Raw genomic sequence first — 57671 nt, 5'->3', positions numbered from 1 at the left:
GGGCGAAGATATAAACAGGATAATTGACCTCGCACTTGCTTTCCCTTTCGGAGGTGGTAAAAAATTACTAATCATAAAAAATTTTGAAAATATTAACAACAAAAAGGAATTAGTTAACTATCTAGATAATCCTCCCGATTTTACAGTATTAGTAATTCTTCAATATGCTGAAAAAACCGAACTCAACAAAGAACCATTTAAATTACTGAATGAGAAAGGCTACTTATACGAAGCAATGGAAGAAAGTGGCGAGGATCTTGTTAACTGGCTAACCAATCGTATGAGAAAATTGAATCTTAATTTTAACGAGGAACAAATACGCATTTTTATCGAAATAGTTGGTGAAAGTAAATCGCTTTTAAATTCTCAGCTCGACAAAATAGCCGATTATCTCATCTCTAAACCGGATGCAGAATTTGAAGACATTAAAAAATTAATTAATCCAACAAGAACTTATACCATTTTCGATTTGCAGGATGCAATTGGTGTGGGTAATATTGCCAGAGCGCTCGAGATTTCTTTCAATCTGCTCGACTCCAATATGGAAATTGCGATGTTGATTAATATGATGTCCAAATATGTACTGACAATTACTCAAACGCTGGAACTTATGCGGATGAACATAAATGACAGGGAAGCCTCTACTAAATTAGGGGTTAGCTGGTTTTACTATATAAATTGTAAAAAGGCGAAATTTCTATTAAATGAAAGTCGCTTGAGAAAAGCGGCAAGAGCTTTGTATGAAGCAGATCTTGCAGTTAAAACTACTCAAACAGAGCCGAAAGATATAGTAACACAACTTCTGGCTAAAATTATCGGTTGAAAAATTTTTACCTATTAACTAATATTATTTCATTATTTTTGAGCCAATTATCTAAATATTGTTTGAAACAAACTCAATAATGGACGAGTATAATTGCCTAACAATCGTATATTAAATGAACTTACTGACGAAGAATTAATTAAACGGTTTCAGGAAACAAATGATCTGGAAGCGTATCAAATTCTCGTTAAACGTTATAAGGACCCTTTAATGAACTTTGTATATCGGTTTGTCGGCGACCGGGATGTATGTAGTGATATAGTCCAGGATACAATGATAAAATTTTATTTAAATAAGGACTCATACAGAGAATTTGCCAAGTTTTCCACGTGGATTTATACGATTGCTGGAAATCTAGCAAAAAATGAACTAAAGAGAAGACGTCGTCGGTCAATTCTCTCGCTTACAAATTCGGATGAAGATAAACAAATCCAGGTAGAAGATAAATCCTTTCACCTCCCAGATCGCATAACCGACAGCAATATCAAGAATGACTATATTCAGAAAGCTTTGATGAAAATTAAACCGGTCTATCGACAAATGGTAATTCTTAGGGATATTCAAGGTCTCAGCTATGAAGAAATTGCTGAGATTACAAATGTTTCTCTGGGAACAGTAAAATCGAGAATTAATCGCGGAAGAAACCAATTACAAAAATTATTAAAAAACATATATAACGAGTAGCCTATGGAAGTAAACCGTTACAATGATGAAGAGCAAAAATATTCAAAACTAATTGAAGACCTCAGACAGCTTCCTCGCATCAAAGCCGATGATAATTTCGAATACGTTCTTATGACACGTATTGAAAACGGTAATTTCGGGAATGCTAACCAAAGCGAGAGAATGCAGTTCGGACTGATCCGTTTCCTTGCTCCTACGGTTGTTGTGGCTACGGTAATAGTGCTATTTGTTCTATTCCTTCCTGGTGAACAAAATTACGAAGATCCATTGATGTCCGAACCACAGGTTATTGTAAGCGAACTTAATCACCAGACCACTCCATCGACTCAAAAAAAGGAAAGTTCTAAAGAGAATATATTGCAATCCCGGGAAGATAATTTTACCGACAAAATCGAGGAGCAAAAGGGTAATGTACGTAATTATCCCATTTTGCCAGGAAAGTCGGTTGCACTGGATGATTATATTGCAGGTAAAAATTATAAACGTTCTTCTTTATTACAGGGAAGCGTTGTGAAAGCTGGTGAGGATATTCCCGAATTCGACGGATTTTTCGTGCGTCGGAATCCTGATCCGGAAATGATTAGAAAATACAGGAAAATGATCGATTCTCTTAAAAAAGCTGCCGATTCGTCTCAATTACAAAAGGAATTGAAATAGGTGAATTTGGTTTTTTCATTTTTCATAGTTAAATTTGTTGCCTAAAATTAAATTAATTGGTTCTGAGATGAAAAAAGGAATACATCCAACGTACAGAAAATGTGAAGTTACCTGTGTCTGTGGTAATTCGTTTATTACGCGCTCAACTGTAAGCAGTATAAAACTCGAAATTTGTTCTGAATGCCATCCATTTTTTACTGGTAAACAGAAAATTGTTGACTCTACAGGACGCGTAGAAAAGTTTAAGAAAAAATACGGCATTAAAGAAGCATAATTTTTTTCTGTATTTAAGTGGGCTGTAGGTTGGCAGCCCTTTTTAATTTTAAAAACCTTCCTGTTACAATTTACCATTAAAACTATGAATGAAACGACCACAATAAATCTAATGGGTTCCAACCTTTACGAAGGTGTAAGAGGAGAAGCTATAAAAATACTCAACCGTGTTGATAGAACCGATGCATACCTGGATAAATTACTCGAGATTGAATTAAAGAATTCCAATCTTAACAGTTTAGACAAAGCGCTTCTCTTCGAAATTGTACATGGTGTGATGAGATGGATGGAGCGACTCGATTGGATTTTAACAGGTTTTTTTAAAGGACAGTTTTCAAAGTGTGTTCCAAATGTAAAAAACGCATTGAGAGTAGCTCTCTATCAGATTCTTTTTCTGGATAAAGTTCCTGATTATGCTGCTGTCAACGAAGCTGTTGAATTCGTAAAAAAATTGCAGGGTCAGAAATATGCCGACCTTACAAACGCACTTTTGAGAAATATAATTAGAAACAAAGAATCCATCAGATATCCAGATCCAGAAGAAGACCTGGTTGCCTATTTAAGTACTTATTATTCCCATCCAACGTGGATGGTTAAAAGGTGGCTGGCACGATATGGCAGGGAAAATACAGAAAAATTGCTCGCTGCCAACAACAACAAACCGGTGCTGGCACTTCGTGTTAATAATCTCGTAACTACTAAAGATGAATTAAAGAAACTTCTAGATGAAGTTGAATTGAAATACACCGATAGCAGATTGTTACCTGAATTTATAAGATTAAATAATCTTGTAAATATTACTGACTGGAAATATTTCAAACTCGGATATTTTTCCGTTCAAGACGAAAGTACAGGACTGCCGGTTAAATTATTAAATCCTGAGCCGGGAATGCGAGTATTGGATTTGTGCGCTGCACCTGGTGGCAAATCTGCCTTTATCGCAGATTTGATGAAAAATGAAGGCGAAATTGTGGCGCTTGACCGTTTTGAAAGCAGATTGAAAATTTTGGAAAAGAATCTTTTAAGACTCAAAGTGACCAACGTTCAAACAAAGGCTATCGACGCGCTTGAATACGAAGACGAACAGCTATTTGACAGAGTGCTAGTCGATGCGCCGTGCTCAGGCCTGGGAACTCTAACCAAAAAACCCGACCTTAAGTGGAAGAAAGATTTGGGAGATATCAGAAAAATTGTTAATATTCAATACAATTTATTGACTAAAGGTGCATCGTTGCTCAAAGCAGGAGGCAGTCTTGTCTATAGCACTTGTACGATCGAACCTGAAGAAAATTATGAACTGATTAAAAAATTCTTAGACAATAATCCCGATTTTCAATTAATACCTGCGGGAGACATAATTGCAGAAGATTATCTAGACGAAAACGGTTGTGTCAGTACATTCCCGCATATTCATGGAGTCGATGGGTCGTTCGCGGCGAAATTAATAAAAATCAAATAGAGATTTAAAATGGCTATAGAAGCCGTCAAAAAATTTGCCGAAGAATTAAAATCCCTTCGTGAAGAAAAAGGATTTACGCTTCAACAAATTTCAAATCATACCCGCATCGATATTAATTTTTTAAAACAAATTGAAGAAGGCAATTTTGATGTCCTCCCTGAAATCTACATAAAAGCTTTTATTAAGGAATATGCCGAATTTATCGGATTGAATCCGGAAGACACTGTAAAAAAATATCAAACGGCAAAAAAAGGTATAAAAGAAGTAGAGGGAGCACTGATTAATTCTGAGGAAGAAAAAAAAGAATTACCCGGTTCCAGTGAACTATTTCCTGAATATAAAACTTCTTCTCCCAATCCATTGAATAAAAAATATGTCTATTTGGTAGCTGCGTTAGTGGCAGTAGTTTTTTTGATTTATTTTTTGTTCCTGCCTGATAAAAAATCCGAGCTCACGGTAATTGAACCGGAAACAACAGCAGAATCGAAAGAGGAACGATTCGAAATCGATTCATCGTCAATTCCAGTTGAAGAACAGTTATCTTCTCTTGCAGACGACAGTCTTCAATTACATTTAGAAACTACGGGTGCTGTCTGGATTAAAGTAGTATGCGATAGTGTGTTAGTAATTGAAAAAATTGTTTCGCCGAATACTGCATTAAATTTCAAAGCTGCTGATAGATTTTATGTGGCTGTGGGTAATGCGGCATATGTAAAAATGAATTTCAACGGCAAACCGATAGAATCTGTCGGAGGATATGCAGAAGTTAGAAATTATTATATTACACCCGATTCTATTCGTTCTTATTTAATTCCTGTAAAAGTGAAAAATGAAAACAAATCCTCAAAAAAGAATTGAAGAATTACGTCGTTTAATTAGGGAGCACGATTATAGATATTACGTGCTGGCTCAACCTGTTATTTCAGATTATGAATACGACAGATTATACAATGAACTTTTAGAACTCGAAAAGGCTTACCCTGAACTCATAACACCCGATTCCCCAACACAAAGAGTCGGTTCAGATATTACCAATAAATTCAACCCGGTTGTTCATCGTATTCCTATGCTTTCTCTTTCGAACACGTATAACGAAGAAGAACTTTATGATTTCAATCGCAGAGTTAAAGAAGGGCTACCCGAAGGTGAAAGTGTTGAATATGTATGCGAATTAAAAATTGATGGTGTATCTGTGTCGATAATTTATGAAAACGGAATTTTGCTACGAGCTGCAACGCGAGGTGACGGTACAACCGGCGAAGAAATTACAAATAATGTTAAGACCATTAGATCGCTTCCTCTTTCAATTAATACTGAAATTGAAGGTTATAAGCTGAATGACGTGGAAATACGTGGCGAAATTTATATGGAACTCCGTGACTTTGAAAAGATTAACTCTGAACGTGAATTAAACGGTGAAAAAACTTTTGCCAATCCACGCAATCTGGTTGCCGGGACAATTAAACTTCTCGATCCCAAAGAAGTTGCCCAAAGACCCCTCAAAATTTTTGTTTATTATCTCTATTCACAAAATGAAGAACTCAAAGAACATTTTCAGAACCTAAAGCTGCTCGAAAAAATGGGATTGCCTGTTAACCCAAATTACAGATTGTGCAGGTCGATAGAGGATGTAATTACGTTTTGCAGAGAATGGGAAGAAAAACGTTATACATTGCCTTATGAAATTGACGGAGCGGTAATAAAAGTAAATTCAATACGACAACAACAAATGCTTGGTAATATTGCCAAATCGCCACGATGGGCTGTCGCATTCAAATTCAAACCACCTCAGGAAAAAACAAAATTAAAAAAAATTGTTTGGCAGGTGGGAAGAACAGGTACACTTACTCCGGTAGCCGAATTGGAACCCGTCTTTCTGGCCGGCTCTACAATTAGCAGAGCAACTCTTCATAACATCGAAGAAATTAGAAGAAAAGATATAAGGGAAGGAGATGCTGTTATAATAGAAAAAGGCGGCGATGTAATTCCGAAAGTTGTCGAAGTCGACTTAAGTCTACGTCCAGAAAATTCAGTTAAAGTAAGTTTGCCAGATAAATGTCCTGTGTGCAATTCAAAACTTTTTAAACCAGAAGGGGAAGTTGCAATCTACTGCGAGAATCCTGCTTGTCCCGCTCAAATTAAAGGACGAATTGCCCATTTTGCTTCACGAGGTGCGATGGATATAAACGGACTGGGCGAATCGTTAATTAGTTTATTTGTCGATCTTGGTTACCTAAAAGATGTAGCAGACATTTATTCCTTAAAGGATAAACGCGACGAACTGATAAAAATTGAAAGATTGGGCGAAAAAAGCGTGGACAATTTACTCAAAGCCATCGAAGAGAGCAAAAAAAGAAACTTCGACAAAGTTCTTTTTGCACTTGGCATTCGTTACGTTGGTGCAGGGGCAGCCCAAAAATTGGCCGAACATTTCGGTACAATTGATGCTTTGATAAATGCCAGCCAAGAGGAGATTGAATCGATAGAAGATATTGGGCCCAGCGTCAGCAATAGCATTAAACGATTCTTTTCCGACTCGAAAAATCTCGATATTCTCGAGCGACTGCGCCGAGCCGGTATTCAATTTAAATTGGAGCAGAAAAAATTATCTAACAAACTCGCAGGAAAATCATTTGTTCTCACGGGTACCCTCTCATCGATGTCCCGCGATAAAGCTAAAGAATTAATCGTTGCCAACGGCGGCAAGGTATTATCGGCAATCAGCAAAAATACCGATTATCTTATAGCAGGAGAAAAAGCGGGTTCAAAGATCGACAAAGCACGCAAGCTCGGAGTTAAAATTATAAACGAAGATGAATTTTTAAATATGCTTAAATAACTTAAATGCTGGAAAAACTAAAATACAACATCGGCAAGTTTTTTCTTAAATTGAAATTCAAGAAAAATCCAAAAGAACAATCAGTATTCAACGGACTAATAAGAAAATCGAAGAAAATATTTATAATAATGCCTGAGAAACTTGCAGGATTCGACGAAGCGCTTGATGTAGTAAGATACTTTACGCTGCACGGGAAAGAAACAACTGTGTTTGTTAACAGGAAACTATCGGAAAAAATATCTGATAACGTTACAAAAATTGAATACGATGATAATGATATTACGAGATTGAATTTGCCATCAAAACAACTGATTGATAAACTTAATAAGATTGTTTGTGATCTTGTAATCGATTTAAATCGACCGGGTAAGCTTTTCTTCGCAGCTGTTTCTAATTCGATAAATAGCAAAATCCGCTTTGCTTCTGACAACGGCGAGTTAATGGAATTTTATAATTTCCACTATTATTCAAGGACAAAAGAACCAGCTGTGTTCTACAGAAGTTTATTAAGTTTTTTTAGTATGTTTTAACATATTTCTTTTTAATAATTGAATGAATTATTAGATTTGTAAAAGAGAAAAAAAAGATATAAGAATGAATGAAAATATTAATTACGAATTAAAAAAAATAGAAGATATAGCTATATTCAAGCTAAACGAAAAACGATTGGACACATCAATTGCTGGTTTTGTTAAAGGTGAATTTACAATTCTGCTACATACAGGTGATATCAATAAACTTATAATCGACCTTTCGGAAGTCGATTACTGCGATAGTTCTGGATTGAGTGCAATATTGCTGGCATATCGAATTCTTCAGGCAAATGGCGGCATACTTAAACTGGCATCCCCCACAAAAAACGTAAAGGCTTTAATTCAAATCTCTCAACTCGACAGAGTACTCTATATCCACGATACAGTCGAAGAAGCTTTGAAAGAACTTCAACAGGACTGATCCGTTCTCGAAAACTCGATCAAATAGAATTCAATAAATTTATTGATATATGTTTATCAAATTCCTATATATAAATATCAAATGTTCCAATTATTATGATTAATCCAGATATCTTAAGAAAAATCAAACTAGTAGTTTTCGATCTTGACGGTACAGTAATCGATAGTAATGATAGATTAAATGAAGATACAATTAAGCTCGTTAAGTTGCTCGAAGAAAAAGGGGTGATGTTTACAATTGCTACAGGGCGTCTGGCAAACACTGTTGTAACGCACATTTTGAATCTCGGTATCAAAATACCGATAATTGCACTGGACGGTACTCATATTGTAAATCCTCTTACAAACGAAATTATATATAAGTCGTGCATTAAAGACAAGCATGTTAAACGTGCGCTTTCGCTTGCGGCAAAATATTCTATGACTCACGTTCTGTGCAGCACCGATGCAGTTTATTACACTACAAGAAACTCTCTTGCAGTAGAATTACTGGAGAAATACGGCGCAATATTTAAGAAAGTTGACGATTATAATGATTATCTTTCGGACGTACTCGAAATAGTTATGATGAACGATTTCAAAGATAACATTGTAAAGATAGCTCATAAGATGAGTTTTCCTTACGTCTACGGTGTTCGTAGCAATTATTATAAATCGCACAACCACGGCGGAATTTACTATCTTGAAATCAGAAATATCGGGTCGAGTAAAGGCAAAGGCTTGCTCAAACTTTGCCGTAAATTAAAAATCAGCATAAAAGAAACGGCTGTAATAGGAGATTGGTACAATGATATTTCTCTGTTTGAAACGAGAGCAGTGAAAATTGCCATGGCAAATGCAATACCAGAATTAAAAAGATTGGCAGATATGGTTACAAAAAGTGACAATAATAATGGGGGTATCAATGAATTCCTTCATCTGCTCTTAAAAGTAAGGTAGTGAATGAATTTCATTAAAAACAGAAATTTTAAAACCGACTTCAAGATTAAGCTTTTAATAGCTTTTGTGATGGTATTGCTTATTGTCTTTATGTTTCCAACAGGGGAAACTATAGAATCGGAAGTTAATGTCGGCTCAATCTGGATTCAGGATGACCTTATCGCATCAAAGACTTTTGAAATTCTTAAAGATCCTGAAACTTACAGAAAAGAAAGGCAGGCTGCCGCATCTAAAGTATTACCAGTTTTCATCAGGGACGATTATGTTATCGAGGCGAGTCTTGACTCTTTAAAAAGGTATAATAAATTTCTTCAGCAAAAATTATCGAGGGAAGAATTTTTCGAACATATTCCTCTTAGCAATTCATCTGCTGAAATCTTTTATCGTTTGAAAAGAAATCCAGCATCATTCAGCAACTTGCAAACCCGATCTTTCAGAAGCCTGCTTAAATTAACAGAAGAGCTAATAATAAGAATTTATAATCGTGGATTAATTGACCAGCAATACAATGATATTAGCAGGGATAGCATAACTGTGCGACAGGGCAGATATGAACGGATATATCCAAAAACATTTTATTTCGACATCTCTTCTGTGAGTGAATTTATCGAAAGTTTTTTAAGGGCAAATGTGGGAAATGACGACAAACTAATTTCGGCTCTCACGGAGTATATACTCTATTTCTTAAAACCGAACATTAATTATAGCTACGACGAGACCCAGTTAGCAATACAGATTGCCATGGATCGCGTGCCAAGAGCTATTGGTATAGTAAATGAAAACGAAAGAATAGTTGCCAAGCACGATCGGATTACTCCTGAAATAAAACAAAAAATCGACTCTTACCGAATTGCTAAAGGTGAAGAGATAACTTTTCCAGGAAAGATTACACAAGGCATCGGAAAATTTTTACACATTGGAATTATATTGCTTCCGTTCATTTTGTATATCTATCTCTTCAGAAAAAAAATTTATAATGATAACGTCAGAATACTTCTAATCTCGATTATATTTCTTTTCATAAGCTTTTTTGCGTATCTGATTTATCAGCTTGATTTACCCGTAGAGGCTGAATTGCTTGTGCCGGTGGCAGTTGCATCGATGTTGTTAACGATAATTTTCGATTCTCGTGTGGGATTTTATGGGACAGTTGTGACTTCATTGATTGTGGCTGGCTTGAGAGGTAACGATTATATTTTTGCTGTGATAAATATAGTAGCAGGAGCCATCGCAGCTTATACAGTCAGGGATATCAAAAATCGAAACCAAATTTTTCGATCGTTCATTTTTATTCTATTCGGCTACTTTCTCAGCATAGTTGCATTCGGTCTCGAAAGGATCGATACTCTAAGTACAATAGGCTCCAGTTTGATTTATGCCGCTTCTAATGCATTGATAAGTCCAGTGTTAACATACGGACTAATAATTTTCATCGAAAAAATATTTTCAATTACAACTGACCTCACACTGCTGGAACTTACAGATTTTAATCATCCATTACTCAAGGAACTTGCCAGAAAAACTCCTGGTACCTTCAATCATTCGATGATAATTGGAACTATGGTTGAATCCGCAGCGGTGGAAATTTCTGCCAATCCAATACTTGCACGAGTGGGCGCTTATTATCACGATATCGGTAAACTAATAGAACCGACGGCATTTGTTGAAAATCAATCTGGTTCTGAAAATATTCACGATAAGTTGAAACCAGAAGAAAGTGTAAAAATTATTGTTGAGCACGTTACAAAAGGAATTGAGCTGGCAAAAGAATATAAGTTGCCTCAGGAAATAATCGATTTCATACCAATGCATCACGGAACAATTGTACTTAAATACTTTTTTGAAAAAGCTAAAGATTTATACGGCGAAGCAAATGTAAACATCGATGAATTTCGATATAAAGGTCCAAAACCAAACACGAAAGAAACTGCATTAGTTATGATTGCTGATGCGTGCGAATCGACAATTCGCGCCATTACTGAACCTACTCCGATTAAAATAGAAAATGTTATCGATAATATTATAGAAGATCGCATTAACGATGGTCAGTTAGATAATTCTTCTTTAACTTTCAGCGACATAAAAAAAATAAAAGAGTCATTTAAAAACATTCTTTTGGGTCAACATCATAAAAGAATCCGATACCCGAATCAGGACGAAATGGAAAACAACAAGAAAGAAGGTTAGAAGATGGAGTCTTTTCTTAAAGAATATCTGACTCTTCTTCTGTACGAAAAAAACCTTTCAGAAAATACCGTCAGTAGTTATCAATCCGATTTGAAAAAATTTTTCGATTTTTTATACAGAGAAAATGTTTCCGACCTCAACGATGTTACTTCTGAAGTTATTTCAAAATATCTTGAAGAAATGAGACAACTCGGGATCGATTCTTCTACTTCGGCAAGATATATGTCCGCATTAAGAGGTTTCTGGAGTTTTCTTGAAAATATGAATTATGTTTCGTCAAACCCTACAGAAAAACTTACAGGGATTCATATATCAAGAAAACTTCCTTCAGTTCTTTCCGTCGAAGAAATTGATCTAATATTACAAAGTGTTGATGTTTCAACGCCTGCAGGTTTACGTGACCGAGCCATTCTCGAATTGTTCTATTCTTCAGGTTTACGAGTATCGGAATTGATAAATTTGAGGATGACCGACCTCCTTTTTGATGATGAAGTGATTAGAGTTCTTGGCAAGGGTTCAAAAGAAAGATTTGTACCTGTAGGCAAAAGCGCAGTTTACTGGATTAACGAATATCTTAAAATGGGCAGACCTTTTTTAAAGAATCAAATTAGATCAGAAAATTTTGTTTTCCTGAGCAGACGCGGAACAAAATTATCGAGAATGTGGATATGGAAAATTTTTGAACGATATTCAAAACAAGCAGGAATAAATAAGGAAATTCATCCTCATACGTTCAGACATACATTTGCCACGCATCTAATTGAAGGAGGTGCCGATTTAAGAGCTGTGCAGGAGATGCTCGGTCATGCCGATATTTCCACAACCCAGATTTATACGCATGTCGATAGGGAATTTGTAAAACAAATGCACAGGGACCACCATCCACGCGGATAATTTATGTATGGAAAGCTAATCAAAATATCACTCTTGATATTTTCAATTATTGCTCTGGCAATAAGTTGCAGTACTGAAAATGAAATCAAAGTTAAAGATGGTTATTCCATTGCGCTGAAAGAATCCCCGGATTCTCTTAAGTTAATTCGATATGCTGAAAAACTCGGTGATTCTGTATTGGCAGATTATGTGGTGAAAAAAAAACTATCAGGCAGTTATCTTTTATTGGTAGGCAATTATCCAACAATATTCGAAGCCGGAGAAGCTGGATTTAACTTGTTCAGAAAGTTAAGGAACTATAACTACAGAATTTATTATAAAAATAGGTTCGTAAAAGATAGTTACCGTACAATATTATTTATCGGGTACTATCAGGGTAGGCAATCACTATACAAATACGATTTGGTAAAAAAGAAATCGACTCCTTACTGGAGTCGTTGGGGCAGAAAGGTTCTTTCTCTCAGTTATTCTGAAGACTGGAATTATGCGTTTATTCTTACCGCATTGAGCTGGGGTAGCAAAGGGGAGTTCCCTTACGTAAGAGATGCCAGGTTATATCACTATAAGAATCAGAGTGATGATCTAAATGAACTTTTTTATTTCGGCAGGGGAATGCAAATTTATTCATACTGGGAAAATAAAGACACATTCAAAGTTAATTTTACAAAACCAGATACTTTGAATGCTCAAATACTCATTCAGACTATCTATTCTTTTGACAAAACAGGTAATTCAGTGAAATTATCAGAAAGAAGATTTAACTTAACGAAGGACGGATTTCCAACGCCTTCGTCTTTAAGGACTGTTTCGATTTCCCCAAAAGTTAGATTCCACTTGAGATGCGTTTATGAGGATAGTACGAGTTTTATTTATCTGAAGAGCATCGATGAGAATAAAGAAATTCTCATTAAAGAATATAAAGGGAAATTGTTCCGAAATGTATGGACCCCAGATGATCGGTATCTCTTCCTGATATTTAAACCAGCTGAAAACAATAAAAAGTCGGAGTTGATTGTTATCGATAACTATGCGATGCGTATACAACAAACTTTTCATGGACCTTCTTTCATGAATTTATTAGTTCGTGGAAACTTATTATTTTTTGATGAAGAAAATAACGGTATATCTGGTGTCGGGATATACGATTATGTAAATGATGAAATATATGACCGCATTACTATTCCTGGTGGATGCGGGCTTAAGTTTATGTTATGAAAACATACTTTAGAATAGTAGGATATCTCAAACCGTACTGGAAACATCTTACGGCTTCGATAATATTTACGATTTTTTCGGCTCTACTGGACGGCGCTTCGATTTATTTGTCGATACCGTTGCTCGATACTCTTTTTCAACAAAAAGGCGTAAGCAATGCTTCATCGTCGTCTGCTTTAAAAAATAGCGGAGTTGATTCCGTTGGCGATATCTCACTTGTGCAGCAACTTAATCGACTTCTGAATGAAATTCAGATGTTTATTTTTACGGGCTCCATCTCGGAAGTATTGATTAAAATTTGTCTGCTTATAATTATAGCTTTCCTTGGAAAAAATTTATTCGGCTATCTCCAGGCTTATTTTCTGGCATTCGTCGAGCAAGGTGTAATTAAAGACTTACGCAATCAGGCTTATCGCCATCTGCATAAATTGCCAATGAGTTATTTCAAGAACGAAAAGACGGGAAACTTGATTTCAAGAATCATGAACGACGTCAACGCTGTCAATTCAAGTATCTCCGCCGTATTTCTGAACCTTATCAGAGAACCGTTAAAGATAATAGTTTTCCTGGGTATTGCTATTGCTATCAGCTGGAAACTAACTCTTTTTTCTCTTGTTGTTCTGCCTTTTTCACTGATTGTAATTAGTTATATCGGATTAATTATTAGAAAACAGAGCGGCTTGCTACAGCAGAAAATTGCAGATCTTACTAATCGTCTTCACGAAACCATTACTGGAATCAAAATTGTAAAAGCTTTTGGTATGGAAGAATATGAAAACAAAAAATTTGAAGACGAAACCGAAAGTTTTTTCAAGCTCTCTTTAAAAATTACACGTATAAGAAATATTTCGAGTCCCACTACAGAATTTCTAAGCGTTATTGTTGGCGTGGTAATTATTTATTTCGGTGCTCAACTGGTACTCGTCGATAAATCAATTACTGCAAGTCAATTTATTGGATTTCTATTTGCCATTTTTCAGCTAATGCCACCGGTCAAAGAACTGAGCAGTGTTAACAATAGAATTCAGGAGTCGAGTGCAGCTGCAGATAGGATTTTCGAGATAATTGATACCGAGCCGTCAATAAAAGACCCGGATAAACCTGTCCCGCTCAATGGATTCAATGATAAACTTGAATTTCGAAATGTATCCTTTCATTATGAAGACTCAAAATCGCTTGTGCTCGATGATATTAGTTTTACAGCTGATAAAGGAAAAATTATAGCAATTGTCGGAAGCAGTGGAGCTGGCAAAACTACACTTGTCGATTTGATTCCCAGATTTTTCGACCCTGTCGAAGGAGCAATATTACTCGACGGTGTTGATATCCGTTCTTTCAGAATTGAAGACCTGAGAAAACTGATGGGGATAGTTACACAGGAAACGGTACTCTTCAACGATACGGTGAGAAACAATATTGCGTATGGATTAACAGACTGCAGCGATCAAAAAATAATTGAAGCCGCTAAAGCAGCCAATGCACATAATTTTATAATGGAATTGCCTCATCAATACGATACGATTATAGGGGAAAAAGGGACAAAACTTTCTGGCGGTCAACGTCAGAGGATATCAATTGCCAGGGCAATCCTCAAAAATCCTCCTATCATGATTCTCGACGAAGCCACTTCATCTCTCGACAATGAATCGGAAGTTCTTGTACAGGAGGCTATTGAAAGATTACTTCAAAGCCGTACCGTATTTGTTATTGCGCATCGTCTCAGCACAATTCGAAATGCCGATAGAATTCTCGTACTCGAACATGGTAAAATTGTTCAGGACGGCAAACATGAAGATTTGATCAAGAACGAAAATGGTATTTATAAAAAATTATATGAACTTCAGTTCAGAGATATTGCCTGATTATGATTAATTTATCAGCCATTATAATTGCCTACAACGAAGAATATAATATTGGCAGATGTTTGAATAGTTTGACCGGTGTTATTGACGACATAGTTGTTCTAATCGATTCAAAAACAACGGACAGAACAGAGGAAATTGTGAAGTCTTTCCCCAATATTAATTATGAAATTGTCGAATGGCTGGGTTACGGACCAACTAAAAATTACGCGCTGTCCAGAGCAAAATTTGATTGGGTTCTCTGGATCGATGCCGATGAAGAGTTGACTCCTGAACTAAAAGAAGAATTAAAAAATTTCAAGACAAGTAATCCTCAATACGATGCGTATTACATTAAAAGAAGAGCTTTCTTTTTAGGAAAGTGGATTAAACATTGCGGCTGGTATCCCGGCTATGTTGTACGCCTTTTTGATAAAAACAAGACGCGTTTCGATACAAAAAATGTTCATGAAGGTTTGCAAATCGAAGGACAAAAAGGTTATCTTAAAAACGATTTGAATCACTACACCGACCCGAATGTCAGGCATTATTTCGATAAATTTAATAATTATACTTCGCTGGCAGCTGAAGAGTTATACAAAAAAGGCAAAAGAGCTGGAATTACGGATCTTTTACTGCGTCCACCATTTCTATTTTTCAAAATGTATATATTTCGTCTTGGATTTCTGGATGGTCTTAATGGTTTGATTCTATCTGTTTTTTCGTCGCTCTATGTATTTACAAAATATGTAAAATTATGGGAAATGAATCGAAAATGAGATTAGGTCTTATCCCGAACATATCAAAAGAGGACATTATTAAAACTATTGATTCGTTAGTTGCTCAAATCCGTGATGCAGGCGTAGAATATGCATTGTCGAATATAATGCTGGGCATGAACGATGAGTTCACAGATTCTATAAAGAATTCGAATTTTCTGCCTCTCGATGAATTAATTAAATTTTCTGATATGATTGTATCGATTGGAGGCGACGGCACAATTTTATCGACCGCTTATTCAATTAGGAATACTGAAACACCAATAATTGGTGTAAACCTTGGTAAGATGGGATTCCTTGCTGAGTTTGACGTCAATTCATTTAAAGAACTATTAAACGATTTGAAAAGAGGAAGTTACCTCGTCGAAAAAAGAATGACTTTGAGAGGCAAAATCCAAGGGTTAGATGAAGAATTATACGCAATTAACGACATTGTAATCGATAAAGGCTCATGGTCAAAATTGATTGAACTTACAATTAAAATTGATGACGATTATGTTTCTACCTTTTCTGCCGATGGTCTTATAGTTGCAACTCCAACCGGCAGTACTGGCTATTCTCTTGCTGCCGGTGGGCCGATTGTAAATCCAAAAGCCAAAGCAATTACATTGAGTCCTATTGCGCCTCATATACTTACAATGCGACCTCTCGTAATATCGGGCGAGCAGAAGATTACAATAGTAGCACGTTCTCTCTATGGAAAAGTAAACATTAACAGTGACGGTCAGCGTACTATTTCACGCAATACACCCGTAACTATTGAAATTACTAAAGGCAAAAATAGCTTTAATCTCGTCCATTCGAATAAATCTAACTATTTTGAGATTCTCAGGGATAAACTTTTCTGGGGACTCGATATCAGAAACATTAATATGGGATCAAAATGAAAGTTCTTCTATTTCTTTTGCTCCTTGCGAATGTTTTCTATTCACAGGAAAAATGTAACTTTACTTTCGACGAAAAATCCGGCAAGAAAATATTGATAGGAGAAATTAAAAGAGAAGAATTTAACGACACAGTTTATTCGGTATGGTTTAGCGATGAATATGAAAATTACTTGCCCGATAAACTTGTAATTGATACACTTAAAAATAAGCTAAGAGATTACGAAATAGAGATTATCTTTGGCACATGGTGCAGCGATAGCCGCAGGGAAGTACCGAGATTCTTAAAAATTCTCGATCTATGCAGCTTCCCTGAAGAAAATATCAGAATGATCGCAGTTGATAGAAATAAAACCGCAGGGAATTTCAACATCGGCGATAAAAAAATTTTACTAGTGCCCACTTTTATTGTATACAAAAGCGGCAAAGAAAAAGGAAGAATTATTGAAGTGCCTGATAAAACACTCGAAAGAGATTTGTTGAAAATTCTAAATTAGTTTGTTGTCAAAATTAACAAGTTAGTAATATTATAAATAAGGTCGAGACTCTGTGTTGGAATGCTGGAATTCATGATATGTTTGCAATATTAATTGTGAATTTAGTTATTTTATTTTTTGCGAACACTTAAAGTATTTGCTCTTTTAACGAATAAAAAATTGTTGAGCAACTAAAAAACATTCCTGCCCAAATAAACAAATTTCAGATTCTACTGTTTGTTGCCTGTAAATTTAATTGAAAAGATTGTACAGCAGTAAGTTTATTCCATCATAAGAATATTAAAATGGCAAATATTTATATGCCGACTCAAATTTAGGATAAAAAAACTCAAAATCCCGTCGAGAGTAAATTATAACGCTTCTTAAGTAGTCGTAGAATCAAAATATTTCCACTTAATTAACCCGATTTCTTATAAGAGTTTTTTAACAGAATAATGAGCTGATTTATGAATGATGGTCAAACTTAAACACGTAAATACAGTATAAAATTGCTCCAGAAATGCGGGTAACAGCTATGACTTCGGTAGAATGACTGAGATAAGCTTTATGTGAAAATCATTTGTTATTCCCAAAAATTGTGTAAGCCATTAATATATTATCGCTCTTTGAAAAAATGGATTGCTGAAATTCAACTAAAATTAACGTTATCAAAGTAGAGATTATCGATCTATTTATTCTAAATGATTAATTCAGGTGCAGTAATACAAATCAACTTTTATTATAGCTGGCAAAAAAGAATAAAAATATGTTTTGGAAATTCTAAAGGAAAAAATTATTTTAAACATTACCATATAGGTAATATTTAGAAATGAAAAGAAACAGCTTCATATCTCGTGAACAGGATTATGCGCTGAGGATGATTGCTTATTTAGCCGGGCTACCAAAAAACGAATACCTTTCTGTTAAAGAACTATCAAAAAGATTGTTTATCTCCCCAAAATTTGCAGCTCGGATTATTCATAAATTAAATAAAGCTAACATTACAGGTTCTATTCAAGGCAAATATGGTGGAATATTTCTTAAAGCCAATCCCAAAAAGCTTTCAATGTATGATGTATTAAATACTATAGGTTTCAAGGTAAAGTTTAATGATTGTTTGAATGAAAATTTTGTTTGTGAGTTAATGTTTGGTTGTAAGTTCCATTCGTTCTGGGTAAATGAAGAAAAACTATTGATAGAAAAATTAAAAAGCCAAAGAATATCAGACTATATTCTTAAAGAACAGAACATTTAGCTAACTATGTCTCATTAAAAATGAGGTAAAAATGGATGTATTAACATTATCAAGGTGGCAGTTTGCAATAACAACTGTCTATCATTATTTCTTTGTGCCAATTACCTTAGGGCTTTCAATTGCGGTAGCAATTATGCAAACAGCATATTACAGAACAGGAAATGAAGTATACAAGAAAATGACAAAGTTCTGGGGTAAACTGTTCTTAATCAATTTTGCAATTGGTGTTGTAACGGGCATTGTTCAGGAATTTCAATTTGGAATGAACTGGTCGCAATACTCAAGATTTATGGGGGATATTTTTGGAGCTCCGTTAGCTATTGAAGCCTTGCTTGCCTTTTTTATGGAGTCAACATTTATTGGTATCTGGATTTTTGGATGGGATCGAATTTCGAAGAAAGCTCATCTCGCATCAATCTGGCTTGTTGCAATTGGGTCAAATCTTTCTGCAATCTGGATACTCGCAGCAAATTCATTTATGCAACAGCCCGTTGGCTATGCAATAAGAAATGGTCGCGCAGAAATGACCGATTTCTTTGCAATCATTACTAATGGACATCTTTGGGTTCAATTTCCACACGTATTTTTTGGTGCTGTTGCAACTGCAGGATTTTTAATTCTCTCGATAAGTGCTTATCAATTGGTTAGAAAAGGTAAACACGAAGTATTTAAGAAGTCTTTTAAATTTGGTGCTGTCTATGCTTTAATTGGTACCTTGCTCGTAATTTTAGTTGGGCATACTCAAGCTCAGTATATGGTTAAAATACAACCTATGAAAATGGCAGCAGCTGAAGCTCTTTGGGAAAGTGAGAATCCAGCAGCTATGTCTTTATTTACTTTTGGCGACGAGAAGAATCGGAGAGATGTTTTTGCAATTAAAATTCCTGGTGCTCTAAGTTTTCTCGCATATAACAAATTTGAAGGAGAAGTTAAAGGAATTAAAAATCTGCAGAAAGAAGCAGAACAAAAATACGGTCCGGGCGATTATGTTCCACCAGTAGCGGTTTCCTACTGGACTTTTAGAATAATGGTTGGCGCGGGTTTTTTAATGTTGTTGATCGCAATATTATCGGTAATTAAAGCTTATAAAGATAGATTAGATTTTAGTTCTTTGGGTTATAAAATTACTTTCTGGTCTTTCCTTTTGCCTGTAATTGCGAATACAACAGGATGGCTATTTACTGAGATTGCCAGACAACCGTGGACAGTTTTTGGATTGTTCCAAACTGCTGACTCAGTCTCTAACACTGTCTCCGCTGGTGAAGTTTTGTTTTCTTTAATAGCGTATACAGTTTTATATGCTGTGTTAATGATAATTATGATTTCATTATTTAGAAAATATGCTTCAAGGGATATTAATGAAATAGAAAAAGAAGAAGCAGAAATTGATAATTCAGTTTTAAGTAAGGCATAGGAGGATAAAATGGATCTTAACACTATCTGGTTTATACTTATAGCCGTTTTATTTATTGGATTTTTCTTTTTAGAGGGATTCGACTACGGCGTTGGAATTCTCTTACCATTTCTTGGCAAAGATGACCGCCAAAGACGAGCAATTATCAATTCAATTGGAACTTTTTGGGATGGCAATGAAGTATGGATGATAACAGCTGGTGGAGCTATGTTTGCTGCATTTCCAAACTGGTACGCTACGTTATTTAGTGGTTTTTATCTTGCATTGGTTATTATGCTACTTGCTTTAATTGCACGTGGTGTTGCTTTTGAATATAGAAGTAAAAAAGATGACCCCGTTTGGCGTAATAGGTGGGATTGGGTAATCTTTATCGGAAGTTTCGTACCTGCATTACTTTGGGGAGTGGCTATCTCAAATATAATTCGTGGTGTTCCAATTGATCAGAATATGAATTTTACAGGGAACTTCTTTACATTATTGAATCCTTATTCTTTATTGGGTGGATTAACTTCACTAACTATATTCACATTGCACGGTTCAGTCTTCCTTTCATTAAAATTGACGGATGAACTTCTCGAAGGTGCTCGAAAAATTGCAAAAAAACTTTGGCTGCCTTCTGTTATTCTTCTTTTTAGCTATGTAATCTTTGGTTATTATGATACCGATATGTTCAGTAAACTTGGAGTAAATCCTGGAGTTATACCAATACTTGCTGGTCTGGCTATTCTATCTGTTCGTTATTTTCTTAACTTAAGAAGAGAAGGATGGGCATTTGTAATGACTGGAATAACAATAGTTTTCTCAACTATTACTGTATTTATGGGATTATTCCCTCGTGTAATGGTTTCAAGCACAAATCCAGATTGGAGTTTGACAATTTACAATGCTTCTTCGAGCCCATATACATTAAAAGTAATGACGATAGTTGCAGTAATTTTCGTACCGATTGTATTAGTATACCAGGCATGGAGTTATTGGATATTTAGAAAAAGAGTTTCAACTAAGCAAAAACTTGAATATTAAAAAAGTAACTTCGATTGTCATCCTTTTTTTCGAAGGATGACAATCTTTTATTTTTTAAAAGAGACGTTATGAAACAAAAAATTCTAAGATCTCTGTCATTTACTGAAAATAAACTAACTGTTTGAGTTATCATATTTTTGGAATTTTTGGTAAACAAAACTAACCAGATGATAAAATACCTCATACAGTAAAAAACAGAGTTTTTTGGTTGAAATTGTGTTGAAATAAATTATTTGGAAGTACTTTTTGTCGAAAGCGGAGACTTTGCAACCGAATACTTTATATATCTTATTCTAAATGAAAATGATGTTTCATTGAGCTCTATAAGAGACGATTTTATAGAAATGCCTGAGATAAATCAGAAAAGTGTTTATGAACTTGAAAAAATTTGACAAACTTTGAATTTCTTTGAAAAGTAAAATTCACTGCTTAAAGCTAAAGGAAAACGACTTGTCGTTTTTTAAGAAGAGAAGTTATGCAATGAAATTTTTGATTGTAACGTTTATTGTGCTGGAGCTACAATAGCTGAGAATTTCTTCAGAACACTCTTTGTTGAGTATGATTGCACAATTACAAGGTTAAAGGAAAACTACGATACTACAGTGAAATGTTTAATAGGTGATTTATTAGCAGCAATTAATGGAGGCTATATTAACTTTACTCATAATTCTGTCAAGCAAGAAATCAAAAATATTTCTCTCTAATCTTTGGATTGTATAATAAATGTGTAATTTTGTACAATATTAACTTTTCAATAAATATTTGATGCATTTTAATAAAACTCTTTATTCCTTCATTAAAGGAATCCGAATTAATTTTCTTGCAATAATTATTTTAGGATTATTCGTATCAATATCAACCATTGGTCAAGCCTTTCTTTTAAGCAGAACAATCAATAATGTTTTCCTTATACATAAAACTCTCTATGATGTAAGAATATTTCTAATCATTTTTTTAATTGTTTCGCTTCTTAAATCAATTTTCCTCTGGCTGCAAAATTTATTTTCGTCAAAAGTTATAGCTTTTATAAAAAAATTATTTCGGGAAAAAATAATATCAGCCATCGAAGAAATTGGACCACTTGAATTAAAATCCGAGAGAACCGGTGAAATAACTAACACACTAATCCAGGGAGTTGATAAATTAGAAGAGTACTTTTCTAAATTTTTACCACAAATATTTCTATCGGTTTTTATTCCGCTCTTAATCTTAATTCTTGTATTTCCTCTTGATATTTTGACAGGAGTAATTTTTTTACTAACCGCCCCAATAATTCCTTTGTTTATGTATTTAATCGGTTCTATCGCAGAAAAGATGAATAAAAAACAATGGCAAACATTAAGCCGTATGAGTGCATATTTTTTTGATGTACTGCAAGGATTGCCAACATTAAAACTTTTCAACAAAACAAACGACATCCTGAAACGAATTGAAGAGATATCCAATATATTCAGAATCAAAACGCTGAAAGTTTTACGCATTGCATTTTTATCTGCGCTTGTACTTGAAATGACTGCAACCATTAGTGTGGCAGTAATTGCCGTTGCAATAGGTTTGCGACTGTTAAACGGCAACTTCAATTTTGCAGATGCTCTTTTCATTTTGATTATTGCACCTGAGTTTTATATGCCGCTTAGACAACTTGGTGTTAGCTATCACGCTGGAATGGAAGGTGTTTCAGCCTTTGAGAGGATATATGAAATTATAAAATCACAAGAAAGACAGCAGAAATCATATCCGCTTCGGAATCAGTTTTATTATGATAGTAAATTGCCAATCGTATTTCAAAGCGTATCATTTAATTACTCCGACAGAAGCGTAAACGCCATTGATAATATTTCGTTTGCAATAGAACCAACTAAAGTAACAGCATTAGTCGGATATTCCGGAGCTGGTAAATCAACAATAATTAATCTTCTTTTAAAATTTATTTCACCAACAAAAGGAAGCATTAAAATTGGAAACTTCGATCTTTCTGAAATTGATCCAAAAGAATGGAGGAAAAATTTAACCTTTCTGCCACAAAGTCCTCATCTGTTTAATAAATCAATTTATGAAAACATAAGTCTATCGAAGCAAAATGCGACTTACGAAGAGGTAATTGCTTCGGCTAAGAAAGCAAGGATCGATGAATTAATTTCTTCATTACCAGACGGTTATAATTCAAGAATTGGAGAAGATGCTTCAAAATTAAGTGGTGGAGAAGCTCAACGAATCGCACTTGCAAGAGCATATCTAAGAAATTCACCACTTGTTTTAATCGATGAACCGACCGCGAATCTTGATCCAATTGTTGAAGAGGAAATTATGAATGATATGTACAAATTGTTTGAAGGTAGAACTGTAATAATTATTGCTCACAGGTTGAATACAATTTTAAAGGCAGACAAAATTGTTTTGTTGGAAAATGGGAAAATTGTAGGAATCGGTACACATAATGAGTTATTAGATAATCATTCTTACTATAAAAATCTTTTTAATTCTCATAATACTAAGATATGATCAAAACATTACTGAAAATATTATCCTTATCTAATCAATATAAATACTGGATGATTCTCGCAGCGTTGATGGGATTTTTTACGGTCGGAAGTGGAATTGGGTTAATGATGACTTCTTCATTTATAATTGCAAGTGCCGCAATTCAAACGCCAATCTATCAATTACAAGTCGCAATAGTTGGAGTAAGATTTTTTGGTATTTCACGCGGAGTTTTTCGTTACCTCGAAAGATACATCTCACACGAAGTTACCTTCAAACTTCTTGCAAAATTACGAGTATGGTTTTTCAAATCATTAGAGCCGATTGTTCCATCAAAGAAATTCGATTTTACAACAGGTAACTTGCTTTCACGTTCAATTGAAGATATTGAAAATCTTGAACACATTTTTGTCAGGGTAATTTCACCCCCATTTATTTTTGTTGCTACTGCAATCTTAATGTTCACCTTACTCAGCATTTTTCAAATAAGATATTCGATTATTTTTTTATCGATGTTTATTGGCAGTGCAATTGGAATACCTTTATTAACCTATTTATTGAGTAAAAACTTAGGAGAAAAAATTGTTTCACTAAAATCTCAGCTAAAGGATATTTCGGTTGATAGCTTGCAGGGCTTACCAGAACTTCTTGTTTACGATAAGCAGGAAAGCTGGAAGAAAGAATTCAACGAAATTCAGAATAAATTATTGAGCACAGAATATAAAATGAATTTGATACAAGGCCTCCACGAAAGTTTAACAGGATTGTCAATGAACTTAACGGTTCTCGCCTTACTTTATGCATCAATTCCTGATGTAACAGCAGGAAATTTAAATGGCGTATATTTATCTGTAATCACAATTGGCATTATGGCTTCTTTTGAAATTGTATTTCAAATTCCACTTGCCTTCCAGTTTTTAAATAAAAGCGTTGAATCGGCAAAAAGGTTGTTTGAGATTACAGAGCAAAAAATAACTGAAGGGCAAATTGCTTTCAATTATGTTGATGATTTTAAGAATTATGATTTAACAGTTGATAACATCTCATTTTCTTATGATGGAAAAAAAGATGTTATCAAAAATGTTACTTTTGAATTAAAGCAAAATCAAATGATTGCAATTGTAGGTTCAAGTGGAGCCGGTAAATCAACAATTGTAAATTTATTAACAAAACTCTGGGAATACGATAGCGGTGAGATTTACCTTGGTAATGTATCTTATCAGAATATTTCTGCAGAAAAAGTCAGAGAGATAATTGCTGTCGTTCCACAAAAAGTACATCTCTTTACTGGTACAATTAAAGAAAATCTTTTGATATCAAAAGATAATGCAACAGATGAAGAGTTATACAGCGTCTTAAAGCAGGCTCAACTTTTAGATTTCGTTGAAAGTCTCCCTGATACGCTCAACACAAATATTGGTGAACTTGGCAAAAAGTTAAGTGGTGGAGAAAGCAAAAGACTGATTTTAGCAAGGGCACTGCTACGTAATTCTAAAATATTAGTTCTTGATGAGATCACTTCGCAAGTTGATAATATTACTGAAAGAAAAATTCTTGAAACAATGAAACAACTTCGGAGCAGATATGGAATTATTTTAATTACTCATCGACTTGTTCAAATGGAAATGTTTGATCAAATCCTGGTATTCTCAGAAGGAAAAATTGTGGAGAAGGGTTCTCACAAGGAATTATTAGACAAAAAAGGTCTTTATGAAAAACTGTATTTAATGCAAAATCAAATGTTGGTTAAAGAGAAACTTTACAGCATCTAAAATCTATTCTTTGCATCTCATGGTTATACTAAAATTAAAATATGGGTTTTAATATGTTAATATTACTTGGTGCTGACGGAAATAACCTGGATAGCCAAATTGCAAAAAGGTTTGGGCACGCTAATTATTTTATACTTTACAACACTGATACAAAAACTTCCGAAGCTTTCGAAAATGTTGATGAGGGGCACAAACACGAAAACCTTCAGGAGTTTTTAGATAAAGGTGTAGAAGCATTTATCGTTGGGAATATTGGACCGCATGCATTTGAAATTATAAATACTCCCAAAAGCAAAGTATATCTTGCAAGAAAAATGTCCGTTCAGGATGCGATTGAAAAATTCCTCAAAGGTGAATTACAACAATTGACTGAACCGACTGCAAAAAGAAGTATTGGACACGGTAAAGATAGAGAAGAACACGGCAGACACCATCACGATGGCGAGCATCAAGGGAGAGGACGTCATAATCACAATGAATGAAGTTGGATAATATTTGTATTTATCGGGCACGCATTCTGGCTTTCGTTAGCTAAGACCTTTACTGATAAGAACTCTGTGCTGCCCAGTCTGATTTTGTTTGCAGGTGGAAGTCAAATGGATATTGGAACTTTGACAGCTATTATGATTGGAGTTCCACTGATTTCCCAAATTATTTACCCTCGCTGCTTCTTAAATAATCTTGTAAGAAAAAATATTTAGTTGCCGGGATATAATTAAGGGTAGCCGCTTTTTTAGTAGTTGAAATATCATTTATTTTTTAGATGAATTTACACCACGTCTTTTTATTTTGATTGTATTTCTAAAGAAAAAGTTAGTTGGATTTTCATAACCGGATAATTATAAACATGCATTTATATTAGGAGGTATTTTATTCATTGGCTCATGAAGTATTATTATGTGAAAGAACGCTCTAAGTCTATTAATTAGAATGAAATTAGTTTATAAAAATTATCAAGTGTATTTCAACTCAACTTGCATAGGATTGAAATCCAAAATTGTCTGTTATAGTATTAAATCTTATTGAACTAACTATGAGATAATTTTAGTTGAATAACAAGCTCCTCAGTAATTAGAAGTTATGTCAAATAACTGAATTAAAAGTTATTATCCTTTGATCCCCAGCTTCTTCATTTTTCGCCAGAGTGTTGAGGGGTTAATGTTCAAATCTTTGGCGGTATTAGTTTTATTATAGTTATTCTTCTCCAGAGTGGAAATAATCAATTCCCTTTCGGCATCTTTAAATCCTTTCTGGTAGTTTTGTAAATAAGTATTTGACTTTTTAGATCTTTGTTCTCTCAATCTTTTAGGCAATTGCTCGACTTGAATTATATCACCACTGCAAAGGATGAAGCAGTGCTCTATAACATTTTCCAACTCTCTTATATTGCCAGGCCAATTGTATTCCATCAAAATATCAAATGCAGATGATGAAAATTGCTTTATGTTTTTTTTGAACTTTTTATTAAAAGATTCAATAAAGTGATTTATTAATAGAGGCAAATCATCCATCCTTTCACGTAAAGGAGGAAGATGAATGTTAATAACATTTATACGGTAAAATAAATCTTCACGAAATCTTCCGGCATTGATTTCTTCCAAAAGATTTTTATTTGTTGCTGCAATTATTCTTGCATCCATCTTAATTAATTTATTACCGCCCACTCTTTCAAATTCTCGTGTTTCTAAAACTCTTAAAAGTTTTGTTTGAACTGGAATTGATAGATCGCCAATTTCATCAAGGAATAGAGTACCGCCTTGCGCAAGTTCAAATTTTCCTATTTTTGTTTTAATTGCACCGGTGAAGGCACCTTTCTCGTGTCCAAATAATTCACTTTCAATAAGTGATTCAACAAATGCGCTGCAATTGACAGCAATAAAGGGTCCTGTTCTTCTTAAGCTATTAATATGTATGGCACGTGCAGCTAATTCTTTTCCAGTACCACTTTCACCCGTAATTAAAACAGTAGAATCTGTCTGAGAGACACTTTCAAGTACAGAAATAATTTGTTTAATCTCTTTATTTCTTCCGACAATGTTTTCGAATTTAAAAAAGTCATTTAAGTGTGCGGATAAATTTTTAAGTTCTGAAATGTCAATAAAAGTTTCAATAGCACCGATTTTTTCATTTCTGCTATTTATTAAGATATTGGAATTAACTCTTATTGGAATTTTTCTTCCATTTTTATGAACAATTTCTAATTCATTCCCAACCATTGCTCTACCTTTTTTGACTGTCTGTTCCATGTGGCATCCATTGCGGCAGATTGATGAATTAAAAATATCCCAACATTTTTTACCTAATGCTTCTGATTTTTTATACCCGGTTATTTTTTCAGCAGATCTATTGAATGAGGTTATAGTCCAATCATTATCAATTGTAAATGTACCTTCAATACTGCTGTTAAAAATCGCGTCCAGTTTATTCTTTTGATCAATTAATTCAAAGGTTTTTTTATTTATTTCTTCTGCTAAGGATAGCATTTCTTTTGTATCTCTGAAAACAAAAACGACACTTAAAACAATTCCATCAACTTTAATAGGAGAGATAGATGCCAAGACATTTTTAATATTTCCCTTTATGTCGGTTATATTAATTGAAAGATTATTGATTGATAAATCTTCTTCAAGTGCATTGATTATAAATTTTTTTTCATCAGTATTTTTTTTGAATAAAAATTCAAAGTTTTTTCCAATTACTTTTTCTTCAGAAAATCCGGTTATACGTGATGCTGCCTCATTAAAAACAATAATATTTTTGTCCCTACCAATTACAATTATTCCGTCGGGGATAATTAATGTCTCTTTATTCCTGTCAATTATTTGTTGGACATCTGACATTCTACTACCTTTAAATGTTATTGCAATTATAATTATTAATATGCAATAGAGCAATGAGTGTGCAATAATTAATACAATATTGCAAACGTAATTATCATCTCGCTCTGCATTCTATCCAAAAAAAATGAATCTATGTTATATTACATCGGAGATATATATAATGAAAAGATGCAAAATGAAAGATTAAGAAGAATTAATAACTGAGAAAAAATTCGAAATATCTGAGGACAAGCTGAAGAATAACCATTTTAAGAAACAAAAGAATGCAGACTATCCATTACACTTAAGAAAACTTAGACTGGGCATGAAGGCCAATTATGTTAATGCGAGCATTGCTTCTGGTAGGTGAGAAAATGCATATTACTGTATTTGATGCACTAATGAAAATGGGATTCCTGAGTTAAAAAAAAGAGAAAATTCAAAATAATCACAAGCAGTGAAATTCTACGAAACAAAAATGAAAAATCAAAAACCTAAGAAATATTAACAAAATTAAAGTTAAAAGACTGTGATGGAGCTATGGCAATTTATTCTGAGGGATAAAATAATGAACTATAGATAGGGGTATATTAACTATAAATTGTAAGAACCGAATAGAGGAGATTTATTAAATGAGTTTATTAAAGCAATTATCACCAAAGCAAATATTTAACTAAAGAATACATGCTATGATAAGAATTGAAAGCAACGATTATTAATTGAATCAGAATAATCTAAAAAGATAATCACAACGATAAATACTGATGAAACATTGGCCTTTTACCAAATTAAAGGAAGGATATTATACTACGAATAAAATATGGACCAGAAAGATCTCGGTTTTTTTAACTTATATGATAATCGACACGAATTTAGTAACTGTAAATCTGTCAACGATATTCGAGAATTAAAACCACACAGATTGCTCAGCTAATTGAATTGAACGCAATTAGAGAGCTACTGATGAAAAGTGTCTTATAAATAAATCTTTAATAAACTCAAAAGTTGTTACAGATTATTATTAATACAATACTAAAACTCAGTTGCTCTTTTTTTTTTTACGATAGAAGGTTTTATTCCTCAAGAGGGTAAATACAACCAAAGCGAAGGTGAACGATATTTAGAGAAATTAAAACAGAATTAATGCTGTATTTGAAACTTAATTTTCTATCGTTAAATTCGTGATAATTTCTTTTCCGTTATACCAATAGTTTCCAGACTAAAATCGAAATTATCTACTAATAAAATTTCATGTTCATTTTATAAAACTGCAAAGCCCACAACGAAACTTAGTGAATTTTAGAGACCTTCTTAAAATATTGGGTTATGTTCTTCGTATCATAAATGAAATATGGAATTTCGGAAATTGTTATCTAATAATACTTTGAGTAAAAAACTCTCCAATACGCTTTCAGGCAGTCATTAAAAATGACTTTATTTTAACTTCCTGTGCTACCATTCTCGTTGTCCTTATCAGCCTTTTCATATTTCCTTCCAATTATATATGCTACCACAAAACCCAACCCTGTCATTACGAAAATCATAAATGGTATCCATTCCTTTGTATTGGTTGCATTTTCTGAAAGCATTCCTGAGCCTAATCCGATTCCGAAAAATATCAGTATAATTCCGGCTTTTAATAAACCGTATCCGTGTTTTTGATAGCGCATTAATTCTATCATCTGTTCGTATGAAAGTCCTTTTTCTATCATTAATTGCTTTTCCCTAGAACGGAAATAGAAATACATTATTATTACCAATCCTGTTACTATAACAGTTATTATCGGTATAAATAAAGCAATTGTACCTTCCATTTTATCCTCCGTATTTAAAGTTTTTTATTTCTACCCCTTTTGACATATATTAATAATTAAAAGGTTACAAAAAATTATTGTAATAAATTGTAACCTCTCAGCAGACAGTTTATGTCTAAATACGTGATGAAAAATCTAAGCGACATAGAAATAATTGAATCGGTAAAAAGGGGTAACACTGCCGATTATACAATGATTGTCGATAGATACAAAGACAGGGCTTTTAATTTGCTCAAGCGGATGCTGAAGAACGATATGGACGCCGAGGAAGCGCTTCAGGACGCTTTTCTTAAAGCATTTAAATACTTAAAGCAGTTCAGAGAAGAAGCCAGTTTCTCGACATGGTTTTATAAAATTGTCTATAATACAGCACTTACCGTTATTGCCTCCAGAAAAAGAAAGATCGAAAAGGAGATGACTTCGCTCGAAGATATGCCAGAACTTATCAGTTACGACTGCGAAATCTATGCAACAGCAGAAAATCCGAAGGACTATTTATTGAGACTAATCGACAAATTGCCTGTTAAGAACGCTTTGGTGCTCATTCTTTATTATATAGACGGATTATCGCTCAACGAAATTAGCCTTGTAATGGATATTTCGCTTGTTAATGCTAAAGTTTTGCTTCACCGTTCCAGAAATATTCTCAGAGATTTACTTTTAAAGCATAATTATCAGGAGGAAATTTTATGAACATAGATGAATTACTCAACGATTATATCGACGGAACAGCCGATGCAAATAAAATAAAAGAATTGAATGATTTACTGGAAAAAGACGAAGTGACGGCTAAAAAACTGAAAGCTCTTAAAGCTATTGATATACTTTTGCGTCAGGTCGATTACGAAAAAGCTCCTCGTGATTTCACTGAAAAATTTGCCATTTTAATCGCTAAGAACAAAACTATTAAAAAAGTTCGGAAAGATTTTATTACCCCGTCAGTATTATCTCTTTTTTTGATATTTATATTGTGCGTGCTCGCAGTCTCTTTTTATTATAGTTACTTGTCGATTAATAATACCGAGATGCTCTCAGGAGTATTACTGGACATATTCAACGGAGTGAGTTTTATTGCCAGCAATAAATTATTCCATCTTCTGGGTGCTTCGATTTCATTGATTGCCCTTACTATTCTATATATTATGAATGAAACTCACCGACGCTTCCGAAAAAAATTAAAAGACCTATGATTCACAACTGCCGATTATCCAAATACTTACATACTGAGTTATTATAATTTCTGCTTACAGTCCCTTTGTAAGTGTATAATTGTTATTGAATGACTCACTTATGTTATTGTTAATAAGCCATCCGGGCGTCGTTAAATTTTATTATCTTTGCAAGAAAAAATAGGAGTACTATGAGCGTAAAAGCAGGATTCGTTTCGATTATCGGGAAACCGAATGTAGGAAAATCGACTTTAATGAATGCATTAATAGGCGAAAAACTGTCGATTACAACAAATAAACCCCAAACAACCCGGAAAAAAATTATTGGCATTTTGTCTACCGAAAATTACCAGATAATCTTTCAGGATACACCGGGAATTCTGAATCCCGAATATTTACTGCAGGAAAGAATGTATGACTACATCATCGAAGCAGTCAAAGATGCAGATTTGTTGTTGTTTATGATCGATATTTCTACTGATCCTACGGGACAACGTACACTTTCGGATGAAAGGGTGTATGAACTTTTGAAAGATAAATCGATTAAAAAACTCTTACTTATTAATAAAATTGATCTTGTTTCCCAAAATGAAGTTGAAGCTCTTATAAGGCAGCTGGAAAAAAATGATATGTTCGAAAAAATAATACCGATTTCAGCTACGGCAAATTATAATCTTCAAACGGTTATCGATTCAATCCTTGAATATTTACCTGAACATCCAAAGTATTTTCCAGACGACCAGCTGAGCGATGCCAGCGAAAGATTTTTCGTTTCCGAAATTATCAGAGAGAAAATTTTTGAAATGTATCAGGAGGAAATTCCTTATAGTACGGAAGTTGTTATTGAAGAATTCAAAGAACGTGAGAATGCCAAAGATTACATAAGAGCAGTGATAGTTGTTGAAAAAGAGACTCAAAAACCGATAATAATCGGTGCGAAAGGCGAGATGATAAAAAAACTTGGCAAAAAAGCCCGAGAGGCTATCGAAGCTTTCCTCGGCAGGGAAGTTTATCTCGAACTCTACGTAAAAGTGAGAGAAAAATGGCGTTCCAATCCTCAAATGCTCAAATTATTCGGTTATAACAAGCCAGATGAAAAATAAATTTACCCCGGCTCATTTTTTAGGCGAAGGTGCGCTCTTGTTGATGACAATTATATGGGGTGGTACATTTGTCATTGTAAAAGAAGCTATAAACGATATCAACCCAATGCTTTTCATTGCTTTGAGATTCTCCATAGCATCCTTATTGGTAATTACTCTACTTCTCTACAAACGTTACAAATTTAGCAGTTCAGCATTTCGTTCTGGTTTTGTGCTTGGGATTTTTCTCTTTCTCGGATTTACTTTTCAGACAGTCGGACTTAAATATACTACCGCTACCAAATCGGGATTTATTACCGGTTCGCTAGTTGTAATGATACCTCCTTTGCAATTATTAATTGAAAAGAAGAAACCGACAAAAGGAGCATTGATAGGCACACTACTGGTTTTCTTCGGAATTATTCTTCTGTCAAGTGGAAGCTCTACTCCGTCAAGTTTTCTGGAAAATTTTGGACAGGATTTTAATTTGGGCGACTACTTAACATTAATCTGTGCTCTATTTTTTGCGCTCCATGTAGTTTATATGGACATCATTTCGCCTGGCCACGATTTCTGGCTTCTTTTTCTTTCGCAGTTGATTACAGTTGCTCTCCTTGCCTGGTTAGCTGCTATCTCTTTTCACACCGTTAGTTTTGAAACTTTCTATTTAAATATTAACGGCAATTTGATTAACGGAATTCTGTATACGTCGGTGCTGGCTACGTTTGTAAATTTCGGATTGCAAACAAGATTTCAGAAAGAAGTAAGCCCTACGAAAGCAGGGATTATTTATTCATTTGAACCGATATTTGCGGCTCTATTTGCTTACTTTATACTCAATGAAAAAATCACTAATTTTGGAATCGCTGGCGGTATTTTTATATTCAGCGGATTGATAATATCTGAAGTCTACGATTATTATTTTAACACAGGAAAATAATAGTAAAAAAATGAAGCGAGCCGAAATTATTGTTAAAGGACTCGTACAGGGCGTTGGTTTTCGGTATTTTGTATTGCGCCATGCACAAAAACTTGGACTGAAAGGATACGTAAAAAATCTCTATACAGGCGAGGTACTCACAGTTGTAGAAGGGGAGGAATATAAAATAGAAGAATTGTTCAATTCACTTAAGATTGGACCACCAATGTCGGATGTTAAAAGTGCTGCAATCAAATGGTTAGAACCTAATAATGAATTCACAAAATTCGAGATAAGATATTAGTGCAAGACTACAGAATTGGATTTGGTTTTGACGTGCACCGTTTCTCGAGAGACCGATTATTGGTGCTGGGGGGAGTTGTCATTCCTTACGAATTTGGTCTGGAAGGGCATTCGGATGCGGATGTTCTACTACACGCAATCTGCGATGCCATGCTGGGAGCACTTGCGCTGGGAGATATCGGAAAGCATTTCCCAAATACAAGTAATGATTATAAAAATATTGACAGCAAAATTTTACTGGATAAAACAAACGTATTGATTAGAAATAAAGGTTACGTTGTGAATAATATCGATTCGACACTTGTATTAGAACTACCCAGGCTATCACCTTATATTTCGCTTATGCAAAACGAAATTGCGTCGGTACTGAAAATTGATGCAGACCGTATATCGATTAAAGCAACAACCTCCGAGCGACTCGGTTTTACAGGCAGACGAGAAGGTATTGCCGCGTATGCCACTGTTCTTCTTACAAGGAAAGAATCTTAATGCTCGAAGAATTTATTTCATACATTGCCGCGCTCGACCCCACTTTGATTTATCTTTTCATGTTTTTATTCGGATTTATAGAGAATATATTTCCTCCATCTCCAAGTGATTTCGCCGTTGTGTTTGCTGCTACTCTGATCGTAAACAATACAATAGATTTTCTGCCGCTCGTAGTTATTACAAGCTTCGGCAGTGGCATCGGATATATTACTATGTATTACATCGGCAGAAAACTGGGCGACAGTGTTATTCGTAATGGTAGATTTAAGTTTATAAAAAAAGAATCACTCGATAAAGCCGACAGGTGGTTCGATAAATACGGTTATAAGTTAATTTTAATAAACCGCTTTTTACCGGGTACTCGCGCTGTTATCAGCTTTTTTACAGGACTGCATAAACTAAAACCCCTGAAAACAATCCTCTATGCTTTCGTAAGTTCTTTGTTGTGGAATATTTTTCTTGCCATACTGGGATATACAATAGGAAATAATGTCGAACTTATCGATCGAATATTAAACACATATTCAAATGTTGGATTAATAATAACGTTTATAATTGTCGCTACAGCCTTAGTGGTTTATTTTAATAGAAAAAAGAAAAACTAACCCAACAGGATTAGTGACTTATGAAATTTTTTCCGAAGTATAGAAAAGCTCTTATTCCTCAAGAAAAATCTACACTGAAAAAAGAACGACTTCTGGCAATTCTTGCTGGATTATTGCTTGGATTGTCTTTTCCACCCTTGCCGGCGCCTGTATTTGTTTTCTTTGCATTTATACCGTACTTCAAAGTAATCGAAAATCGGTATACTCTCGGTGGAATTAATCGAATAAGTTATTTAATGAATTTCATTTTCAGCTTAATAACATTATACTGGGTAGGTAGCTGGACAAAAGAAGCCGACCCCTTTCTGATGATTTCTGGGCTACTACTGCTTTTTGTCAATCCTGCGCTCTATCTTATCCCTTCCACACTTTATTATTTTTCAAGAAAGGTATTCAGTAAAAAAACATCTCTTCTATTGTTTCCTTTGTTCTGGTTGGAGTTCGAGTTTCTCTATTCGATTACCGATCTCAGATTTCCCTGGCTTTCACTTGGAAATAGTGTTGTAAAATTCAATTACTTTATTCAGATTGCAGATATTGTAGGATCATACGGATTGACATTAATCATATTATTTATAAATGTTTTTCTTTATCTGTCGATTCAGGAAAGAGAAAGAAATAAAAAATTATTTATCTACTATTCCACAGCAGCGTCGCTCATTTTTATTTTTGTAATTATTTATGGCACCTTGAAAGTTAAAACTTACCAGCCTTCCAGTAAGAAAATAAGAGTTGGATTAATCCAGCCAGACCTCAATCCGTGGAAAAAATGGGAAGCCGGCAATCTCGATGAGCAATTGCAAATCTATCTAAAATTATCGGAAAAGGCTGTTCAGGATAATGCAAAACTAATCATCTGGCCGGAATCTGCACTGCCGGTTTATCTTTTATCGGGAAACTATGAAAAGGAGGTCAGTAAAATACACGAATTTTGCGACATGAATAATGTCTATTTAATGACAGGTATGCCGGATATAAATTTCTTTTTGACAAAGAATAATATACCCGAAGATGCAAAACAAACTGCAAGCGGACTTAAATACACTTCCTATAATTCGATTTTGTTTTTTGCCCCTTTTACCAATCATACAGAAAAATATGCTAAGATTATGCTCGTGCCCTTTGGAGAAAGAGTTCCGTTTCTCGAGGAATTACCACTACTCGGTAAATTTGTTACATGGCAGGTCGGTATATCGAGCTGGAATGTAGGTAAAGAAATTAAAATTTTCGAAGCCAATAAATTTTTGAAAGTTGCAGGTGTAATCTGTATCGAATCGATTTATCCTTACTTTGTTTCAAAATTTGTCAACAGAGGTGCAGAATTGCTCGTAGTTGTTACGAATGACAGCTGGTACGGTTATTCAAGCGGTCCTTTTCAGCACAAAGAATTTGCACAACTTCGAGCTGTTGAGAACAGACGTACATTGGTAAGAGCTGCTAACGGCGGAATAAGTTGTATTATCGACCCGCTTGGAAGAACAGTATCTCAAACCAACCTTTTTGAAAGGACATATTTAACGGGCAATGCCGAACTACGTAACGATGTAACTTTCTTTACACGATATCCACTTTTGTTTCCTACGATTGCATCATTAATCTCGGGATTTACATTTATATTGTTTATCATAAAAAAGGTAATCAAAAATGAAAAAAGTAATTGATTTAAGAAGCGATACAGTCACAAAACCCTCTGAAGAAATGCGAAAAGCTATGTGCAGCGCCGAAGTGGGCGACGATGTTTACAAAGAAGATCCTACGGTTAATTCATTAGAAGAATATGCGGCAGAATTACTGGGTAAAGAAGCCGCTCTATTTGTGCCGAGTGGTGTGATGGGGAATCAAATTTGTTTGAATGTATTAACTAATCCAGGCGACGAGGTAATTTGTGAAAAGGATTCCCACATATTTCAGTACGAATCGGGTTCGCCTGCGGCTCTTAGTGGATTACAACTATCTCTTGTTGAAGGTGATAAACGGGGAATTTTTACTGCTACCCAAATTGAACCTCTGATACGTCCGGAAAGTGCCTATTATATGGCTCGCACCAGAGTTATCGAAATTGAAAACACGCATAACAGAGCTGGTGGAACAATTAACCCGATTGAAAATATTAGATCAATTTCCGAACTTGCGCGTAAATATAATCTGTCAATGCATCTTGACGGTGCACGAATATGGAATGCTTACGTGGAAACAGGTATAAAACCATCGGAATATGCAGCGTATTTCGACACCGTTTCTGTATGCCTCTCCAAAGGTCTGGGCGCTCCTGTTGGGTCAATTATAGCAGGTAGAAAAGATACGATCCAGAAAGCTTTCCGGATTCGCAAAGCCTGGGGCGGGGGAATGCGGCAGGTCGGAATTTTAGCAGCAGCAGGAATTTATGCCTTGAAAAATAATATCGAAAGATTAAAAGAAGACCATCTCAAAGCCAAAAAATTTGCAGAACTTTTAGCGCAAAATAAATTTATAGAAATCGATACTTCGCTTGTTGAAACAAATATTGTTATGTTTTCTCCACTTAGATTATCTGCTGAAGATTTTATTTTAAAATGTAAAGAAAAAGGTCTGTTACTTGGAACTGGGAAGGTCGGAATAATTAGAGCCGTAACGCATATGGATGTTGATGGCGAAGAAATTTTAGAAGCCGCAAAAATTATTGAGCAGATTGCCTGATATTTTGTTAGTTTAACGTCGAAATTATGAGGTCGAAATATGAACCTCGTATTCGATATCGAAACTACCGCTTACGATTTTGAAAGCCTCGGCGAATCACAACAGGAATTTCTTCTAAGATATGCTGAGCAGGAAAAAGATGAAATTTTAAGATCGGAAAAAATCGAGGAAGCTAAGCGTTACCTGAATCTTTATCCATTCACAGCAAAAGTTATTGTTATCGGTATGTTGAATACCGTATCGGAGCATTCTCAAATTTTATTTGAATCGGAAAAAAATGAAGAATGGCATAATGAAGATGGAACAGTTAATTATAAAGGTATGACCGAAAATGAAATGCTCAGAACTTTCTGGAATTATGTTCATAAAGTTGACGGCGTTATTACTTTTAATGGAAGGTCATTCGATATCCCTTTCTTAATGCTTCGGTCAGCAATGCTCGGAATAAAACCCACCAGAAATTTTATTTCACGCCGCTACGATACTAAATTGCACGTCGATCTCCTGGAACAATTTACGTTTTATGGACTAACAAAAAAATTCAACCTCGATTTTTACTGCCATTCATTTGGGATAAATTCTCCGAAAGATGGAGGAATTACAGGGATGGAAATAAACGAATTATATCGTGCTGGTAAAATAAAAGAAATTGCTTCTTACTGTAGCAGGGATGTACGAGCAACGTTCGAGCTTTATAAAATATGGAAAAATTTTTTAGCCGATGAACTATAAACATTTGACAAAAGAGTATTCAAAAAACTTTAAGATTGCACTCTCTATCAGTTTACTTATAACTATTATTATTTTTATTTCAGTCCCTTCTTTTAAGAAGAAGAAAACTGCTGTAATTTTTACTGACAATAGTATTATAAATTTGATTTCAATTCCGCATACTGTGCAGTGGAAAGACGTTTCTCTATTTAGACCTGCTAAAGTAAATTTGAGTGTTGGGATAATAAATGAAGAATTAGAATTGCTGGAGGATATTGAGATGTCGCAATACGACAATGCTGCTAATGAAAAAAGGGATGAGAAAACTTCCAATTATAATCCATATAATGTTTCTCCAATCCAGATAAGCGAAATTGTGCCTTCTGATAATATCAAAGTTGAAGGTAGATTGATGCTAAAGCTTTGGATTGATTATAAAGGCAAACCAATTAAAACCGAAATCATAAGTTCGACGCTGTCACCTTCTGAGGTAACGAAAGATTTAATTGAGATGGCAATGAGATCTGAGTGGCTTATTCAAAATCCTGTTCCAGATTCTCTTTATATTGTCTACAAGGAATACAATTTCAATTGATCATTAAGCCGTGTCTGTTGACCTCCTAAATTAAAACAATTATATTGAAGCAAAAATTAGGAGGGGAATATGAATTTTGCGAATATAATCGATTTTATTCGAGCAAATCTTCAACAGATTTCACATGCCTATTATGAACAGATAAAGAAAACTGAGCTGATGAAAAACTACCAAAGACTTTCTGAAAAGGAAGTAATAGCGCGTGAAGAACGGGTATTCGAAAATTTAATCGAATGGCTTCAGACTGGTGCTTCTAACGACAAAGCCGAAAAATATTTCGAAAAGGTAGGTGCCGAAAGATTTAAAGAAGGTTTTCCTCTTACCGAAGTAAATTATGCGCTTTATATTACTAAAAAAGTTTTCTGGAGTTTTATTGCCTGGAAAAAAGAGCTTTTTGGTTTAAGTGATGAAGAGGGTGAATTCGACTTCTCCCAGATTATGGAATACGTAACAATATTAAACAACTTTTTCGATCTGGGTAATTTCTATATTATTCGGGGTTATATTGGAGAACTATTTGAACAACTGGAAGACTCGGCAAGCATGAGCAAAGAAGAAATTAAAAAAATTCTGATGCACGGAGCTTTCGACAATAACGATTTCAATAAAGACGAAATTATCTGGCATCATATTTAACGGCGCAGAATGCATGCTGAGGTCTTGCCTTTTTATATTTGTTTTTTATGAACATTAAAAATGCCTTTATTTACATACCCGACGTTGAGATACATAAAAAATCGATTAGTCTTAAAATTGGCGAAAGCACTTTGTTGGATCTAATTCACGCACGCCTCGAATCGCATTTCGAAAAAGTTGATATTATTGCTTCAAAAACACCGGTGGAGATATATAATGACTATTCCGTAATAAAAAACAAAGCCGAAGCACTCGGGATGGTATCGGCAATCTACACTGCCTTGAATCAAGTCGACGCTAACGAGATTTTTTTGACAAGTTGTTTGCTTCCCTTTATTACTGATGGTTTTATTAAATTCATGAAGTCAAAAAAGGGTAATCTGTTGGTCTCATCGGGAGATAAAATTTGTTATCAAACAGGAATTTATTCAAGATCCATTTTACCTTTGTTGAATCTAATCGTAGAAGATAATATTAATGCCATGAAATTATACGATGGGAAAAAAGAATTTACGTTTCACTTTGAAAATTTTATCGACAGAATTGCAGCGGAGATAGTCGACATCAGTTTCGAAAAATTTTATTTCCGCGACCTATTATTTGAAATAGAAAAAGAGACGGACCTCGATTACGTCCGCGAAAATTTATTTTGAATCATACGAGATCAAAATGACAAGAAGAAAATTCTTTAAAATGTTAAATAAAATCTTCGGCCTTTTCCTAATACTTTTGACTGCTCTAGTAGTGGATGATAAACGGAAACGGTATGCTGTCAATAAGATATTTATTCCTGATGAATTGAACGAAGGTGTCAATTTCATTGGAAATGTTATCGTAATTAAACAGAGTAAAAGTATTAATGCATTTGAAGCAAGGTGTACACATCTTGGTTGTTTATTAAATAGAAATATCGACAATAAAATTGTATGCAATTGTCACGGTTCCGAATATAACTTTGGTGGAGAGGTAGTTAAAGGACCGGCTGTCAAATCATTAAATAAACTCGTAATTCACTCTGATAAAAACACGAAGAAACTCTACGTTTATGTCTGAACAAAAACAATATTTGAGAGTTTTTGGAATTACATTCGGTCAGCTTGCTTTTGGCATGTTTTTGATAGCAGTAGTAAGTGGTATACTGCTTGCTATACCTTACGATGTTATGAATCCGTACGAATCGGTAACTCAAATATTATTGTTGCCCCGCTTTAATTTTTTACGAAGTCTCCATTACTGGAGTTCACAATTTTTTCTTGTCTTAACCATAATTCATTTTTGGGACCATTTGAGATTGTCGACTGAATACAGAGTGCCAAAAAATGTGTGGCTCAGGCTTACGCTTAGTATAATTCTCGTGATATATCTAATGTTGAGCGGTTTTATACTCAAGGCCGACGCAGACGGTCTTCAAGCTCATAACATATTTAAAACCCTACTCGAGAATATACCAATAGTTGGTACCCAAATATCATTCCTATTTATGGGCAGTTTCGACGACCTGCAACTACTCTATATTAACCATGCAGCTACTGCAACAGTATTTATGCTGTTGTTTATAATAGAACATGTAAAAAGTTTTTGGCCTCAGTCAAAATCAATTTTTTTTAGTCTCATATCTGTTATTATAATCGCATTAATCTTACCGCCTGTAATACACGATGGATTTAACCCTGTTGTTAAAGGACCATGGTACCTGGTGGGAGTTCAGGAGTTTTTGCACTGGCTAAATTATCCAGTAATTTTTCTGGTTTTCGTTGTGTCTTTCCTGCTGATAATTTACCTGCAGCGGATATTTCATAAGAAAATCAATCTCTTTTTTAAAAAAACGCTGGCGTTTTTTTTCGTCGTTTATATAATACTTTCGATAATTGGATTTTATTTTAGAGGGGAAAATTGGCGTTTCGAATACGCCTTGAACGATAAATATAATTTCACTTATAATAATCCTATTTCATTAACAGATTTATTTTCGGTAACTGATACGATATACCAAAAGCTCAGCAAAGTCGGGAATAGATATGAAAGTTGTATCTCATGTCATTCCGAAGTCGAAGGATTTTCCGAAGCGCACAGCATTACCGCACTGGGTTGTTATTCATGCCATCGCGGCAATCCATTTAGTTTAAAGAAAGAAGATGCCCACGAAAATATAATTTTAATACCAGGCAATCTTTCAAACGCCGGGATTACTTGCGGCTCTCCACAATGCCATCCGGACATTGTACGACGTGTAAATAGTTCGATAATGACTACATTAAGCGGGATGGTAAGTGTAAATAAATTTGTTTTTAATGAATCGACCTCGCCTGATTCTCTAAGCCATATTTCGGAAATCGGATTTTCGCCAGCAGAAAGTCACCTCCGCAATTTATGCGCTTCGTGTCACCTGGGCAACGAAAAAACAGAATTTGGAGAAATAGACGAAGAATCGAGAGGAGGCGGATGCCTGGCTTGCCATCTGAGTTATACGAAGAATTCTGCCGAAGAATTAAAATTGTTTACTAAAAATAAAGTCGGATTCATAAATAAATTTCATCCGACACTTAAACTTCCAAATAGCAACAAAAATTGTTTTGGGTGCCATTCAAGGTCGGGGAGAATTTCTACGAATTATGAAGGCTGGGCAGAAATAAACGAAACAACATTAAATGAACCTATCGAACTGCGTCAATTGAAAGATGGAAGGGTCTTTAAAAAAATGTTGCCAGACGTCCATTTTGAAAAAGGTCTTTTATGCATCGATTGTCATCTTTCTGCAGAAGTAATGGGAGACGGAAATTATTACACTCATAAAGAACTTCAAACCGAAATACAATGCCTTGACTGTCATAACAATGGTGAGCGCAAAACAGTTACGGTAGACAACTTTGATTACGAATCTCAAAAAATTTCTGAACTGAGAAATTTTGACAATTCGAAAAACTATCTTCTTACGGGGAAAAATAGTTTACCAATCCCGAATGTTTATATGGAAAACGGTAAAGTAATGTTGATTAAGAAAGCAAATGGTAACATTGCGGAAGCTTTGCCACCATTAAAACAATGCATCAAGGATAAGGCTCACAAGAACCTCGATTGTCAAACATGCCACACATCATGGGCTACGCAATGTATTGGATGTCACACCGAATACGATAAAAGCTCAAGCGCCTATGACCACCTCGAAAAGAAGTTTTCCTCAGGAGAATGGATCGAACATGCAGGTGAATATTTGTCTGAACCTCCAGTTTTAGGTGTTGCCGAATTGAAGAATGGTAAGAAGATAACGACATTTGTGCCTGGAATGATTATAAGCATTGACAGGGATAACAAAAGTCAAAAAGATGAAATTATTTTTAAGCGATTATATGCACCTGCCTTTTCACATACCATACGTAAAGAATCCAGAAGTTGTGAATCGTGCCATCTCAATCCGCTATCTATTGGTTACGGCAGGGGAAAATTAGAACTTAGCAAGTCGGGTAAATGGAAATTTTCTCCTTTGTATGCCTCCTCTGTTTATGATAATTTACCGCAGGACGCCTGGATTGCATTCTTAGCCGAGCCGAAGTTAGTTGCTACGACTAGGAAAAATTATCGTCCATTTAATCTCGAAGAGCAAAAGAAAATATTAAAAGTCGGGGCATGTTTGACTTGCCATTCATCCGATTCCCAAATAATGAAAAAATCTCTTGAAGATTTCGATGCCCTGCTCAAGCAGATCTCGCCGAAATGCATAATACCCAATTAACTGAAAGCTTTGTGATAATTTAGAACTCGAAGAAATTATGCGCATTATCAATTCGGGTGCTACTCAAATAGAATAAAAAGAGCAAAGGTCTTTTATTTCTCAAACTCAGAATTCCTTAATATCAAAAATTCTTAATTACGGCAAAAGCTATATCTAAAAATCTAACTACAGCATATTTATAAATGGCAAGATTATTGATATTTATAAATATAGATTATTTAGAAAAAAAAATGATTGAGCAAATAGACAGGTACGAACCAATTTTTCCGATAGGTACAGCTGCCAAAATAATTGGCATTTCGGTTCACACATTGAGAATGTACGAAAGAGAAGGTTTGATTATTCCATATAAAAAAGAATCGAAACAACGCCTCTTTTCAAAAGCTGATATCGAAAGAATTGAATGTATTCGAAAAGCAATCAACGATTCTAAAATTAGTATTAACGGAATTAAGAGCATTTATTCTTTAATTCCTTGCTGGGAAATTGTCAATTGTTCTGAAGAAGATAGACAGAACTGCAAGTCATATAAATCACATGGGGAACCTTGCTGGAATATAACGCATCCACGTACAATGTGCGCAGAAAAGGATTGCAGAAAATGTGATGTATATAATAAGTACACCCAGTGCGGTGAAATAAAAGAATTGATTAAATCGATATCGAGGTAACAAATGAATTCGATTTCAAGAAGACGCTTTCTTAAAATAACGGGATTTAGCGTTGGTGCTGTTGCGGCGGCAAGCACTTTGAATCCCGTGATTAAAGGAGCCGCAAAAGTTGACGAAAAAAAATTGAAAGGCGTTAAAAAAATTCCGACTTATTGTGATATCTGTTTCTGGAAATGCGCCGCAATTGCTTACGTTAAAGACGGTAAACTCTGGAAAATTGAAGGTAACCCAAAAGACCCGTTGAGCAATGGCAGATTATGTCCCAGGGGCACTGGCGGTATAGGTGCTCATTACGATCCCGACAGGCTTAGGGCGCCTTTGATCAGAACGCGCGAACGTGGAGAGGAAAAATGGAAAGAAGTAACCTGGGATGAAGCGCTCGATTTCATCGCTTCAAGAATGAAAAATATTAAAGAAAAATACGGACCAGAATCAGTTGCAATGTTTTCTCACGGAATTGGTGGTACATTCCTGAAGCATACTTTACAAGCTTACGGTGCAATTAATTTCGGAGCGCCTTCGTTTGCTCAATGCCGGGGTCCGCGCGATGTCGGTTTCGAATTAACTTTCGGCGATGCAATTGGTTCGCCCGAAAAAACTGATATCGAAAATGCACAATGTCTTGTTCTGATCGGTTCTCATCTGGGTGAAAACATGCACAACACTCAGGCACAGGAATTTGCAAGAGCAGTTGAGAAAAATGCTACAATTATTGTCGTTGATCCCCGTTTTTCTGTAGCTGCTTCGAAAGCTAAATACTACTTACCAATAAAACCTGGAACAGATACGGCACTTTTACTGGCATGGATGAATGTTATTGTTTCGGAAAATTTATACGACAAAGAATTCGTCGATAAATATGGATTTGGTTTCGAACAGTTCAGAGAAGAAATAAATCAATACACTCCCGAATGGGCTTATCCTGAAACTGGAATTGAGCCTGAATTAATAAGAAAAACTGCCCGTACTATGGCAATGTTCAAACCGGCATCGTTAGTCCATCCAGGACGCCATGTAACCTGGTATGGAAATGATACCCAGAGGATGAGAGCAGTAGCATTATTAAATGCTTTGCTCGGCAACTGGGGCAGAAAAGGAGGCTTTTATTTCCCGGCAAAATTCCCGATTCCTCCCTATCCCTATCCTCCATATCCGAAACCCACTAAAGAGAAACTCGATAATCCGAATAATAAATTCCCATTTGCCTCAGAAGAGATCACAACAGGAATTCGAGAAGCTACAATAACTGGCAAACCGTATCCAGTAAAAGGCTGGTTTGTTTATGCCACCAATCTAATCGATGCATTACCGAATCAAGAAGAAACTATTAAAGCAATTCAAAATCTCGATCTTTTAGTGGTTGTAGATGTGATACCGAGTGAAATTGCTGGCTGGGCTGATGTTGTTTTGCCCGAATCGATCTATTTAGAACGATACGATGATCTTCATACGTCGCCGTTTAAAGTACCTTTTGTTTCGTTAAGACAGCCGGTTGTCGATCCTCCAGCAGATCAAAAACCGAATTGGTGGATTGCAAAAAAACTGGCTGAAAAATTGGGACTTAATGAATATTATCCATGGAAAAACATTGAAGAATATCTCGATTATAGACTTAAAAATGTTGGGCTCAGTCTCGATCTGCTAAAAAAAGAAGGTGTTATTACAGCCGACGATCAGCCGATTTATATCGAGGAGGGTATACAGCCAGAATTCTACACACCCTCAGGAAAAGTGGAATTTTATTCTGTTCAATTATTGCAAGCAGGGTTTGATCCGGTTCCAAGATACGAAAAACCAGAAGATCCGCCTCCGGGATATTATCGACTGTTATTTGGCAGATCGCCTGTCCATTCGTTCTCCAGAACTCAATCAAATCCAATTTTAATGGATATGATGGAAGAAAATGAAATCTGGATCAATAGCGATGTTGCAAACAAATGGGGTCTTAAAAATGGTCAGTACATTCGCCTTAAAAACCAGGACGGTGTTTTGAGCAATAAAATAAAAGTAAAAGCCACCGAAAGGATAAGACCGGACTCCGTCTACATGGTTCACGGATTTGGTCATAATTCACGAATGCTTAAAAGAGCATATCTGAAAGGAGCCAGCGATTCGGAACTTATTACTCGCTATAAAACCGACCCCTTGATGGGTGGTACCGGAATGAATGTCAATTTTGTAACTTTTGTGACGGAGGTTTAATATGGCTCGTTATGCGATGGTGATTGATACAAAAAAATGCGTTGGATGCATGGACTGTGTAGTAGCTTGTAAAACTGAGAACAACGTACCCGAAGGATATAACAGGGATTGGATTGTACAGGTAACAACTGGCAAATTTCCGGATGTTCATTTAGAGATTCAATCGCAGCGCTGTAATCACTGCGATAATACACCGTGTGTTTCTTGCTGTCCAACTGGTGCAAGCCATGTCCATGATGTCGGCAACGTTGTACTCGTCGACCACGATATGTGTATCGGCTGTAAAGCCTGTCTGGCTGCCTGCCCTTACGATGCTCGTTTTATCCATCCGGATGGGTACGCCGACAAATGCACATTTTGCATACACAGAGTCGAAAAAGGAGAAGATCCAGCGTGCGTTTCGGTTTGTCCTACTCATTGCATGTATTTTGGCGATCTTGACGATCCTGAAAGCGAAGTAAGTAAATTACTTGCTTCAAGACAATATCATACTCTCTTGCCAGAGGCAGGTACGAAACCTCGTATTTTTTATTTAATCTGAGGAGTTTATGCAGGAATTAACTACTACCCGTCATAATTTTCAAATCGACCCATATACGCATGTATGGGGGTGGGAAATACCAGTCTATCTATTCCTCGGCGGTCTTGTCGCAGGAATGATGATTATATCTGGCTACTTTTTATTCAGTAAAAGATATAAAGAAACAAACTGTTCATGTTACACATTACCTTTAATAAGTTTATTACTTCTGAGTCTCGGCATGTTTGCTCTCTTTTTAGATTTGGAACATAAGTTATATGTATGGAGACTTTATACTACTTTCCGAATTACTTCGCCAATGTCGTGGGGAGCGTGGATCTTAATTCTGGTCTACCCCGTTATTATTGCAAATTTGTTGATGGGACCGCCTAAATTTTTTGTCGATAAGTTCCCGGCTCTCAATAAAATTACAACATATATCAACTCCCATTCACGATTGATACAAAACATAGGAGTGGCAAATATGCTACTCGGCGGGATGCTCGGAATTTATACCGGCGTTTTGTTGAGCACTATGGGTTCACGGCCGCTGTGGAATACTTCGATCTTGTCGGTATTGTTTCTTGTATCGGGACTTTCAACTGCTGCTGCATTTGTGCATATGATTGCAAAAAATGTTTATGAAAGGGAACTACTGGCAAAAGCAGATAACGGTTTTCTTACGATGGAACTATTTGTAATTTCACTGATGCTTATTGGTCTTTCTACATCTTCGGCCGTTCACATTGAAGCTGCTAAACTGTTAATCGACGGAATTTATGCACCTGCATTTTGGGTATTCATCATCGGCATTGGAATTGTTATCCCGCTTATTATACAATTGATGGCTGTTAATCATAAAGTTAAACATACGCCTGTTGCTCCTATTCTGGTAATTATTGGAGGACTTATTCTTCGGTTCATTATTGTTTATGCTGGTCAATACAGCCATTATTTAAATGCACACTTTAAGTAAGACATTGTAAAGGAGAAACTAAATGGAGACTGTAACAGGAATATCCCCAAAATTAAGTGAACAAACCGCCGAAAGAACCTTTAAATCAAAACCGTATTCGAATCCATATTTAGTAGGATTCGGATTGGGACTGGTGCTTCTATCAGCATTTGTAATAATGGGAAGAGGATTAGGAGCTTCAGGTGCAGCTTCAACTCTTGTTGCTGTTGGAGTTGCAAAAGTTGCCCCCGAACATGCATCCCAGAACGAATTCTATAAAAATTATCTGGGGGACAGCAATACAAATCCGCTCAAGGATTGGTTAGTCTTCGAAGTAATAGGTGTGGCTATTGGTGGATTTCTATCGGGTACTCTGGCACATCGTGTCAAAAAAACAATTGAAAAAGGTCCGAATGTAAGTAACAGGACACGATTGATATATGCTTTTGTTGGAGGTGCAATTATGGGTTTCGGAGCTAAACTGGCACGCGGATGCACCAGTGGTCAGGCGCTTACAGGTGGAGCTCTATTAAGTCTCGGAAGCTGGGTCTTTATGCTGGCAGTTTTTGCCGGTGGATATTTAACTGCATACTTTGTAAGGAGACAATGGTTATGATGCCCTTTTATAAATTCGATTATTTCGGATTCGATTTCAGCCTCGTTGTCGCTTTTGTAATCGGAATCGGCTTCGGATTTGCCCTCGAACGAGGCGGATTCGGAAATGCAAGAATTCTTGCCGCTCAATTTTACCTTTATAATATGCGTGTCCTCAAAGTTATGTTTACAGCCATTGTGACTGCTATGCTCGGATTATTTTATCTTGCATGGATCGGCTGGCTTGACCTTTCACTTGTCTATATTACCGATACTTATCTAATCCCTCAATTGGTAGGTGGTTTGCTGCTCGGTATCGGATTCGTTATTGGCGGCTATTGCCCCGGCACTTCGATTGTATCCTCGTCAACTGGTAGAATTGACGGGATGATTTATTTACTCGGAATGTTATTTGGCATTTTCATCTTCGGCGAAATTTATCCGTTTATAGCAGACTTTTATAATTCAACTGCGATGGGGAGTGTTACCCTCTTTGATTTTCTGGGACTTTCGCACGGAATGGTTGTCTTCTTGGTTGTTGTTATTGCAATTGCCGCTTTCCTTCTAGCAGAGTGGACCGAAAAAATAATGAAAACTAAATCCGGGAGAGAAATAGAATGAAATCTTGGTTGAATAAAATTTCGACTCCACAGAAACTTGCTTTTATAGCATTTATGCTAGGATTCTTTGCCATGATTATCGGTAATCCTTCGGATAACAGACACGTGAAAATAAATGCAAAGGAGCTTTCACTCGAACTGAGAAAAGAAAAAAATATTGTCAAACCAGTTGAACTTGCAGATTGGATTATTAAAGGAAAAGTCGATTTTACTCTTATTGATGTCAGAAACGAAGATAAATTTAATGAATACCATATTCCCGGTGCTATGAATGTTTCATCAGAATCGATACTGGAAGCCGGCTTAATGAAAAACGAAAAAATATTAATTTATGGCGATGATGATATCCTTACGGCAGAAACCTGGTTCTTACTTAAGAGCGCCGGTTATAGAAAAGTTTATATCTTGAAGGATGGAATGCGGGGCTGGCAAAATAATGTTCTTTATCCCACTTTAAGAGCCGACGCCTCCGATCAAGAGAAAAGTGAATTCGAGAAACTAAAACAGGTAAGTTTTTATTTCGGGGGCGAACCAAGAATTGCCTCAGGCGAAAATGGAACTGTGTCTGTCACCAGGCCAACAGAGCAGAAGTCGTTACCTAAGCTAACCCTGCCTGCGGCAAGTATGAATAAAGCTGGCGGAAAGAAAAGAGAGGGCTGCTAAAATTCTGAAAGAGTTAAAATTAGAATCCCACGCTACTGTGGGATTCTTTTATTCCAGTAGTTTAATTCCTTCCTCAGGCGGCAATTCTTGTACGTCCTTTAATTTGCGCTCGATTTTACGCGTCGAACGCGCAGCTTCTTCGATTTTATTGGAAGCTTCTTGTAGCTTTTTCTGAGTAGCTTCTAAAACTGTTCCGAATTTTCCAAATTCTGTTTTCACGGCTGCAAGAATTGACCAGACCTCGCTTGAACGTTTTTCAATTGCCAGCGTTCTAAAACCCATTTGCAAACTGTTCAACAATGCAGCAAGTGTAGTCGGTCCAGCTATGGTAACTCTGAATTCTCGCTGAAGACTTTCTGCAAGTCCTGGTCTTCTTAAAACTTCGGCATAAAGCCCTTCAATAGGTAAGAACATAATTGCAAAATCCGTTGTGTGAGGCGGGTCGAGATATTTGTCAGCTATCTTTTTTGCTTCATTCTTTATGGTATTTTCAATTCTCCTGGATGCGTCATTTATGCCTTCGATATCTGCCGATTCCTGAGCTTCGAGTAATCTTTGGTAATCTTCTATAGGAAATTTAGCGTCGATGGGAAGCCATACGATCTCATCTTTTATACTGTTTTTTCCAGGCAATTTTATGGCAAATTCGACTTTTTCGTTGCTCCCTTTTTTTGTCGAAACGTTTTTTTCATATTGTTCTCTGGTGAGTATCTGGTCGATTAAATTCTCGAGCTGAATTTCTCCCCACGTTCCTCTGGTTTTAATATTTGTGAGCACGTTCTTAAGATCGCCAACGCCTCGAGCTAATTCCTGCATATCTCCCAGACCTTTATAAACCTGCTCAAGTCGTTCGCTTACTAATTTAAAAGATTCGCTGAGCCTTTTTTCGAGTGTGCTTTGCAGCTTTTCATCTACGGTTAATCTCATCTCTTCGAGTTTTTTTTCATTGTTTTGAATTATCTCCTTCAACTTTTCGTCCACTCTGGATTGCAGTGTATCAAATTTTTGTTCGTTTGTCTGTGTTAACTGGTAAAGTTGTTTTGCAAAGAGATCGAGTTGATCTTTTTGCATCTTTGCGATCTCAAAAAATCTTTCGGATAAATCTCTGCTAAAACTTTTAATCGAAGAACTTATCTCCTCCCGTTGCATTTTAAGACTTTTTGAAACTTCGTCTCGGTTGCGAGCAATTTCGTCCCTGAACGATCGATCGATTCTGTCGAGCTCCTCCTTTATTGGTTCTTCTTTTGTTCCTGATAATTTTTTTAGTATCAATAAGAATAAAACTACAACTGCCAAACCAAATAGTATAAGTGTAATTTCGCCCATCTTTATTCCGCTGTTTTATATTATGCAACATAAAAAAAATGTCGTTAATATTAAATTTGACGATAACAGACTTGTTATTTTTTTATTTTTTGGATTGTTATTTTGAGGCGCAATGATGAAAAAATTGAAAAAACATTTAATTGGTTGGACAATTTTTTTGATCCTTACTCTCGTGGTAATTTCTCTTGTGTCATTTTTTATGATTAAGAGAACTCTGCCTCGATATGACGGAACTGTAGAAAATAATCGGATCGAATCAGACGTGATTGTATATACTGATTCGATGGCAGTGCCAATGATTATTGCCAGAAGTCAAGAGGATGCCGCTTATACACTTGGATATCTACATGCTCAAGAAAGATTATTCCAGATGGATATCGGACGCAGAGCAGGAGAAGGCAGACTTAGCGAAATATTCGGCGAAAAAACCGCAGCCTTTGACTTGATGTTTCGCACCGTCGGAATTGCCAGGAACGCATACGAATCTTATAAACGAATTGATCCGACTACGAAAAAAATATTGATTTCTTACTCAAACGGCGTCAATAAATATATCGAAGAATATAGAGGCAAATACCCGGTAGAATTTGGTTTACTCGGTTACGAACCGTATAGATGGAGACCTGAACATTGCTTGATAATGGCAAAGATGATGGCATGGGAATTAAATCTCAGCTGGTGGTCAGACGTGGCTTTTGCACACATAGTACAAAAATTAGGTAAAGAGAAGGCAACGGAGCTATTGCCTAACTACCCTGAAAATGCTCCTTTCATAATTGATGACCGACTTAATAGATACTCTGAAGTACCTCTTGCATTAATTAAAACCGATAGGGAATTTAGAAATTTTATTGGCTTTAACGGTACTCACATTGGCTCTAATAGCTGGGTAATTTCGGCAAAAAGGTCTGCAACGGGAAAACCAATTATTGCAAACGATCCACATCTGGCTTTTTCCGCTCCTGGTAAATGGTACTTTGCATTGATTAGATCGAATGAATGGAATGCCGAAGGATTTACCCTGCCGGGCTTGCCTTCTGTCGTTATCGGAAAAAATCGGAATATTGCATGGGCAATGACTAATGTAATGGCAGACGATTCCGATTTTTATATCGAACAAGTCGATACACTTAACAATCGTTATCTGGTCGACGGAAAGTGGCAGGAACTCGATACCCAAACGGATTCCATCTACATCAAAGATAAAGGCTTCTATAAATTCGTTATAAGAAGAACACATCGTGGACCGATTATTTCTGATATTCATCCATACCGTCTCATAAACAAAAAAAATACAAATCTCAAAATTAGTATGAGATGGACAGGTAACGATTTTACCAACGAAATGCTCTCTTCCATTTTAATTAACCGGGCAAAAAATCGAGAAGAGTTTGTCGCGGCTCTGAAATATTTTAATGTGCCAGGACAAAATTTTATTTATGCTGATAAAGACGGCAATATCGGTTACATCTGTGCAGTATTGTTACCGCTACGCAAGAATACAAGTCCGACATTGATATACGACGGAACAGTTGGAGACTCGGATTGGAGTGGTTTTGTTTCTTACGATTTTATGCCCCGACTTATTAATCCTGAAAATGGATTTATTGCATCGGCAAACAATAAAACAATTCGATCTTTCCCTTATCATATTTCGAATATCTGGGAACCATCGTCCCGTATTGAACGGATAACACAGCTGCTCGATTCCAAAAGATTGCATACTCCCGACGACTTCCGAAATTATCAAATGGATTTTGTTTCGCCCTATGCTAAGTTTGTTACAGAAAATTTATTGAAAGCCTTTCAAAAAGTAAAAGTAAAGGATGCTAATCTTATGCTTGCACTCGATCTATTGCAAAACTGGGATTATAATATGCATCCAGGCAGTCAAACTCCAGCAATTTATTCTACTTTTCTCTATTTTCTTATTAAGAATACTTTCGAAGACGAATTAGGAACAGAGCTGATTAAAGAATATGTTATGCTTGCAAATGTACCTTACAGAAAAATTTACGAATTACTTGAAAAGGGTGATAGTTTTTTATTCGACGACCTTAAAACTTCCCGCATCGAAAATAAAGACGATATATTACGAAAAAGTTTGGTCGATGCTCTAAGCTATCTTGAAACTAATTACGGAAAAAATCCTGTGAATTGGCAATGGGGAAAAATGCACACCGTTACGTTCAAGCATCTGTTCCATGGAGTTTCATCGTTAATAGACAAGTTAATTGACATAGGGCCATATTCAATAGGTGGTGATGGCACTACAGTTTTTAATACTGAATATTCTTTTGTAACATTGTTTGATAATGGACAAACAGAATTAATTAAGAAAGATAAGCCGTTCGAAAATATTTTAGGCCCATCGATGAGATATATCTACGATTTTGCAAATCCGGACTATATTAAATTTATAATGCCGACGGGTCAATCGGGAAATTTTATAAGTCCTCATTATAAAGATATGACTGAGAAGTGGTTAAAGGGAAAGTATCATATCGTTCCAATAAATGAAAAAGAATTTGAGATGAAATCAGTTCATAAGTTAATATTGAAAGCAGGTCAATCTGATTAGCGTATATAATTAATTCTAAAAATAGTAAATTTGTTAGAACAAATTAAGCAGGATAAGATGAAAGTAATAGAACATCTTGAAAAATCAAAAGACACATTGATTAGCTTTGAAATTATTCCTCCCAAAAGAGGAGGGGATATTAAAGAGTTATTAAATGTTCTGGATGATATAGTCAAATACAATCCCCCGTTTATAGACATCACAAGTCATCCGGCAGAAGTTATTTATGAAGAGACTCCGAGCGGCGAAATTAAAATGAAAGTAAAAAGGAAAAGACCTGGAACGCTTGGAATTTGTGCTCTAATCCAGAATAAGTACAACATCGACGCCGTGCCTCACGTGCTGTGTACCGGATTTACTAAAGAAGAAACTGAGGATTTTTTAATTGAGTTACATTATCTCCAGATTGATAATGTGCTCGCAATTCGAGGAGACGATAATGGTTTTAGAAAACCATTGAAGTTTGGTCGAAGTGTTAATGAATATGCGATCGATTTAATTAAACAGATAAACGATTTAAATAAAGGGAAATATCTCGAAGAAGGATTACTAAATGCCGAGCCGATGGATTTTTGCATTGGTACAAGCGGCTATCCCGAAAAACATTATGAGGCTCCAAATCTCATTTCAGATATTAAATATACAAAAGCCAAAATTGAAGCAGGCGCTTCGTATATTGTAACTCAAATGTTCTTTGATAATAAGTATTATTTCGACTATGTAAAACTTTGTAGACAGGAGGGTATCAACGTTCCGATTATCCCAGGATTGAAAATCATTACATCCAAAAAACACGCTTATTCTTTGCCAAAGAACTTTTTCATCGACATCCCCAAAGAATTGTCAGAGGAACTTGAAGCTGCCAAACCGGAACATGCACTTGAAATAGGTATTAATTGGGTATACAAACAAGTAGAAGAATTGCTTAATAATAATGTTCCGGCAATCCATTTCTATATAATGCAAAATTCAGAACCGATTAAATTATTAATGAAGAAATTAGGTTTCTGAAATGCCTACGCCAAGAAATATTAATCTAAAGGTACCTTTACCCCGTAAACTGAGATGGGGGGTAGCAGGGTGTGGTTCTTTTTTGGAAAATGTTTTTTTGCCTTCCCTTCAAATTGTAAAAAGAAGTCGATTAATCTCGGTTTACAGCCATAGTTTAGATAGAGCTCACGAAATCGCCTTGAAGTTCGGTGCTCCGAATTTTTTTGACGATTATCAAAAATTCTTAAATTCAAACATCGATGCTGTTTATATATCCAGTAGAAATAGCGACCATTATTATCAAGTGATCGAAGCTGCGAAAGCAGGCAAGCATGTATTCTGCGAAAGACCAATTGCTCTTAATTCTACTCAAGCTGAAGAAATGGTCAGGGTTTGTAAAGAAAATAATGTTCAGTTTGCTATAAATCATATTCATCGTTTTCATCCATTGATATTAAAAGTTAGAGAATTAATCGATAAAAATATTTTAGGTAAACTTGTCTCAATAAATGCTTCGTATCATATCGATATGCCACCGGCAGATAATTTCAGATTTAAAAAAGACCTGAGTGGAGGAGGAGTACTGAGGGATACTGGCGCGGTCGTTATCGATTTAATGCGTTATTTTGGTGGTGAAGTATCCGATATAAAAGGGATTATTGATAATGTTATATATAAAAGCGAAGTGGACGATTTTGCGGCAGCAATTTTTAGATTTGTAAACGGGGGATATGGAATTTTTAACGTGTCTTACGATACAAAAAAACCGTTTATTCGTCTCGATATTATTGGACTAAATGGTATAATAAATGTTGAAAGTAATATTGATAAACGAAATCTTGTTACTAAAATTACGATCGATCTGAAGGGACAGGCTAAAATGGTATTCAGAAAAAAATTCAATAAGATTGCTTTCGTCATCAGGTCGGTGCAAAAATCTTTCTTGAACAATAAAATTCCCTTAGTAAGCGGTGAAGACGGTATGAGTAATATTCGTATAATCGAAAAAATCGAAAGTCGACCTTAATGCGTAGTCACCTCTATGCTAAAATCAAAAAACGTTCAGTTAAAATTAATAAGTATGCATAGAAACTCCATAGAATTAATGATATAAAATGGTATACACTTATGCAAAATTCCGAAATTAAAATTGTACTACTTGTCGGTGGTGTATCGACTGAAAGAAAAGTTTCAAAGGCAAGCGGTAAATCAATTTATTCTGCTCTTAAGAATCTCAATTATAATGTAAGTCTAATTGATCCCGCTTACGGTTTGACTCAGCCAGCAGAGGAAGAATTATTTTTCGCAGATGAAGACGTGGCTCCTTTATCCGTCCAAAATTACATTGACATTGTTAATTCTGAAGCATTTGATAATATCGATGTAGCTTTCCTTGCATTGCACGGCAAATGGGGAGAAGACGGTCGTATACAATCTTTGCTTGAAATGAGAAATATTAAGTATACCGGCTCGGGAGTGCTGTCCAGCTCGCTTGCTATGAATAAGTACATGGCAAAAATTATGTTTCAACATTACGACGTAAAAACTCCACGATGGTTTATAGTATCACGAAAAGACAACAACGTAGAATTAATTAAGAAGAAAATTGAAAAATTTTTCGGTCTGCCATGCGTAGTAAAACCTAACGACGAGGGATCTACTGTAGGAATTTCAATCTGTCGTGAATACGTTTCGCTGGAAGGCGCAATTAATAGGGCTTTCGAATATTCCGACAACGTTTTAATAGAAGAGTTTATTCCGGGTAGAGAACTTACAGTAGGAATTTTTGAAAACAGGGCATTGCCTGTACTCGAAATAATTCCACGCTCAGGATTTTATGATTATGAATCAAAATATACATCAGGCAAAAGCGACTATATAGTGCCGGCCAATATTCCTGAAAATGTTGCACGACATATTCAATCTCAAGCTTTGCTTGCTTATAATTCTGTCGGATGTAGACAATACGCCAGAGTCGATTTCAGAATGACTGAAGATTTCAAAGCCTACTGCCTTGAAATCAATACACTTCCCGGAATGACTTCGACAAGTTTATTCCCTAAGATGGCAAATGCAATTGGTATATCGTTCGAAGAGTTGATCGATAGAATTGTTAAATCTGCGCTGACATGAATAAATATAAAAGTAAGCTGATAAATTTTCTCGTCCTTTTGCTTTTTGTGCTGTTGCTTCTTTATTTATTGTTAAATGAAAATGGTATCATTAAGTATCTTAAACTGAGAGGTGAGATAACTGAGCTGGACAATAAAATTTACCAAGCAGAAAAAACCTTATATGATTTACAGAAAGAAATTGATTCACTGAAGTATAGCCTCCGAACTATTGAAAAAGTCGCTCGCGAAAAATACCATATGCACAAACCATACGAACAGGAAATATTAATCGAAGAAGATGAAAAATAAAACAGAGATACCAAGAATTCCGTTAGCTGAAAGGATGCGCCCACATAGTTTGGATGAGTTTATTGGACAAGAACATCTAGTTGGAAAAGATAAGCCGATAAGAGTAATGATCGAGAACAAAATTCCTGCTTCGTTAATTTTGTGGGGGCCTCCAGGATCAGGTAAAACGACGCTTGCGATAATTCTTGCCGAAACTACAAATTCCGATTTTTTCCAGCTCAATGCAATATCTTCGGGAGTTAAGGATTTACGTCAGGTAATTGAAAAGGCAAAAGATAATTTTCTCTATAACAAAAACACCTTGTTGTTTATTGATGAAATTCACAGATACAACAAATCACAACAGGATGCATTACTTTCATCCGTTGAAAAAGGCGAGATAGTCCTGATAGGTGCAACTACTGAAAATCCTTCGTTCGAAATCATACCGCCTTTAAGATCACGCTTGAGAATTTTCGTATTGAATGAATTGAGCAAAGACGATCTAATTAAAATTCTAAACAGGGCGCTGGAAAAAGATGAATTTTTGTCGTCACTGAGAATCAAGATAGAAAATCCCGACTATTTAATTATCGCATCAGGTGGCGACGCCAGGATGATGCTTAATATTTTGGAGGCAGCAGTACTGCACGAAATAGACAAGGAAGAAATATTAATTACCAGAAAAGTTGTTGAAAACGTTTTACAGAAGAAAAATATTTTATACGATAAATCGGGCGAGGAGCATTACAATCTAATATCGGCTTTTATAAAAAGTATACGTGGCTCCGACCCGGACGCAGCAGTTTATTGGCTTGCTCGTATGCTCGAGGGCGGAGAAGATCCAATGTTTATTGCCAGAAGAATGGTTATTCTGGCGGCTGAAGATATAGGCAACGCAATGCCAAATGCCCTTATATTAGCAGAAGCTGCATTTGAAGCTTGCCATAAAATTGGAATGCCAGAAGCCAGAATTATTCTTTCCCAGTGTGCTACTTATTTGGCTTCGGCTCCTAAGAGTAATGCAGCTTATTTAGCTATTCAGGAAGCACAAAATGACGTTAGAAATCTACCTCTTTATCCTGTCCCTTTTCATCTTAGAAATGCCCCAACAAAATTAATGAAAAATCTCGGTTACGGAAAAGAATATAAGTATCCGCACGATTTCCCCGCTCATTTTTTAGAAGAAAATTATCTACCTGAAGAATTGAAGGGCAAACAATATTATCATCCTACTGAAAACGGTCTGGAAAAAAACATTAAAGAAAGACTAAGTTTGATCTGGAAAAAACTGAAAAAATACTAAACACTCATAAATATTTTGCCGGGTAATTGCTTAACCAATCCTTTGAATTCCAGCGACAAGAGATGAATTAGGCATTCAGAAGTATTCATTGAAGCCCTGTTTGCTATTATATCGATTTGAAGAGCCTCGTTGCCGAGTGCCTCAAGTATTTTTTGTTCAAACAGGGATAATGAAATATGCGAAGTTTTTTCACTTGTCTTTTTTTGTAAACCAAGCTTATTGCTTAATTCTTCAATTATGTCTTCTCCAGATAAAACTAATTTTGCTTCACCTTTTTGAATTAATAAGTTAGGTCCTTCGGATTGAGGAGAATTGACGTTCCCAGGCAGAGCGAAAATTTCTCTGTTTTGGTCGAGTGCATATGCAGCGGTTTGCATTGCTCCTCCATTTGTCCTTGTCTCAATTACCAGGACTCCCAAACTTAATCCGGATATAATTCTGTTGC

General features: G+C 35.5%; 55 protein-coding genes (2 of these 55 only partly in view). 51 read left to right on the top strand and 4 right to left on the bottom strand.

All coding sequences use genetic code 11. From position 1 onward, the window contains the following. From holA to ACUN8G_RS06195, 23 genes are all read left to right on the top strand, one after another. Positions 1-823, top strand: partial view of a DNA polymerase III subunit delta gene (gene holA / locus ACUN8G_RS06305; RefSeq protein ID WP_437346448.1) — the 3' portion only. Its footprint begins 188 nt before the window's first position; 823 of the gene's 1011 nt are visible here — the last part of the coding sequence; its start codon lies off the left edge, out of view; its stop codon occupies positions 821-823. A 93-nt stretch (positions 824-916) separates the two neighbouring features. Next, on the top strand, positions 917-1507 hold the full coding sequence (locus ACUN8G_RS06300; RefSeq protein WP_437346449.1) for a sigma-70 family RNA polymerase sigma factor: 591 nt from the start codon (positions 917-919) through the stop codon (positions 1505-1507). A 3-nt stretch (positions 1508-1510) separates the two neighbouring features. Further along, positions 1511-2164: a hypothetical protein gene (locus ACUN8G_RS06295; RefSeq protein WP_437346450.1), complete on the top strand. Its 654-nt coding sequence runs from the start codon at positions 1511-1513 to the stop codon at positions 2162-2164. Positions 2165-2231: 67 nt separating this feature from the next. After that, complete coding sequence (rpmE, locus tag ACUN8G_RS06290) at positions 2232-2438, top strand: 50S ribosomal protein L31 (RefSeq protein ID WP_437346451.1); 207 nt, start codon at positions 2232-2234, stop codon at positions 2436-2438. 84 nt (positions 2439-2522) lie between these two features. After that, positions 2523-3896, top strand: a complete 1374-nt coding sequence (gene rsmB, locus ACUN8G_RS06285; RefSeq protein ID WP_437346452.1) for a 16S rRNA (cytosine(967)-C(5))-methyltransferase RsmB — start codon at positions 2523-2525, stop codon at positions 3894-3896. Positions 3897-3905: 9 nt separating this feature from the next. Next, entirely contained in the window at positions 3906-4754 is an 849-nt protein-coding gene (locus ACUN8G_RS06280; protein WP_437346453.1) for a helix-turn-helix domain-containing protein, read from the top strand. Next, on the top strand, positions 4726-6735 hold the full coding sequence (gene ligA, locus ACUN8G_RS06275; protein WP_437346454.1) for an NAD-dependent DNA ligase LigA: 2010 nt from the start codon (positions 4726-4728) through the stop codon (positions 6733-6735). The genes ACUN8G_RS06280 and ligA overlap by 29 nt, the downstream gene beginning before the upstream one ends. Positions 6736-6740: 5 nt before the next feature. After that, positions 6741-7265: a hypothetical protein gene (locus tag ACUN8G_RS06270; RefSeq protein WP_437346455.1), complete on the top strand. Its 525-nt coding sequence runs from the start codon at positions 6741-6743 to the stop codon at positions 7263-7265. Positions 7266-7329: 64 nt separating this feature from the next. Beyond that, positions 7330-7689 (top strand): STAS domain-containing protein, encoded by a 360-nt coding sequence (locus tag ACUN8G_RS06265; RefSeq protein ID WP_437346456.1) that lies wholly within the window; start codon positions 7330-7332, stop codon positions 7687-7689. A 95-nt stretch (positions 7690-7784) separates the two neighbouring features. Further along, positions 7785-8627 (top strand): Cof-type HAD-IIB family hydrolase, encoded by an 843-nt coding sequence (locus ACUN8G_RS06260; protein WP_437346457.1) that lies wholly within the window; start codon positions 7785-7787, stop codon positions 8625-8627. Positions 8628-8630: 3 nt separating this feature from the next. Then, complete coding sequence (locus ACUN8G_RS06255; protein ID WP_437346458.1) at positions 8631-10814, top strand: HD family phosphohydrolase; 2184 nt, start codon at positions 8631-8633, stop codon at positions 10812-10814. A gap of 3 nt (positions 10815-10817) precedes the next feature. Further along, entirely contained in the window at positions 10818-11708 is an 891-nt protein-coding gene (xerD, locus tag ACUN8G_RS06250) for a site-specific tyrosine recombinase XerD (protein ID WP_437346459.1), read from the top strand. A gap of 3 nt (positions 11709-11711) precedes the next feature. Beyond that, positions 11712-12923 (top strand): hypothetical protein, encoded by a 1212-nt coding sequence (locus tag ACUN8G_RS06245; RefSeq protein WP_437346460.1) that lies wholly within the window; start codon positions 11712-11714, stop codon positions 12921-12923. Beyond that, positions 12920-14785 (top strand): ABC transporter ATP-binding protein, encoded by a 1866-nt coding sequence (locus tag ACUN8G_RS06240; RefSeq protein WP_437346461.1) that lies wholly within the window; start codon positions 12920-12922, stop codon positions 14783-14785. The genes ACUN8G_RS06245 and ACUN8G_RS06240 overlap by 4 nt, the downstream gene beginning before the upstream one ends. 2 nt (positions 14786-14787) lie before the next feature. Next, entirely contained in the window at positions 14788-15543 is a 756-nt protein-coding gene (locus ACUN8G_RS06235) for a glycosyltransferase family 2 protein (protein ID WP_437346462.1), read from the top strand. After that, on the top strand, positions 15540-16430 hold the full coding sequence (locus ACUN8G_RS06230) for an NAD(+)/NADH kinase (protein ID WP_437346463.1): 891 nt from the start codon (positions 15540-15542) through the stop codon (positions 16428-16430). Before ACUN8G_RS06235 ends, ACUN8G_RS06230 begins: the two co-directional genes overlap by 4 nt. Beyond that, complete coding sequence (locus ACUN8G_RS06225; protein ID WP_437346464.1) at positions 16427-16924, top strand: thioredoxin domain-containing protein; 498 nt, start codon at positions 16427-16429, stop codon at positions 16922-16924. The genes ACUN8G_RS06230 and ACUN8G_RS06225 overlap by 4 nt, the downstream gene beginning before the upstream one ends. Before the next feature lie 808 nt (positions 16925-17732). Further along, positions 17733-18158 (top strand): RrF2 family transcriptional regulator, encoded by a 426-nt coding sequence (locus ACUN8G_RS06220; RefSeq protein ID WP_437346465.1) that lies wholly within the window; start codon positions 17733-17735, stop codon positions 18156-18158. A gap of 31 nt (positions 18159-18189) precedes the next feature. After that, complete coding sequence (locus ACUN8G_RS06215) at positions 18190-19572, top strand: cytochrome ubiquinol oxidase subunit I (protein WP_437346466.1); 1383 nt, start codon at positions 18190-18192, stop codon at positions 19570-19572. 9 nt (positions 19573-19581) lie between these two features. Further along, a complete protein-coding gene (cydB, locus tag ACUN8G_RS06210) occupies positions 19582-20595 on the top strand; it encodes a cytochrome d ubiquinol oxidase subunit II (RefSeq protein ID WP_437346467.1) in 1014 nt (337 codons plus the stop codon). A 765-nt stretch (positions 20596-21360) separates the two neighbouring features. Next, positions 21361-23097: a thiol reductant ABC exporter subunit CydD gene (cydD, locus tag ACUN8G_RS06205; RefSeq protein ID WP_437346469.1), complete on the top strand. Its 1737-nt coding sequence runs from the start codon at positions 21361-21363 to the stop codon at positions 23095-23097. Next, positions 23094-24848, top strand: coding sequence for a thiol reductant ABC exporter subunit CydC (gene cydC / locus ACUN8G_RS06200; protein WP_437346470.1), 1755 nt, complete (start codon positions 23094-23096; stop codon positions 24846-24848). The genes cydD and cydC overlap by 4 nt, the downstream gene beginning before the upstream one ends. 53 nt (positions 24849-24901) lie before the next feature. Further along, positions 24902-25330, top strand: a complete 429-nt coding sequence (locus tag ACUN8G_RS06195; protein ID WP_437346471.1) for a NifB/NifX family molybdenum-iron cluster-binding protein — start codon at positions 24902-24904, stop codon at positions 25328-25330. A gap of 624 nt (positions 25331-25954) precedes the next feature. Here the strand turns inward: ACUN8G_RS06195 and ACUN8G_RS06190 are convergent. Beyond that, positions 25955-27688, bottom strand: a complete 1734-nt coding sequence (locus tag ACUN8G_RS06190) for a sigma-54 interaction domain-containing protein (protein WP_437346472.1) — start codon at positions 27686-27688, stop codon at positions 25955-25957. Positions 27689-29106: 1418 nt separating this feature from the next. Beyond that, a complete protein-coding gene (locus ACUN8G_RS06185) occupies positions 29107-29481 on the bottom strand; it encodes a DUF6249 domain-containing protein (RefSeq protein WP_437346473.1) in 375 nt (124 codons plus the stop codon). A 111-nt stretch (positions 29482-29592) separates the two neighbouring features. On the opposite strand from ACUN8G_RS06185, the gene ACUN8G_RS06180 reads away from it, so the two are divergent. From ACUN8G_RS06180 to ACUN8G_RS06075, 22 genes are all read left to right on the top strand, one after another. Continuing rightward, complete coding sequence (locus ACUN8G_RS06180; protein ID WP_437346474.1) at positions 29593-30174, top strand: RNA polymerase sigma factor; 582 nt, start codon at positions 29593-29595, stop codon at positions 30172-30174. Further along, complete coding sequence (locus ACUN8G_RS06175; RefSeq protein ID WP_437346475.1) at positions 30171-30671, top strand: anti-sigma factor family protein; 501 nt, start codon at positions 30171-30173, stop codon at positions 30669-30671. Before ACUN8G_RS06180 ends, ACUN8G_RS06175 begins: the two co-directional genes overlap by 4 nt. 170 nt (positions 30672-30841) lie before the next feature. Further along, on the top strand, positions 30842-31753 hold the full coding sequence (gene era / locus ACUN8G_RS06170; RefSeq protein ID WP_437346476.1) for a GTPase Era: 912 nt from the start codon (positions 30842-30844) through the stop codon (positions 31751-31753). After that, entirely contained in the window at positions 31743-32672 is a 930-nt protein-coding gene (locus ACUN8G_RS06165; protein ID WP_437346477.1) for a DMT family transporter, read from the top strand. The genes era and ACUN8G_RS06165 overlap by 11 nt, the downstream gene beginning before the upstream one ends. 10 nt (positions 32673-32682) lie before the next feature. Further along, positions 32683-32955, top strand: coding sequence for an acylphosphatase (locus tag ACUN8G_RS06160; RefSeq protein WP_437346478.1), 273 nt, complete (start codon positions 32683-32685; stop codon positions 32953-32955). After that, entirely contained in the window at positions 32955-33443 is a 489-nt protein-coding gene (gene ispF / locus ACUN8G_RS06155) for a 2-C-methyl-D-erythritol 2,4-cyclodiphosphate synthase (protein ID WP_437346479.1), read from the top strand. The genes ACUN8G_RS06160 and ispF overlap by 1 nt, the downstream gene beginning before the upstream one ends. Continuing rightward, complete coding sequence (locus ACUN8G_RS06150; protein WP_437346480.1) at positions 33443-34048, top strand: DedA family protein; 606 nt, start codon at positions 33443-33445, stop codon at positions 34046-34048. Before ispF ends, ACUN8G_RS06150 begins: the two co-directional genes overlap by 1 nt. A 20-nt stretch (positions 34049-34068) precedes the next feature. Further along, positions 34069-35709, top strand: a complete 1641-nt coding sequence (gene lnt / locus ACUN8G_RS06145; protein WP_437346481.1) for an apolipoprotein N-acyltransferase — start codon at positions 34069-34071, stop codon at positions 35707-35709. Next, complete coding sequence (locus ACUN8G_RS06140; RefSeq protein ID WP_437346482.1) at positions 35693-36724, top strand: threonine aldolase family protein; 1032 nt, start codon at positions 35693-35695, stop codon at positions 36722-36724. Before lnt ends, ACUN8G_RS06140 begins: the two co-directional genes overlap by 17 nt. Before the next feature lie 39 nt (positions 36725-36763). Next, complete coding sequence (locus ACUN8G_RS06135) at positions 36764-37456, top strand: ribonuclease H-like domain-containing protein (RefSeq protein WP_437346483.1); 693 nt, start codon at positions 36764-36766, stop codon at positions 37454-37456. Then, complete coding sequence (locus ACUN8G_RS06130; protein WP_437346484.1) at positions 37446-38030, top strand: hypothetical protein; 585 nt, start codon at positions 37446-37448, stop codon at positions 38028-38030. The genes ACUN8G_RS06135 and ACUN8G_RS06130 overlap by 11 nt, the downstream gene beginning before the upstream one ends. A gap of 69 nt (positions 38031-38099) precedes the next feature. Beyond that, positions 38100-38666, top strand: coding sequence for a hypothetical protein (locus tag ACUN8G_RS06125; protein ID WP_437346485.1), 567 nt, complete (start codon positions 38100-38102; stop codon positions 38664-38666). Positions 38667-38713: 47 nt separating this feature from the next. Continuing rightward, positions 38714-39319, top strand: a complete 606-nt coding sequence (locus tag ACUN8G_RS06120) for an NTP transferase domain-containing protein (RefSeq protein ID WP_437346486.1) — start codon at positions 38714-38716, stop codon at positions 39317-39319. 16 nt (positions 39320-39335) lie between these two features. Next, positions 39336-39719: a QcrA and Rieske domain-containing protein gene (locus ACUN8G_RS06115; protein ID WP_437346487.1), complete on the top strand. Its 384-nt coding sequence runs from the start codon at positions 39336-39338 to the stop codon at positions 39717-39719. Beyond that, positions 39712-42396, top strand: a complete 2685-nt coding sequence (locus ACUN8G_RS06110; protein ID WP_437346488.1) for a hypothetical protein — start codon at positions 39712-39714, stop codon at positions 42394-42396. The genes ACUN8G_RS06115 and ACUN8G_RS06110 overlap by 8 nt, the downstream gene beginning before the upstream one ends. 230 nt (positions 42397-42626) lie before the next feature. Continuing rightward, positions 42627-43067 carry a MerR family transcriptional regulator gene (locus tag ACUN8G_RS06105; RefSeq protein ID WP_437346489.1) on the top strand — a complete coding sequence of 147 codons (441 nt, stop codon included), beginning with the start codon at positions 42627-42629 and terminating at the stop codon, positions 43065-43067. A 3-nt stretch (positions 43068-43070) separates the two neighbouring features. After that, positions 43071-45269 (top strand): molybdopterin-containing oxidoreductase family protein, encoded by a 2199-nt coding sequence (locus ACUN8G_RS06100; protein ID WP_437346490.1) that lies wholly within the window; start codon positions 43071-43073, stop codon positions 45267-45269. Position 45270: 1 nt separating this feature from the next. Further along, positions 45271-45810, top strand: coding sequence for a 4Fe-4S dicluster domain-containing protein (locus tag ACUN8G_RS06095; RefSeq protein ID WP_437346491.1), 540 nt, complete (start codon positions 45271-45273; stop codon positions 45808-45810). A 7-nt stretch (positions 45811-45817) separates the two neighbouring features. After that, on the top strand, positions 45818-46765 hold the full coding sequence (gene nrfD, locus ACUN8G_RS06090; RefSeq protein WP_437346492.1) for an NrfD/PsrC family molybdoenzyme membrane anchor subunit: 948 nt from the start codon (positions 45818-45820) through the stop codon (positions 46763-46765). A gap of 22 nt (positions 46766-46787) precedes the next feature. Beyond that, a complete protein-coding gene (locus ACUN8G_RS06085; protein ID WP_437346493.1) occupies positions 46788-47360 on the top strand; it encodes a YeeE/YedE thiosulfate transporter family protein in 573 nt (190 codons plus the stop codon). Further along, positions 47357-47959: a YeeE/YedE thiosulfate transporter family protein gene (locus ACUN8G_RS06080; RefSeq protein WP_437346494.1), complete on the top strand. Its 603-nt coding sequence runs from the start codon at positions 47357-47359 to the stop codon at positions 47957-47959. Before ACUN8G_RS06085 ends, ACUN8G_RS06080 begins: the two co-directional genes overlap by 4 nt. Continuing rightward, complete coding sequence (locus ACUN8G_RS06075; protein WP_437346495.1) at positions 47956-48621, top strand: rhodanese-like domain-containing protein; 666 nt, start codon at positions 47956-47958, stop codon at positions 48619-48621. Before ACUN8G_RS06080 ends, ACUN8G_RS06075 begins: the two co-directional genes overlap by 4 nt. A 48-nt stretch (positions 48622-48669) precedes the next feature. Here ACUN8G_RS06075 and ACUN8G_RS06070 read toward each other — a convergent pair whose 3' ends face one another. Further along, positions 48670-49947: a DNA recombination protein RmuC gene (locus tag ACUN8G_RS06070; protein WP_437346496.1), complete on the bottom strand. Its 1278-nt coding sequence runs from the start codon at positions 49945-49947 to the stop codon at positions 48670-48672. Between the two features lie 112 nt (positions 49948-50059). Between ACUN8G_RS06070 and ACUN8G_RS06065 the strand changes: the two genes are divergently transcribed. The 6 genes from ACUN8G_RS06065 to ACUN8G_RS06040 all read left to right on the top strand — a co-directional run bounded on the left by ACUN8G_RS06065 (position 50060) and on the right by ACUN8G_RS06040 (position 57226). Beyond that, positions 50060-52528 (top strand): penicillin acylase family protein, encoded by a 2469-nt coding sequence (locus ACUN8G_RS06065; RefSeq protein WP_437346497.1) that lies wholly within the window; start codon positions 50060-50062, stop codon positions 52526-52528. A gap of 57 nt (positions 52529-52585) precedes the next feature. Further along, the gene (locus ACUN8G_RS06060; RefSeq protein WP_437346498.1) at positions 52586-53539 is read left to right on the top strand and encodes a methylenetetrahydrofolate reductase; all 954 of its coding nucleotides are present in this window, start codon (positions 52586-52588) and stop codon (positions 53537-53539) included. 1 nt (position 53540) lies between these two features. Beyond that, on the top strand, positions 53541-54545 hold the full coding sequence (locus ACUN8G_RS06055; RefSeq protein ID WP_437346499.1) for a Gfo/Idh/MocA family protein: 1005 nt from the start codon (positions 53541-53543) through the stop codon (positions 54543-54545). 101 nt (positions 54546-54646) lie between these two features. Beyond that, positions 54647-55651: a D-alanine--D-alanine ligase family protein gene (locus ACUN8G_RS06050; protein ID WP_437346500.1), complete on the top strand. Its 1005-nt coding sequence runs from the start codon at positions 54647-54649 to the stop codon at positions 55649-55651. Next, positions 55648-55941, top strand: coding sequence for an FtsB family cell division protein (locus ACUN8G_RS06045; RefSeq protein WP_437346501.1), 294 nt, complete (start codon positions 55648-55650; stop codon positions 55939-55941). The genes ACUN8G_RS06050 and ACUN8G_RS06045 overlap by 4 nt, the downstream gene beginning before the upstream one ends. Then, complete coding sequence (locus ACUN8G_RS06040) at positions 55931-57226, top strand: replication-associated recombination protein A (protein WP_437346502.1); 1296 nt, start codon at positions 55931-55933, stop codon at positions 57224-57226. Before ACUN8G_RS06045 ends, ACUN8G_RS06040 begins: the two co-directional genes overlap by 11 nt. Here ACUN8G_RS06040 and dprA read toward each other — a convergent pair. Further along, positions 57223-57671: the end of a DNA-processing protein DprA gene (gene dprA / locus ACUN8G_RS06035; RefSeq protein WP_437346503.1), read on the bottom strand. The gene runs 673 nt beyond the window's last position; only the last 449 of its 1122 coding nucleotides appear in the window; the start codon falls outside the window, past its right edge; it ends in the stop codon at positions 57223-57225. The genes ACUN8G_RS06040 and dprA overlap by 4 nt on opposite strands.

The sequence above is a fragment of the Melioribacter sulfuriphilus genome (genome assembly GCF_052656625.1).
The sequence above is the reverse complement of the archived record's forward strand: the minus strand, read 5'-3'. Positions and strand labels throughout refer to the sequence as shown.

Coding starts and splice junctions, on each gene's coding strand:
- ACUN8G_RS06295 (WP_437346450.1), top strand. CDS start 1,511: ATGGAAGTAAACCGTTACAATGATGAAGAGCAAAAATATTCAAAACTA.
- rpmE (WP_437346451.1), top strand. CDS start 2,232: ATGAAAAAAGGAATACATCCAACGTACAGAAAATGTGAAGTTACCTGT.
- rsmB (WP_437346452.1), top strand. CDS start 2,523: ATGAATGAAACGACCACAATAAATCTAATGGGTTCCAACCTTTACGAA.
- ACUN8G_RS06280 (WP_437346453.1), top strand. CDS start 3,906: ATGGCTATAGAAGCCGTCAAAAAATTTGCCGAAGAATTAAAATCCCTT.
- ligA (WP_437346454.1), top strand. CDS start 4,726: ATGAAAACAAATCCTCAAAAAAGAATTGAAGAATTACGTCGTTTAATT.
- ACUN8G_RS06270 (WP_437346455.1), top strand. CDS start 6,741: ATGCTGGAAAAACTAAAATACAACATCGGCAAGTTTTTTCTTAAATTG.
- ACUN8G_RS06265 (WP_437346456.1), top strand. CDS start 7,330: ATGAATGAAAATATTAATTACGAATTAAAAAAAATAGAAGATATAGCT.
- ACUN8G_RS06260 (WP_437346457.1), top strand. CDS start 7,785: ATGATTAATCCAGATATCTTAAGAAAAATCAAACTAGTAGTTTTCGAT.
- ACUN8G_RS06255 (WP_437346458.1), top strand. CDS start 8,631: ATGAATTTCATTAAAAACAGAAATTTTAAAACCGACTTCAAGATTAAG.
- xerD (WP_437346459.1), top strand. CDS start 10,818: ATGGAGTCTTTTCTTAAAGAATATCTGACTCTTCTTCTGTACGAAAAA.
- ACUN8G_RS06245 (WP_437346460.1), top strand. CDS start 11,712: ATGTATGGAAAGCTAATCAAAATATCACTCTTGATATTTTCAATTATT.
- ACUN8G_RS06240 (WP_437346461.1), top strand. CDS start 12,920: ATGAAAACATACTTTAGAATAGTAGGATATCTCAAACCGTACTGGAAA.
- ACUN8G_RS06235 (WP_437346462.1), top strand. CDS start 14,788: ATGATTAATTTATCAGCCATTATAATTGCCTACAACGAAGAATATAAT.
- ACUN8G_RS06230 (WP_437346463.1), top strand. CDS start 15,540: ATGAGATTAGGTCTTATCCCGAACATATCAAAAGAGGACATTATTAAA.
- ACUN8G_RS06225 (WP_437346464.1), top strand. CDS start 16,427: ATGAAAGTTCTTCTATTTCTTTTGCTCCTTGCGAATGTTTTCTATTCA.
- ACUN8G_RS06220 (WP_437346465.1), top strand. CDS start 17,733: ATGAAAAGAAACAGCTTCATATCTCGTGAACAGGATTATGCGCTGAGG.
- ACUN8G_RS06215 (WP_437346466.1), top strand. CDS start 18,190: ATGGATGTATTAACATTATCAAGGTGGCAGTTTGCAATAACAACTGTC.
- cydB (WP_437346467.1), top strand. CDS start 19,582: ATGGATCTTAACACTATCTGGTTTATACTTATAGCCGTTTTATTTATT.
- cydD (WP_437346469.1), top strand. CDS start 21,361: ATGCATTTTAATAAAACTCTTTATTCCTTCATTAAAGGAATCCGAATT.
- cydC (WP_437346470.1), top strand. CDS start 23,094: ATGATCAAAACATTACTGAAAATATTATCCTTATCTAATCAATATAAA.
- ACUN8G_RS06195 (WP_437346471.1), top strand. CDS start 24,902: ATGTTAATATTACTTGGTGCTGACGGAAATAACCTGGATAGCCAAATT.
- ACUN8G_RS06190 (WP_437346472.1), bottom strand. CDS start 27,688: ATGTCAGATGTCCAACAAATAATTGACAGGAATAAAGAGACATTAATT.
- ACUN8G_RS06185 (WP_437346473.1), bottom strand. CDS start 29,481: ATGGAAGGTACAATTGCTTTATTTATACCGATAATAACTGTTATAGTA.
- ACUN8G_RS06180 (WP_437346474.1), top strand. CDS start 29,593: ATGTCTAAATACGTGATGAAAAATCTAAGCGACATAGAAATAATTGAA.
- ACUN8G_RS06175 (WP_437346475.1), top strand. CDS start 30,171: ATGAACATAGATGAATTACTCAACGATTATATCGACGGAACAGCCGAT.
- era (WP_437346476.1), top strand. CDS start 30,842: ATGAGCGTAAAAGCAGGATTCGTTTCGATTATCGGGAAACCGAATGTA.
- ACUN8G_RS06165 (WP_437346477.1), top strand. CDS start 31,743: ATGAAAAATAAATTTACCCCGGCTCATTTTTTAGGCGAAGGTGCGCTC.
- ACUN8G_RS06160 (WP_437346478.1), top strand. CDS start 32,683: ATGAAGCGAGCCGAAATTATTGTTAAAGGACTCGTACAGGGCGTTGGT.
- ACUN8G_RS06150 (WP_437346480.1), top strand. CDS start 33,443: ATGCTCGAAGAATTTATTTCATACATTGCCGCGCTCGACCCCACTTTG.
- lnt (WP_437346481.1), top strand. CDS start 34,069: ATGAAATTTTTTCCGAAGTATAGAAAAGCTCTTATTCCTCAAGAAAAA.
- ACUN8G_RS06140 (WP_437346482.1), top strand. CDS start 35,693: ATGAAAAAAGTAATTGATTTAAGAAGCGATACAGTCACAAAACCCTCT.
- ACUN8G_RS06135 (WP_437346483.1), top strand. CDS start 36,764: ATGAACCTCGTATTCGATATCGAAACTACCGCTTACGATTTTGAAAGC.
- ACUN8G_RS06130 (WP_437346484.1), top strand. CDS start 37,446: ATGAACTATAAACATTTGACAAAAGAGTATTCAAAAAACTTTAAGATT.
- ACUN8G_RS06125 (WP_437346485.1), top strand. CDS start 38,100: ATGAATTTTGCGAATATAATCGATTTTATTCGAGCAAATCTTCAACAG.
- ACUN8G_RS06120 (WP_437346486.1), top strand. CDS start 38,714: ATGAACATTAAAAATGCCTTTATTTACATACCCGACGTTGAGATACAT.
- ACUN8G_RS06115 (WP_437346487.1), top strand. CDS start 39,336: ATGACAAGAAGAAAATTCTTTAAAATGTTAAATAAAATCTTCGGCCTT.
- ACUN8G_RS06110 (WP_437346488.1), top strand. CDS start 39,712: ATGTCTGAACAAAAACAATATTTGAGAGTTTTTGGAATTACATTCGGT.
- ACUN8G_RS06105 (WP_437346489.1), top strand. CDS start 42,627: ATGATTGAGCAAATAGACAGGTACGAACCAATTTTTCCGATAGGTACA.
- ACUN8G_RS06100 (WP_437346490.1), top strand. CDS start 43,071: ATGAATTCGATTTCAAGAAGACGCTTTCTTAAAATAACGGGATTTAGC.
- ACUN8G_RS06095 (WP_437346491.1), top strand. CDS start 45,271: ATGGCTCGTTATGCGATGGTGATTGATACAAAAAAATGCGTTGGATGC.
- nrfD (WP_437346492.1), top strand. CDS start 45,818: ATGCAGGAATTAACTACTACCCGTCATAATTTTCAAATCGACCCATAT.
- ACUN8G_RS06085 (WP_437346493.1), top strand. CDS start 46,788: ATGGAGACTGTAACAGGAATATCCCCAAAATTAAGTGAACAAACCGCC.
- ACUN8G_RS06080 (WP_437346494.1), top strand. CDS start 47,357: ATGATGCCCTTTTATAAATTCGATTATTTCGGATTCGATTTCAGCCTC.
- ACUN8G_RS06075 (WP_437346495.1), top strand. CDS start 47,956: ATGAAATCTTGGTTGAATAAAATTTCGACTCCACAGAAACTTGCTTTT.
- ACUN8G_RS06070 (WP_437346496.1), bottom strand. CDS start 49,947: ATGGGCGAAATTACACTTATACTATTTGGTTTGGCAGTTGTAGTTTTA.
- ACUN8G_RS06065 (WP_437346497.1), top strand. CDS start 50,060: ATGATGAAAAAATTGAAAAAACATTTAATTGGTTGGACAATTTTTTTG.
- ACUN8G_RS06060 (WP_437346498.1), top strand. CDS start 52,586: ATGAAAGTAATAGAACATCTTGAAAAATCAAAAGACACATTGATTAGC.
- ACUN8G_RS06055 (WP_437346499.1), top strand. CDS start 53,541: ATGCCTACGCCAAGAAATATTAATCTAAAGGTACCTTTACCCCGTAAA.
- ACUN8G_RS06050 (WP_437346500.1), top strand. CDS start 54,647: ATGCAAAATTCCGAAATTAAAATTGTACTACTTGTCGGTGGTGTATCG.
- ACUN8G_RS06045 (WP_437346501.1), top strand. CDS start 55,648: ATGAATAAATATAAAAGTAAGCTGATAAATTTTCTCGTCCTTTTGCTT.
- ACUN8G_RS06040 (WP_437346502.1), top strand. CDS start 55,931: ATGAAAAATAAAACAGAGATACCAAGAATTCCGTTAGCTGAAAGGATG.